At 46.7% G+C, this 57,671-nt stretch carries 58 protein-coding genes and 1 pseudogene (1 of these 59 cut by a window edge); 38 read left to right on the top strand and 21 right to left on the bottom strand.

Going from position 1 to position 57,671, the window contains the following annotated elements; translation table 11 throughout:
• The 3 genes from THEAE_RS0100495 to THEAE_RS0100505 all read left to right on the top strand — a co-directional run.
• On the top strand, positions 1-127 hold the end of the coding sequence (locus tag THEAE_RS0100495) for a CoA-disulfide reductase (RefSeq protein WP_005586446.1). It extends 1,223 nt beyond the left edge of the window; 127 of the gene's 1,350 nt are visible here — the last part of the coding sequence; its start codon lies beyond the left edge, outside the window; the stop codon is at positions 125-127.
• A 255-nt stretch (positions 128-382) separates the two neighbouring features.
• Positions 383-1,120 carry an ABC transporter ATP-binding protein gene (locus THEAE_RS0100500; RefSeq protein ID WP_169729940.1) on the top strand — a complete coding sequence of 246 codons (738 nt, stop codon included), beginning with the start codon at positions 383-385 and terminating at the stop codon, positions 1,118-1,120.
• Positions 1,117-1,875 (top strand): ABC transporter permease, encoded by a 759-nt coding sequence (locus THEAE_RS0100505; RefSeq protein ID WP_005586448.1) that lies wholly within the window; start codon positions 1,117-1,119, stop codon positions 1,873-1,875. Before THEAE_RS0100500 ends, THEAE_RS0100505 begins: the two co-directional genes overlap by 4 nt.
• Here the strand turns inward: THEAE_RS0100505 and THEAE_RS0100510 are convergent.
• A complete protein-coding gene (locus THEAE_RS0100510) occupies positions 1,872-2,774 on the bottom strand; it encodes a LysR family transcriptional regulator (RefSeq protein ID WP_028986194.1) in 903 nt (300 codons plus the stop codon). The two genes, THEAE_RS0100505 and THEAE_RS0100510, sit on opposite strands and share 4 nt — an antisense overlap.
• A 278-nt stretch (positions 2,775-3,052) precedes the next feature.
• Here THEAE_RS0100510 and THEAE_RS0100515 point away from each other — a divergent pair, with 278 nt between their 5' ends.
• Positions 3,053-4,417: an alanine/glycine:cation symporter family protein gene (locus THEAE_RS0100515; RefSeq protein WP_005586450.1), complete on the top strand. Its 1,365-nt coding sequence runs from the start codon at positions 3,053-3,055 to the stop codon at positions 4,415-4,417.
• A gap of 112 nt (positions 4,418-4,529) precedes the next feature.
• On the opposite strand, the gene THEAE_RS0100520 is transcribed toward THEAE_RS0100515, so the two are convergent.
• From THEAE_RS0100520 to THEAE_RS0100550, 6 genes are all read right to left on the bottom strand, one after another.
• Positions 4,530-5,072 (bottom strand): cysteine hydrolase family protein, encoded by a 543-nt coding sequence (locus tag THEAE_RS0100520; RefSeq protein ID WP_005586452.1) that lies wholly within the window; start codon positions 5,070-5,072, stop codon positions 4,530-4,532.
• A gap of 135 nt (positions 5,073-5,207) precedes the next feature.
• The gene (locus THEAE_RS19525; protein ID WP_005586454.1) at positions 5,208-5,663 is read right to left on the bottom strand and encodes an ArsR/SmtB family transcription factor; all 456 of its coding nucleotides are present in this window, start codon (positions 5,661-5,663) and stop codon (positions 5,208-5,210) included.
• Positions 5,635-6,108 carry an arsenate reductase (thioredoxin) gene (gene arsC, locus THEAE_RS0100530; protein ID WP_005586456.1) on the bottom strand — a complete coding sequence of 158 codons (474 nt, stop codon included), beginning with the start codon at positions 6,106-6,108 and terminating at the stop codon, positions 5,635-5,637. The genes THEAE_RS19525 and arsC overlap by 29 nt, the downstream gene beginning before the upstream one ends.
• A 178-nt stretch (positions 6,109-6,286) precedes the next feature.
• A complete protein-coding gene (arsB, locus tag THEAE_RS0100535) occupies positions 6,287-7,363 on the bottom strand; it encodes an ACR3 family arsenite efflux transporter (protein ID WP_005586458.1) in 1,077 nt (358 codons plus the stop codon).
• 239 nt (positions 7,364-7,602) lie between these two features.
• Positions 7,603-7,938 carry a spore coat protein gene (locus THEAE_RS0100545; RefSeq protein ID WP_005586460.1) on the bottom strand — a complete coding sequence of 112 codons (336 nt, stop codon included), beginning with the start codon at positions 7,936-7,938 and terminating at the stop codon, positions 7,603-7,605.
• Positions 7,939-7,952: 14 nt separating this feature from the next.
• Complete coding sequence (locus THEAE_RS0100550) at positions 7,953-8,255, bottom strand: hypothetical protein (protein WP_052329651.1); 303 nt, start codon at positions 8,253-8,255, stop codon at positions 7,953-7,955.
• A gap of 190 nt (positions 8,256-8,445) precedes the next feature.
• Between THEAE_RS0100550 and nikR the strand changes: the two genes are divergently transcribed.
• Positions 8,446-8,862 carry a nickel-responsive transcriptional regulator NikR gene (nikR, locus tag THEAE_RS0100560; RefSeq protein ID WP_005586462.1) on the top strand — a complete coding sequence of 139 codons (417 nt, stop codon included), beginning with the start codon at positions 8,446-8,448 and terminating at the stop codon, positions 8,860-8,862.
• Here nikR and THEAE_RS0100565 read toward each other — a convergent pair.
• From THEAE_RS0100565 to THEAE_RS0100580, 4 genes are all read right to left on the bottom strand, one after another.
• Complete coding sequence (locus THEAE_RS0100565) at positions 8,859-9,701, bottom strand: energy-coupling factor ABC transporter ATP-binding protein (RefSeq protein ID WP_005586463.1); 843 nt, start codon at positions 9,699-9,701, stop codon at positions 8,859-8,861. The two genes, nikR and THEAE_RS0100565, sit on opposite strands and share 4 nt — an antisense overlap.
• Before the next feature lie 106 nt (positions 9,702-9,807).
• A complete protein-coding gene (locus THEAE_RS0100570; RefSeq protein WP_005586464.1) occupies positions 9,808-10,566 on the bottom strand; it encodes an energy-coupling factor transporter transmembrane component T family protein in 759 nt (252 codons plus the stop codon).
• 24 nt (positions 10,567-10,590) lie between these two features.
• On the bottom strand, positions 10,591-10,869 hold the full coding sequence (locus THEAE_RS0100575) for a PDGLE domain-containing protein (RefSeq protein WP_005586465.1): 279 nt from the start codon (positions 10,867-10,869) through the stop codon (positions 10,591-10,593).
• Positions 10,866-11,531, bottom strand: coding sequence for an energy-coupling factor ABC transporter permease (locus THEAE_RS0100580; protein ID WP_005586466.1), 666 nt, complete (start codon positions 11,529-11,531; stop codon positions 10,866-10,868). The genes THEAE_RS0100575 and THEAE_RS0100580 overlap by 4 nt, the downstream gene beginning before the upstream one ends.
• 241 nt (positions 11,532-11,772) lie before the next feature.
• Here THEAE_RS0100580 and acpS point away from each other — a divergent pair, with 241 nt between their 5' ends.
• From acpS to THEAE_RS0100610, 6 genes are all read left to right on the top strand, one after another.
• Entirely contained in the window at positions 11,773-12,147 is a 375-nt protein-coding gene (acpS, locus tag THEAE_RS0100585; RefSeq protein ID WP_005586467.1) for a holo-ACP synthase, read from the top strand.
• Between the two features lie 125 nt (positions 12,148-12,272).
• Positions 12,273-13,832, top strand: coding sequence for an NAD(P)H-hydrate dehydratase (locus THEAE_RS0100590; RefSeq protein WP_169729942.1), 1,560 nt, complete (start codon positions 12,273-12,275; stop codon positions 13,830-13,832).
• A gap of 45 nt (positions 13,833-13,877) precedes the next feature.
• Entirely contained in the window at positions 13,878-14,900 is a 1,023-nt protein-coding gene (locus tag THEAE_RS0100595; RefSeq protein WP_005586470.1) for an outer membrane lipoprotein-sorting protein, read from the top strand.
• 137 nt (positions 14,901-15,037) lie between these two features.
• A complete protein-coding gene (locus THEAE_RS0100600) occupies positions 15,038-15,412 on the top strand; it encodes a GntR family transcriptional regulator (protein ID WP_028986197.1) in 375 nt (124 codons plus the stop codon).
• Between the two features lie 3 nt (positions 15,413-15,415).
• On the top strand, positions 15,416-16,294 hold the full coding sequence (locus THEAE_RS0100605) for an ABC transporter ATP-binding protein (protein ID WP_005586472.1): 879 nt from the start codon (positions 15,416-15,418) through the stop codon (positions 16,292-16,294).
• A complete protein-coding gene (locus THEAE_RS0100610; RefSeq protein WP_028986198.1) occupies positions 16,275-16,925 on the top strand; it encodes an ABC-2 transporter permease in 651 nt (216 codons plus the stop codon). The genes THEAE_RS0100605 and THEAE_RS0100610 overlap by 20 nt, the downstream gene beginning before the upstream one ends.
• Before the next feature lie 13 nt (positions 16,926-16,938).
• Here the strand turns inward: THEAE_RS0100610 and THEAE_RS0100615 are convergent, their stop codons facing one another.
• The 7 genes from THEAE_RS0100615 to THEAE_RS23780 form a co-directional block, all read right to left on the bottom strand.
• Positions 16,939-17,886: a response regulator transcription factor gene (locus THEAE_RS0100615; protein WP_028986199.1), complete on the bottom strand. Its 948-nt coding sequence runs from the start codon at positions 17,884-17,886 to the stop codon at positions 16,939-16,941.
• A 117-nt stretch (positions 17,887-18,003) separates the two neighbouring features.
• A complete protein-coding gene (locus THEAE_RS0100620; protein WP_028986200.1) occupies positions 18,004-18,651 on the bottom strand; it encodes an ABC transporter ATP-binding protein in 648 nt (215 codons plus the stop codon).
• Between the two features lie 13 nt (positions 18,652-18,664).
• Positions 18,665-19,366 carry a hypothetical protein gene (locus THEAE_RS0100625; RefSeq protein ID WP_005586476.1) on the bottom strand — a complete coding sequence of 234 codons (702 nt, stop codon included), beginning with the start codon at positions 19,364-19,366 and terminating at the stop codon, positions 18,665-18,667.
• Between the two features lie 12 nt (positions 19,367-19,378).
• Entirely contained in the window at positions 19,379-19,888 is a 510-nt protein-coding gene (locus THEAE_RS0100630) for a hypothetical protein (RefSeq protein WP_156920515.1), read from the bottom strand.
• A 142-nt stretch (positions 19,889-20,030) separates the two neighbouring features.
• Positions 20,031-20,894 carry a hypothetical protein gene (locus THEAE_RS0100635; RefSeq protein ID WP_005586478.1) on the bottom strand — a complete coding sequence of 288 codons (864 nt, stop codon included), beginning with the start codon at positions 20,892-20,894 and terminating at the stop codon, positions 20,031-20,033.
• Positions 20,895-20,978: 84 nt separating this feature from the next.
• Positions 20,979-21,386 (bottom strand): hypothetical protein, encoded by a 408-nt coding sequence (locus tag THEAE_RS0100640; protein WP_005586479.1) that lies wholly within the window; start codon positions 21,384-21,386, stop codon positions 20,979-20,981.
• 490 nt (positions 21,387-21,876) lie between these two features.
• Complete coding sequence (locus THEAE_RS23780; RefSeq protein ID WP_084213392.1) at positions 21,877-22,077, bottom strand: LuxR C-terminal-related transcriptional regulator; 201 nt, start codon at positions 22,075-22,077, stop codon at positions 21,877-21,879.
• A 137-nt stretch (positions 22,078-22,214) separates the two neighbouring features.
• Here THEAE_RS23780 and THEAE_RS0100650 point away from each other — a divergent pair, with 137 nt between their 5' ends.
• Both THEAE_RS0100650 and THEAE_RS0100655 read left to right on the top strand, forming a co-directional pair.
• The gene (locus tag THEAE_RS0100650) at positions 22,215-22,604 is read left to right on the top strand and encodes a BlaI/MecI/CopY family transcriptional regulator (RefSeq protein WP_028986201.1); all 390 of its coding nucleotides are present in this window, start codon (positions 22,215-22,217) and stop codon (positions 22,602-22,604) included.
• Positions 22,604-24,442 (top strand): M56 family metallopeptidase, encoded by a 1,839-nt coding sequence (locus tag THEAE_RS0100655; protein ID WP_028986202.1) that lies wholly within the window; start codon positions 22,604-22,606, stop codon positions 24,440-24,442. The genes THEAE_RS0100650 and THEAE_RS0100655 overlap by 1 nt, the downstream gene beginning before the upstream one ends.
• Here THEAE_RS0100655 and THEAE_RS0100660 read toward each other — a convergent pair whose 3' ends face one another.
• A complete protein-coding gene (locus tag THEAE_RS0100660; protein WP_028986203.1) occupies positions 24,443-24,961 on the bottom strand; it encodes a hypothetical protein in 519 nt (172 codons plus the stop codon).
• Between the two features lie 484 nt (positions 24,962-25,445).
• On the opposite strand from THEAE_RS0100660, the gene alr reads away from it, so the two are divergent.
• The 12 genes from alr to THEAE_RS0100720 all read left to right on the top strand — a co-directional run bounded on the left by alr (position 25,446) and on the right by THEAE_RS0100720 (position 37,069).
• Positions 25,446-26,603 carry an alanine racemase gene (gene alr / locus THEAE_RS0100665; protein ID WP_028986204.1) on the top strand — a complete coding sequence of 386 codons (1,158 nt, stop codon included), beginning with the start codon at positions 25,446-25,448 and terminating at the stop codon, positions 26,601-26,603.
• A 204-nt stretch (positions 26,604-26,807) separates the two neighbouring features.
• Positions 26,808-27,086, top strand: a complete 279-nt coding sequence (locus THEAE_RS0100670) for a CopG family ribbon-helix-helix protein (protein ID WP_005586485.1) — start codon at positions 26,808-26,810, stop codon at positions 27,084-27,086.
• A gap of 3 nt (positions 27,087-27,089) precedes the next feature.
• Entirely contained in the window at positions 27,090-27,440 is a 351-nt protein-coding gene (locus THEAE_RS0100675; protein WP_005586486.1) for a type II toxin-antitoxin system PemK/MazF family toxin, read from the top strand.
• Positions 27,441-27,546: 106 nt separating this feature from the next.
• Positions 27,547-28,014: a hypothetical protein gene (locus THEAE_RS19530; protein WP_005586487.1), complete on the top strand. Its 468-nt coding sequence runs from the start codon at positions 27,547-27,549 to the stop codon at positions 28,012-28,014.
• A gap of 72 nt (positions 28,015-28,086) precedes the next feature.
• The gene (locus tag THEAE_RS0100685; RefSeq protein ID WP_028986205.1) at positions 28,087-29,079 is read left to right on the top strand and encodes an aldo/keto reductase; all 993 of its coding nucleotides are present in this window, start codon (positions 28,087-28,089) and stop codon (positions 29,077-29,079) included.
• Between the two features lie 260 nt (positions 29,080-29,339).
• The gene (locus THEAE_RS0100690) at positions 29,340-31,502 is read left to right on the top strand and encodes a methyl-accepting chemotaxis protein (RefSeq protein ID WP_028986206.1); all 2,163 of its coding nucleotides are present in this window, start codon (positions 29,340-29,342) and stop codon (positions 31,500-31,502) included.
• A 92-nt stretch (positions 31,503-31,594) separates the two neighbouring features.
• On the top strand, positions 31,595-32,107 hold the full coding sequence (locus THEAE_RS0100695) for a SprT family protein (protein ID WP_028986207.1): 513 nt from the start codon (positions 31,595-31,597) through the stop codon (positions 32,105-32,107).
• A gap of 33 nt (positions 32,108-32,140) precedes the next feature.
• Entirely contained in the window at positions 32,141-32,611 is a 471-nt protein-coding gene (gene tsaE / locus THEAE_RS0100700) for a tRNA (adenosine(37)-N6)-threonylcarbamoyltransferase complex ATPase subunit type 1 TsaE (protein ID WP_005586496.1), read from the top strand.
• Positions 32,583-33,284, top strand: coding sequence for a tRNA (adenosine(37)-N6)-threonylcarbamoyltransferase complex dimerization subunit type 1 TsaB (tsaB, locus tag THEAE_RS0100705; RefSeq protein WP_005586497.1), 702 nt, complete (start codon positions 32,583-32,585; stop codon positions 33,282-33,284). The genes tsaE and tsaB overlap by 29 nt, the downstream gene beginning before the upstream one ends.
• A 4-nt stretch (positions 33,285-33,288) precedes the next feature.
• Complete coding sequence (gene rimI / locus THEAE_RS0100710; RefSeq protein ID WP_005586499.1) at positions 33,289-33,750, top strand: ribosomal protein S18-alanine N-acetyltransferase; 462 nt, start codon at positions 33,289-33,291, stop codon at positions 33,748-33,750.
• Positions 33,751-33,774: 24 nt separating this feature from the next.
• Positions 33,775-34,782 (top strand): tRNA (adenosine(37)-N6)-threonylcarbamoyltransferase complex transferase subunit TsaD, encoded by a 1,008-nt coding sequence (gene tsaD / locus THEAE_RS0100715; protein WP_005586501.1) that lies wholly within the window; start codon positions 33,775-33,777, stop codon positions 34,780-34,782.
• Between the two features lie 226 nt (positions 34,783-35,008).
• On the top strand, positions 35,009-37,069 hold the full coding sequence (locus THEAE_RS0100720) for a hypothetical protein (protein WP_028986209.1): 2,061 nt from the start codon (positions 35,009-35,011) through the stop codon (positions 37,067-37,069).
• On the opposite strand, the gene THEAE_RS0100725 is transcribed toward THEAE_RS0100720, so the two are convergent.
• Positions 37,021-39,051 (bottom strand): ABC-F family ATP-binding cassette domain-containing protein, encoded by a 2,031-nt coding sequence (locus THEAE_RS0100725; RefSeq protein WP_028986210.1) that lies wholly within the window; start codon positions 39,049-39,051, stop codon positions 37,021-37,023. The two genes, THEAE_RS0100720 and THEAE_RS0100725, sit on opposite strands and share 49 nt — an antisense overlap.
• Positions 39,052-39,104: 53 nt before the next feature.
• Here THEAE_RS0100725 and THEAE_RS19535 point away from each other — a divergent pair, with 53 nt between their 5' ends.
• From THEAE_RS19535 to THEAE_RS0100770, 9 genes and pseudogenes are all read left to right on the top strand, one after another.
• Entirely contained in the window at positions 39,105-39,839 is a 735-nt protein-coding gene (locus THEAE_RS19535) for a 5-formyltetrahydrofolate cyclo-ligase (protein WP_169729944.1), read from the top strand.
• A gap of 23 nt (positions 39,840-39,862) precedes the next feature.
• On the top strand, positions 39,863-40,345 hold the full coding sequence (locus tag THEAE_RS0100735; RefSeq protein WP_028986211.1) for a MogA/MoaB family molybdenum cofactor biosynthesis protein: 483 nt from the start codon (positions 39,863-39,865) through the stop codon (positions 40,343-40,345).
• A 3-nt stretch (positions 40,346-40,348) separates the two neighbouring features.
• Entirely contained in the window at positions 40,349-40,582 is a 234-nt protein-coding gene (tatA, locus tag THEAE_RS0100740; protein ID WP_028986212.1) for a twin-arginine translocase TatA/TatE family subunit, read from the top strand.
• A 257-nt stretch (positions 40,583-40,839) separates the two neighbouring features.
• The gene (gene groES / locus THEAE_RS0100745) at positions 40,840-41,121 is read left to right on the top strand and encodes a co-chaperone GroES (protein WP_005589092.1); all 282 of its coding nucleotides are present in this window, start codon (positions 40,840-40,842) and stop codon (positions 41,119-41,121) included.
• 49 nt (positions 41,122-41,170) lie between these two features.
• The gene (gene groL / locus THEAE_RS0100750; protein ID WP_028986213.1) at positions 41,171-42,793 is read left to right on the top strand and encodes a chaperonin GroEL; all 1,623 of its coding nucleotides are present in this window, start codon (positions 41,171-41,173) and stop codon (positions 42,791-42,793) included.
• A 251-nt stretch (positions 42,794-43,044) separates the two neighbouring features.
• The gene (locus THEAE_RS0100755; RefSeq protein WP_028986214.1) at positions 43,045-44,034 is read left to right on the top strand and encodes an ABC transporter permease; all 990 of its coding nucleotides are present in this window, start codon (positions 43,045-43,047) and stop codon (positions 44,032-44,034) included.
• 17 nt (positions 44,035-44,051) lie between these two features.
• Positions 44,052-44,951 (top strand): carbohydrate ABC transporter permease, encoded by a 900-nt coding sequence (locus THEAE_RS0100760; RefSeq protein ID WP_039944163.1) that lies wholly within the window; start codon positions 44,052-44,054, stop codon positions 44,949-44,951.
• A 72-nt stretch (positions 44,952-45,023) separates the two neighbouring features.
• Positions 45,024-45,902 (top strand): annotated as a pseudogene (locus THEAE_RS19540) (extracellular solute-binding protein); the annotation flags it as partial.
• 82 nt (positions 45,903-45,984) lie between these two features.
• Positions 45,985-47,214, top strand: a complete 1,230-nt coding sequence (locus tag THEAE_RS0100770; protein ID WP_028986216.1) for an IS256 family transposase — start codon at positions 45,985-45,987, stop codon at positions 47,212-47,214.
• A gap of 183 nt (positions 47,215-47,397) precedes the next feature.
• On the opposite strand, the gene THEAE_RS19545 is transcribed toward THEAE_RS0100770, so the two are convergent.
• Positions 47,398-51,615: a carbohydrate binding domain-containing protein gene (locus tag THEAE_RS19545; protein WP_052329654.1), complete on the bottom strand. Its 4,218-nt coding sequence runs from the start codon at positions 51,613-51,615 to the stop codon at positions 47,398-47,400.
• Positions 51,616-51,845: 230 nt separating this feature from the next.
• Here THEAE_RS19545 and THEAE_RS0100780 point away from each other — a divergent pair, with 230 nt between their 5' ends.
• The 4 genes from THEAE_RS0100780 (at position 51,846) to THEAE_RS19550 (ending at position 57,225) form a co-directional block, all read left to right on the top strand.
• Entirely contained in the window at positions 51,846-53,186 is a 1,341-nt protein-coding gene (locus tag THEAE_RS0100780; RefSeq protein WP_028986217.1) for a GH1 family beta-glucosidase, read from the top strand.
• 43 nt (positions 53,187-53,229) lie between these two features.
• Entirely contained in the window at positions 53,230-55,008 is a 1,779-nt protein-coding gene (gene uidA, locus THEAE_RS0100785) for a beta-glucuronidase (protein WP_028986218.1), read from the top strand.
• Positions 55,009-55,013: 5 nt separating this feature from the next.
• A complete protein-coding gene (locus tag THEAE_RS0100790; RefSeq protein WP_028986219.1) occupies positions 55,014-56,351 on the top strand; it encodes a glycoside hydrolase family 30 protein in 1,338 nt (445 codons plus the stop codon).
• A 115-nt stretch (positions 56,352-56,466) separates the two neighbouring features.
• A complete protein-coding gene (locus THEAE_RS19550) occupies positions 56,467-57,225 on the top strand; it encodes a glycoside hydrolase family 16 protein (protein WP_211233460.1) in 759 nt (252 codons plus the stop codon).
• Positions 57,226-57,671 lie beyond the last annotated feature (446 nt).

Below are 57,671 nucleotides of genomic sequence, written 5' to 3' on the forward strand. Positions count from 1 at the left end.
GGCGACGGCGTTATACCATGGGATGACCATTGACCAGCTTCAGGAGTTAGACCTCTCTTACGCTCCTCCTTTTAACTCCGTTTGGGATCCGGTACAACAAGCCTCTACAGTGGCGCGAAAGATTTAACGCCGGTACGTTCGAATGAGACGTTCTGTATATGTTATTTTAGCGAACGAATCCTCTTCCTTTTTGTGGAGGGGATTTTTTTTAGGATTGATCTTTTATTCGATGGGGGTAAACAATAGGATTTAGAGCTGCAAAAGTGTTAACAAGGTGAACCAAGATCATGAGATAGGTCAAAAATGAAAAGAACTTGTTGCGGAAGATGTGTTATCCTTAAAATGATTAGAAAAAGAATGCAAGAGACCGAGGCGAATAATGGTGGGATTCTTATCTTTACATCACATCTGGAAAAGAAATCGGAAGAAGGAAGCCATCCTCAAAGGGATTACGGGAGAAATTCAGGAAGGGAGTTTCATTGCTCTCATCGGCCCATCCGGGGCGGGGAAAAGCACGCTCCTCATGCTTCTCAATCGCATGCAGGATCCGGACGAAGGAGAGATCGTCTATAAAGGGAAACCCCTCCCGGAATGGGATATCCTCGTCTTGCGTAGGGAGATCGGCATGGTCTTTCAAAAAGCAACGATGCTGGAAGGGACGGTGGCGGAGAATATTAGGCTGGGATTCTCCCTAAGGGGGGAAGAGATGGATGATTCCCGCATCGCGGCATGTCTCGAGGAGGTGGGACTGGATGGGAAAATGGCGGAACGGGATGCCCGAACGCTATCCGGGGGAGAAATGCAGCGGGTTGCCTTAGCCCGCTCTTTGGCGGTAAACCCAATCCTCCTCCTCCTCGATGAAGTGACCTCTGCGCTGGATCCCCATTCCGTGCAGGCGGTGGAGTCTACCCTCCTTCGTCTCCATCGGGAAAAAGGAAAGACGATCGTGATGATTACCCATAATATCGAACAAGCGAGGAGGCTCTCTTCGGAGGTTTGGCATTTATCCGGGGGTGAACTGATTGAAACCGGAAAAAACCCTGAGATTTTCCTTCATCCGAAAGATGAGAGAACGAAGGACTTCCTCTCCCGGGGAAAAGAGGAGGAGATGGTTCGATGAGTCCTCTATCGTTAAGCCTAACCCTTGCTTTTGTACTGGTGACGATGCTCCTCTCATATAGACACCACCTGCGGTTGGAAAAGGATATTTTCATTGGAACGGTCCGAACCGCCGTTCAGCTTATCGCCGTGGGATACCTCCTCCACTTCATCTTCCTAGAAGGCTCCTGGTGGGGGATGGGGGGGATGCTCCTCGTCATGATTACGGTAGCCACGTTGAATGCAGCAAAAAAGGGTAAGGGGATTCCTGGGGTAAAACGGAGGATCGCCCTCGCCATCTCTGCCGCAGAAGGGGTGGCGATGCTCCTCATGCTGGGACTCCATATCATCCCCCCCGAAGCCCGCTATATCATACCCATCAGCGGGATGATCATTGGGAACAGCATGGTGGTATCGGGCCTTTACCTTAACCGGATGCGTGCAGAAGCGAAGGCGAGGGAAGAAGAGATGAAGGTAATCCTCGCCCTGGGAGGTACCAGCCGAAAGGCTTATGAACGCACATTGCAGAATTCGGTGAAGGCAGCCATGATGCCAAGCATTGATGGGATGAAAACGGTGGGATTGGTCCAACTGCCCGGGATGATGACGGGCATGATCGTCGCAGGGGCAAACCCCGTCGATGCGGTCTTGTACCAGATCTTAATTATGTATGCCATCTCCGGGTCGGCGGCGGTAACGGCCACCATCATGGGTCTACTCTCCCATTCCCTTCTCTTTAACGAACATCACCAATTGAAAGAGATGGGCGAGGGTTAACAAAACCGCCGTTCATTGGAATGAAAGAATTGCAGAATCTGGTCCAAATTAGATGGCTTTCTATCTTTACGGGGATAGATGAAAGAAACCTTCCAGGAAAATGTAACTCCCTTTATAGGAATGTTTGCGAGCTTACCGGTCTGCAATTCCTTCTTTACCATCGGATACGGGAGAAAAGCCATCCCTTGTCCGGATATCACAAGGGATTTTACCGCCTCAAAAGAGCTTAATTCCATCAGTACATGAAGGTCATAGGGATTTACCCCTTGCGCCATGAGGGCTTCTTCCAACATCTTTCTTGAACAGCAACCCTGTTCCGGAAAGACCAGGGGCAAGAATGTGAGGTCTTCTGGTAGGAGATTTTTACTGAAGAGATCATTTTGTCCACGAGATGTGACAAGTACAAAGGGGGCGGTGAGGATTTCCTCCACCGTCAGATCAGGGTGACGGAGGCTTCCCTGAATCATCCCGGCATGGACGATCCCACCGGCTACCGCGTCTAGGATCTCGTCAGAATCCATAACAGAGGTCACGATACGAACATTAGGAAGTCTCTCTCTTAAGTGGTAGAGGCTGCAAGGGAGGATATGTTCAGCAATGAGCGGGCAAACGCCTAAGCGAAAACTCGTTGAGGCTCCATTGCCCATCGCCCTGATCTCTGCTTCTACATTTTTCGTTAAATCAAGGACCTGTTTTGCATATTGATGGAACACTTTTCCCTGTGGGGTTAAAACAACTCCTTGACTGCTCCGGTCTAATAACGTAATATTAAGTTCCTTTTCAATGCTTTGGATCTGCATGCTGACCGCAGGTTGGCTTAAGTGAAGGATTCGGGAAGCACGGCTTATACTTCCGGTAAGTCCGACGGTGTAGAAAGCTCGTAATGCTTCAAGATTCATCACGTCACCCCCGATACGTTTCCTTATTTCTATCATACGTAAATTTACCTTCCTAAAGCGTTACAATCTTTATACATTTTCGCGGAATCCCTCACCGAATAACCACAGAAACTTCGTTTATTTTTCTCAATTCGTAAGGGAAAGGGGATCATCTGCTTCTGTGTTTGGAAGGAGATCTCTTAGATTTTTTAAAGATTAACTCTTTCATTTTTAGAGAATTATTGTATAATTTAATCATTGCAGAAATTATAATTTTATCATGGAGGTGTGCTGTCAAGATGATGGATATCATTAACAGGGTGAATGATGTACTTTGGGGACCTCCTCTTTTAATCCTATTGGTAGGGACAGGATTATTTTTGACGCTTCGCCTCGGATTTCTTCAGTTTCATCAATTGCCCTATGCTTTAAAACTGGCTTTTACGAAACATCAGGATCATAAGTCGGATGGGGACATCTCCCATTTCCAATCGTTAATGACCGCCCTTTCCGCCACCATCGGAACCGGGAATATTGCCGGCGTAGCTACCGCCGTCGTTTCCGGGGGACCGGGTGCGGTGTTTTGGATGTGGATAACGGCTTTGGTGGGGATGGCTACAAAATATAGTGAGGCCATTCTTGCGGTGAAATATCGGATTACAGATGATAAAGGGGAGAAGGCGGGGGGGCCGATGTACTACATAGAGAAGGGCCTGGGTTGGAAGTGGATGGCGGTCCTGTTTGCCCTCTTTGCAACCGTGGCCTCCTTTGGAATTGGAAATATAGTCCAGTCCAACTCGGTAGCCGATTCCATCCAACAAAGCTTTGGAGTCCCCATGTGGGTCTCCGGCATCATTTTGGCCTTCTTTACCGCGTTGGTCATTTTGGGAGGAATTAAGTCGATCGGAAGGGTAACCGCCTATCTGGTTCCCTTTATGGCGCTCTTCTACGTGGTGGGAGGTTTCATCATCATTCTCTATAATGTGGATAAGATCGTCCCAGCGTTTTCCCTCATCTTTTCCGATGCGTTCACAGGCCAGGCCATGGCGGGAGGGGCGATCGGGACGGTGATTCGATACGGAGTCGCCCGTGGCGTCTTCTCCAATGAGGCAGGATTAGGATCGGCTCCCATCGCCGCTGCTGCCGCAAAGACCGACCATCCAGGAAGGCAGGCTTTGGTCTCAATGACCGGGACTTTCCTTGATACCATCGTCGTCTGTACGATCACCGGGGTTACATTGGTGATCGGTGGACTTTATACCGGTGATTTAAAAGGTGCCGCTCTCACTACGGAGACCTTTAACCAGCTCTTTCCCCTTCTTCCCGGGGTGGGAGGTTGGATCGTAACGATTGGTCTTATCTTGTTCGCCTATTCCACCATCCTAGGCTGGTCTTATTATGGAGAGAAAAGTTATGAATACCTCTTCGGGACCAAGACCATTGGACTTTACCGCTGGGTTTTTGTCATCGTCGTATTTATCGGTACGTTAGGAAAAAGCGATTTGGTTTGGGGATTGGCCGATGTTTTTAACGGATTGATGGCCATTCCTAACCTGATTGCCCTCCTTCTCCTCTCCGGCGTCATTGTAACGGAGACCCGCAAATTTAGGGAGCTGATTCGGGAGGAGAGAAGGGTGAGCCCTCCTGTTCAGAGCAAGGCATAAGGATGGAAAAACAATAGTAGAAATTTTTTAGATAAGAAAGAGGGGACCGGCTGAGAAGTTGGTCCCCTGTTTGCATTGAGAAAGTTCCCTTTGATCCTTTTGGGTAGATCTTTTAGTCCACGATTTCCGTGTGAAAGTTCGCCTTCATCTGTTCCAGCGCGCTTTCCCCTTTATCTGTAAAGGTGGCTACTCCTTTTCGATGAACGACCGTCTTAAAACCTTCAGCATCAGCCCCTGCCACCGTGAGATAATCGCAGATATCGGTGGCTACGCCTACGACATGGACCGTATCCACGCCCATCCGGCGTAGGAGGTCTCCCAGACCTGTCTTATAGAAGGCATTGTAATTCGATTTTGGGATGTAATGAACCTGATCCCGATCCTTCCTTTTCTCATACCAATCGTTCAATTCGCCATAGAGTTCCTGCCCTTTGGTTCCTACCACATTATGAACAGGCCAACGTTCAAAGTGAGGGTCATTTGGCTCATGGGCATCCATGGCAATCACCACATGTCCTCCTTCTTCCAAAAAACGATCGGCTAAGGCAATGATATAGGGAACGATTTCCTGGGCCGGTTTGCCTACGGTTAACCCACCGTCGTCGGCGACGAAATCATAGCTCATGTCTACGATAATCAGCGCTTCATTCTTCATAACAACACTCCCTCTTTCCCAATTCTTATTCTCCATTCTATCACGCAACCCTTTCCCGTGTAACCATGTTTATGCATACGGTAAGAGGGCACTTCGTGGTTCATCCGGAGGGATAGAAGGTGATCCGTCCCTTTTTCAGTCGATCGCCTTAAGCGAAACATCGATGAGATCGGCTTTTTTATTTCCGATATGGCAGCCTTCCCGCTTCTCCTCGGCCAACAGATGGCTCAGGTTAGGGAGTGATTCGATGATCAGACGGAGGACTTTTTCCTCTTCCTTCGGTTGACGGAGAGAATAGTGAACCCATTGACCCACTTTCCTTTCCCGTACCAAATTGGCCAGCTTTAGCTTACGAAGGTGTTGTGAGATGGCAGGCTGGGAGACATGGAGAAGCTCCGTCAATTCACAGACGCAAAGTTCCCTTACCTTTAGCAAGGCGAAAATGGTTAACCTCGTCTTATCTCCCAGGAGTTTAAGGAGAGAAGCGATTTCCTCCAGTTCCTCCTTCGCGTTGATTGCGTGGGCGGAAGGGGATTGCAAGGAGAACCCTTCATGAACTCCATTAAGAGATGCCATTTTCGACTGCGGCATTTCCCATCCCTTCTTTCCATTCCTTTCTCGCTTTTTGGATCAGTTCATAGACCAGATGATCGATCTGATCCCGAACCTGGCGGAAGACGACCGTGATCTCCTCCTCTGTTCCGGAGGCTTTTGCAGGGTCGGGAAGGGGCCAATGCAGCCGCCTTACGTGTGGAGGGGTGTAGGGGCAGCGCTCCTCGGCGTCGCCGCAAAGGGTGACGGCATAGAAAGAGTGATTGAGAATCTCCGGATCGATGAGATCGGAGGTCTGCTCACTGATGTCGATGCCGATCTCTTTCATGGCGGTCACCGCCCGGGGGTTTACGCCATGGGCTTCGATGCCTGCACTGTAGATCTGGAAATCTTCTCCCCCGTATTTCTTGCCGAAGCCTTCCGCCATTTGGCTGCGGCAGGAGTTGCCGGTGCAGATGAAATAGAGAATCGGTTTTTCATACATGGCTGTTTCCATCCTTTCTTTTCTTTATTTCGTTTCATGCCCGTTATTCGTCTTTAACGCATCAGGTTCGCTTGTTTTCTTTCATAACGGGCACGCATTTCTTACGTTTTTCATAAAAAGATTGCTTCATATCCAGGAGGTCCGGTTCGCGTGCCGCTTGCGCAGATCACTTCTACGGTTAAAGCCGTGGAACTTCAATCCCCCTGTCGAGGGAACTTCCCCAGCGTCTATGGAGGAAAAAGGCCACATGGACGAGCCCGATCATGACCGGCACTTCCACCAGGGGGCCGATCACGGCGGCAAAGGCGGCTCCCGAGTTCATTCCGAAGATTCCCACGGCTACCGCAATGGCCAATTCAAAGTTATTGCTGGCTGCCGTAAAGGATAAGGAGGTGGTGATCGAATCCTTCGTTCCCATCATCTTATTGATGAAGAAAGAGAGCAAGAACATGAGGACGAAGTAGAGAAGAAGCGGGATCGCGATCCGGATCACGTCGAGGGGAAGTTTCACTAAATTCTCCCCCTTTAGGGAAAACATGATCACGATGGTGAAGAGAAGGGCGATGAGGGTAAGAGGACTAATGTTCGGAAGGAAAATCGTTTGATACCATTCTTCCCCTTTCCGGCGAATGAGCAAAAAGCGGGTGACGATCCCTGCGAGGAAGGGGATGCCCAAATAGATGAAGACGCTTTGCGCCACTTCCCCCATGGTGATGGGCACGAAAACCCCTTGAAGGCCGATCCAGGAGGGGAAGAGGGTGAGGAAGAGATAGGCGTAAATGGAATAGAAGAAGACCTGGAAGAGAGAGTTAAAGGCCACCAGCCCTGCCGCATATTCCCGATTCCCTTTGGCCAGATCGTTCCAGACAATCACCATGGCAATGCAGCGGGCCAGCCCGATCAGGATGAGGCCGGTCATATACTCCGGTTTATCCCGGAGAAAGAGGAGAGCCAGGAAAAACATGAGAAGGGGACCAATGACCCAGTTCTGCGCCAGGGAGAGGGCTAAGACTTTCTTATCCCGGAATACCTCCCCCAATTTCTCATACCGGACTTTGGCCAGCGGGGGATACATCATGAGGATGAGGCCTATGGCGAGGGGGATGGAAGTGGTCCCGACCTGGAACTTTTCCAGTACGACTGGAAGATGGGGAAAGAGGTAACCAAGGACGACGCCGAACCCCATCGCCAGGAAGATCCAGAGGGTGAGGTAACGGTCCAAGAAGGATAAGTTTCGGCTGACCTTTACTTTCAAGAGCGAGATCCCCTTTCTTTAATGCTTTATTATATAATCATATGCTAATATAATAATTGAATTGGGAGTCATTTGCAATCGTCAACGTCAATGAAATGATTATTAACGAAGTTTTTGAAATGGATGAAGATCGATTCCCCGAGATTGGGCTTGCATTTGAGAAGGCTCACAAAATAAGGGACAACCTCCGATCCGAAGGCTTCGATCGAAGGTTGCCCCATTCTTCCGGCCCCCGCTTCTTAATGATAGGGGAACTGGGAAGAGTATTGGCTAAATTGTTGATGTGCCTGTTGTAGGTGCTGATCCTCTTCCGCTTCCAGCGTGTACCATCCTTTTTGAAACATGAGGTTATAGAAATCCCGAGCACTCTGGTGGGTTTCGGTCAAGATTTGCATGAAGTCTTGGTGAAGCTGATCATGGCTCGCTTCTCTGACGGCGTCGTTCAGGCTATCTGTCAAGTATTTGCAGGTGCTTAAGGCATCATTCAGGTAGTCCCGGTCATTCATCTCCGGCCCTTTTACCTGGGGAACTCCGGTCGAGGGATTGGCGATTTGGTTCTTCATGGGGTTCGGCATCTTTTCACTCCCTTTTACTGCATGGTTTGAGTTTGTGGTATGTTGGCCATGGCCGACTGATTATTGACCGTAAGATGGGTCAGGAGTTTTTGGTAATGGCGTTGGTGCATCTGCCCTGCCTTGTCCAGTGCCTGCTTCACCTGGGGATCCGTTGCTTCCTGGGCGAAATGATGCATCTTCTTGAAGGCGATGAGCATCCAGGAAAGGGCATCTTTAATGTATAGGGCATCTTTGGTGGTAATCACTCTGGGCGGGTTGGGGATGGGGGCAGTTTGGATCGAAGGCGCCTCGGTCGGCGGCTTTTGCTGTGTCTGCATGGAATCGCTCCTTTTCCAATGGGATGATTTCTCCTTTTTTATCCTTTGCAACGGTGATGAGATTATGCATCATAAAAGGGGAATGGAATCTTTAAGATGGGTTTACCGCCTTTTTTTAAGAAATGATATATTTAGATAACGGATGGGATGATAATGTTTTTGAACATACTTGAAAAAAAGAGGGATCCAGATGGCTGATTCGGTATTGCGTCGTTTTGGTGTGTCGATGGATGAAGAGCTTTTACGAAAGTTCGATGAACTGATCAAGAAGAGAAAGTATGAAAATCGCTCGGAGGCCGTCCGGGATCTGGTCCGGGATGCCCTGGTGCGCCAGTCCTGGGAAGAGGAAGAGGCGATCGTGGCAGGCAGTATTTTACTTTTTTACCGCCATCAACATGGCGATCTTCTAGAAGAATTAACCGAGTTGCAGCATGATGCCCATGAGATGATTTTAGCGACGACCCATTTTCATCTGGACCATGATAACTGTCTTGAGATCATCGTGGTGAGAGGGAGAGCGAAAGAGATTCGTGCTTTAAGCGACCGGATGATCTCCTTAAAAGGGGTTGACTATGGGAAATTTACCGTCGCACCCATCGGAGATTAAAGAGAACGCAGATAACCTCTTGCTTCTTCAACACGGATGGGCATCTCCTCCGGGTCTCCCCGCCAGATCTCCCTCATTAAGTCCGCCACGGGGGGAAGATGAAGGGAGGCCTGTTCCAGCAGGTGGGGCATGGTAAAGAGCTTACGGGGACTCATCTGTCCCAGGGAGCTTCCCTGATGGAGGATGATCACTTCCTCGGCCCAGTCGGCCACCAGCTGCATGTCATGGGTGGTGATAATCACATTTTTTCCTCTCTGATGGAGTTCCTCCATGATCGCTTGCACCCGCTCCTTCCCTTTAGGATCGAGGAAGGCCATCGGTTCGTCCAAGAGGATCGTAGGGGGATCGACAGCCAGCAGCCCGGCCAGCGCCACTTGCTTTTTTTGGCCAAAGCTTAATTCATGGGGACTTCTTTCCGCTAACGGTTCAATCTGGAGAATTTCCATGGCTTCCCTTGCCCTTTCTTTCGCCTCCTCGTAGGAATAACCGAACTGAAGCGGTCCAAAAAGGAGATCCTCCCAAACGGTTAGGGAGACAATTTGATCGTCGGGATCTTGAAAGAGGACCCCCACCTCTTTGACGAGTTCTTTTTCCCTCCCCTTCACCTCTCGTCCTCGATAGAAGAGACTTCCCTCCTGTACGCGGAAGAGGCCATTCATATGGAAGAGTGTGGTTGATTTTCCGGAACCGTTCGCCCCAATGATCGCTGTCTTTACATGCTCACGAATGGTAAAGGTGAGTTCTTTCAAGGCAAGGGGAGCTTTTGGGGAATAACGGTAAGAAAGGTTTTTAAATTGAAATAAGGGGGTAGGCGATGTTTTGGGGGATTGGTTGGACACAAGTTTCCCTCCTCTTTTTATTTTCCTCGAGGTTAAATGATTGAGAAAACGAGGGTACTTTTCCCCTCCGTTGTCATATTCTTCGTTTGAAGCAGGGTTCGGGTCATCACTTGATGTGATGGGCAACCAAAGAACTTTTGTCTAAAAGGAGCAGTAAAAGGAGGAGCAAAAGAAGGAGTCCTGCTCGTATTCTTTCTTGCAGGCTGCTTTTCGGGAAAGGCTCTCCTTCCCATTTGCCTGCGTAACCTCGGGAGAGAAGCCCTAAATAGATCCGCTCTGAACGGGAAAATGCCCTCAGCAGGAGGCTGCCTAAAAGGCGTGAGAGCGTCCGATAGTTTTTTGGAGAAAACCACCTCTTTCCTTGATACCCTCTGCTTTTAATCCCCGTCATCATCGTTGCCGCCTCATGGGCGAATACCTCCATAAAGCGAAGGGTGAAAAAGATGAGCTGGATCAGAATGGGAGAGAGAGATAAGCTCTTTAAGGCGTGAAGGAAGCGGGGTAAAGGCAATCGGTGAAAAAGGAGGGTAAGCATCTGCATGACGAAGAGAAGCCGGCCTGAGTAGAGGGCCGCCTTCTCTATCCCTGTCATGAAACTTCTCTCATAGATGGGGAAAAAGAGAAAAACAAAAAGAAAGAAGAATCCAAGCACCCGAAGGCGAGAAAGAAGAAGGGCAGTCGGGACCTGATCCCATAAAAGAAGCATCCCCCCCAATAGGAGGAAAAGAAAGAGAGTCCCAAGGTGTGCGGTTAACACACCCAGGACCATGGCGATCAAAAGGGTGAAGACTTTTAACGGAGGATGTTCGATAAAAAGGGGTCGCTCGTACGAGATCTCTTTCATCATCATTTTGCCCCTCACCATGATGTCACTCCCCATCATCTCCGATCAAGAATGGGGCTTTTTGCGAAGAAAAAAACCTAAAAGGAGGAAGAGTCCAAACGTTAGGAGTACGCCGATCATTCCGGCCAATCCTGTGGAAATCCAGGCAGGCACTCCCGGAACGGTGTAATCGGGGAAAAGGGAGGAAAAAAAGGAAGTAGCTCCTTTTATAAATCCTGTCTCTTCCCCCGCTTTCTCAAATCCGTCGGGGTAAGAAGAGGCGAAATAGGAGAGGAAACCGGCAATTCCCAATGAGAGAAGCAGCCAAATCCAGATTTTTTTCATGAATGACCCACCTCGCTTTCTTTCCCCGCATCGATCCGCAGCTTCTGGGGAAGCAATTGTAAGGAGGATCTTGAGGCGAAGGGGAGGATTACCGCCGTGATGATTCCTTCTCCGATGCCGATCAAGCTATGCCAGAGAAGAAGGGAAGAAAAGGCCACACCGTAAGAGACTACTCCTGAGAGCCCTAAAGCGAAAGCGGCCATCAATGCCGCCGCCACGACAGAGGTCCAGGCGGAAATAAAGGCCCTCACCGAGGTAGGCAGAGAGATTCGTTCAAGGAGGCGGTAGATTCCGAGGCTAACTGCAGGAGCAATGACGGCCATGTCGAGGAGGTTAAGCCCCAGGGCTGTTATTCCTCCATCCTGAAAGAAGAGAGCTTGGATCGTCACCACCGTGGTCATGATCAAGGTGGCCGGCCAGAAGCCGAATAAGATGGCGGCAAGGGTTCCGCCCAAAAGATGCCCGGAGGCGGCAGCCCCAAGAAGAGGAAAATTAATCATTTGAGCTGCAAATAGGAAGGCGGCCATGACACCCATGGTCGGAATCATGGGTGGCTCCAGCTTCTTTTTTGCCCATCTGAATCCATATCCGACGACGGTTGCGCTGATCAGAGCGGAACCGGCTAACACGGCAGGAGAGAGAATACCATCCGGGATGTGCATGGGAAAACCTCCGATCCGATTATTTTAACATGTCATTCCATTCATGAGTTTCTGCTATCATCTTATCACGGTAACACGAAATTTAAAATACGTAACACGAAATTCTTCCTTTTTGTCTTTATAACGACATAAACCGCCCTGCTTAAAACGATAAACACCGTGATGGTGTTAGAAACACGCGGATATCTCCAAACCCTGAAATCAGGTATAATGGAATGGGTTGGAAAGGTAGGGAAAGTAGATGATCATAGGGATAGGTACCGATATGGTAGAGATTGAAAGAGTTCGTGGTGTGATCCACCGGAATAAGAGATTTCTCGACCGAATCTTGACGGTAGGTGAGCTCGCCTTTCTTCCCTCTTCGGCGGAGAGAAGGGCGGAGTATGTAGCCGGACGATTTGCTGCCAAGGAAGCTTTCGCCAAGGCGATGGGGACAGGCATCGGTGGATCCCTCTCATGGAAAGATCTCTCGGTCATTGCAGGGGAGCATGGAAAACCCATGATCCTCCTACAATCCCGCCGCTTTCAGGAGGGAGAGTGGACGAGGCGAAAAATCCATGTAAGCATCACCCATGAAAGAAGCATGGCCCTCGCCTTCGTCATCATCGAAGAATAAGGGGCCGTCTTTCTAGGGGTCTTGAACACTTCATCCGCATATCGTCTTCGGAAGTTTCCCTGGGGCTAGTCAGCATATTTGGACATGTGGGTACATAAGATGATAACACGTAGGAGGGACTAATGGTGTTTCTGCTTACGGCACAAACGATGCGTCTAATGGATCGCTTCACCATCGAACAGGTGGGGATCCCCAGTCTCGTCCTCATGGAGAATGCAGGGAGAGCGGTGGCAGAAGAGGTGAAGAAGGAGGTGGAGCCCGAAAAACGGATCCTTATCCTTTGTGGGTCAGGGAATAACGGAGGAGACGGCATGGTGGCTGCCCGCCATCTGATGAATGGCGGTTATCGGGTAAAGGTATGGCTAGCCGGGGAAAAGGAGGGATCCGAGGAGGCGAAGATGGAGCGGGAGATCTTGGAACGAGGCGGGTATCCATATGAGCGTATTCCAGGCAGGGAGACGCAATTCTTTCATGACCTCTCCCAGACAGATCTCCTCGTCGATGCCCTCTTCGGCATTGGAATGACCCGGGAGATCACCGGGAGGATGCGGGAATGGATGGAAAAGATCGTCACATATCTCCCGCCTCGGGTGTTGGCCGTAGACATACCTAGCGGGATCGGCGCCGATGACGGGAAAATCTATGGAATTGCCATTCCGGCAAAGAAGACGGTTACCTTTGGGTATCCCAAATGGGGTCATTTCTTACAGGAAGGGGCCCGTTTTACCGGAGAATTAGTCATTGCAGATATTTCAATTCCTCATTCGGTCGATCAGCGTCTCCCCAATGATCCGGGAAATCCGCGATCGGAAATCGATGAACTGCTTACGGCTGCGGAGATCAAAAGTTTATTCCCCTCATCCGATCGCTTTACCCATAAGGGCAGCTATGGCCATGTCTTCATTGTGGGGGGATCACGGTATTATCCGGGAGCTTCCATGTTAGCTGCCATGGCCGCCCTCAAAGCAGGGGCAGGATTGGTTACCCTAGGGGTTCCTGCTTCCCTTGTCTCCTCCATGGCCGCTTTTTCCCCTGACCCTACCTACCTCCCCTTACCGGAGGAGGAAGGACATCTCAAAGAAGAGGCCTGGGCTGCCGTTCTGAACGAGGCGGAGAACTTTTCTGTCCTAGCGGTAGGACCGGGATTAAGCCGATGGGAGGAAGGGACAAAGGGAATCGCAAAATTGGTCCAAGAATGCTCCACCCCCCTCATCCTCGACGCCGATGCCCTTAATCTCCTGGCGAGGGATCCCTCCATTCTCCATGGGAAAAAAGGAGAGGTTCTCCTTACCCCCCATCCGGGGGAGATGGCGAGGTTAACAGGACGAACGGTTGCAGAGATCGAAGGGGATCGCCCAGGATGGGCTCGGCGTTTCGCCCTCCAGTATGGGGTGCTCCTCCTCCTCAAGGGCAGTTACCCCCTGATTGCCACCCCGTCGGGGAAAATCTACCTCAATCCCAAGGGAAGTGCTGCCCTGTCTAAAGGAGGAAGCGGGGATGTTCTGACCGGGCTGATTGCAGGTTTCATGGCCCAAAAGCATAACCTTCTCGAAAGCACCTTGCTCGCCTCCTATCTGCACGGGGTGATCGGTGAAAAAATGATGGCCAAGGGGGGCCGTACCCTCCTTTCCTCAGAGATTTTATCGTTTGTGGCGGAAGTGATGCAGGAACACAGGACCCTATAAAGGGACCACCTCCCCTCTCATCTTACAGGAAAGGGTTGAGGTTAATTGAGAAAACGAAGGGGACTCTTCGCGGTTCTCACTGCCGGGCTTCTCCTCCTTCTTCTCTCCGGTTGTGGGAGCAAAGGTCCTGACCAGGTGGCGGCCGATCTGGAGAAGAAGATGAAAAGTTTACAAAGCTATATGGCTCAAGGAACGTTAACCCTTAAAACAGGCCAGGCTTCCCAGTCCTATAAAGTGGAAGTATGGCATAAGCGGCCGGACTTTTTCCGCATCGCTTTGACCAATGTGGAAAAAAGCGTAAAACAGATCATCTTGAAAAATCAGGAGGGCGTTTTTGTCCTTACCCCGCATCTGAATAAGAGTTTCCGTTTTCAGAGTAATTGGCCGGATCGCCAGGGGCAGGTTTATCTCTTCGAATCCCTCGTAAATAGTATAATAAACGATCCGGAGAAAAGTTTTGCGACAGAAGAGAATGCTTATCTCTTTCAGGTGAAAGCCAACTACCAGAACCGGACATTGGCCTATCAACGGGTTTGGTTTGATGCGAAGACGCTGGCTCCCAAAAAGGTAGAGGTGATGGACCCTGATTATAAGGTTCTCGTTTCACTGACCTTTGAGGATTTTCGCTTCGATACCAAGTTTGATGATGATGCCTTTGATACCCAGCATAACATGACAAGCTCGAGTGCCCCTTCGCTTCCGGTGATGGGAGAAGAGGGAGCGAACAAAGATTTCTCCGTCATTGAACCGGCATACCTGCCTGATGGGGTAAAGGCTACCGGCATGGATGAGATAGAAAACGAGGAAGGGAAGAAGGTGATTTTCCAATACGGGGGCGTCTACCAGTACACGGTGATTGAAGAGCCGGTAAAGGAGCGGATGGTGATTGCTTCCGAAGGAGAACCTGTCGATTTAGATTTCCTCATGGGAGTCAAGACGGTAAACGGCAACGTAAAAACCCTCCGCTTTACTTACAATGGCGTTGATTTTACCCTCATGACCGCCAATCTTCCCGACGAAGAGATGGTGAACGTGGCCAAATCGGTCTTCGGCCAGACAGGGAAATAGGATCTCCGCTTAGACAAATGCCCAATCCATGGGCATTTTATTTTTTTTAAAACTTGACAGAACCGTTATAACCGTATATAGTGTATATGAACGATAATTCCGATGAGCTTCTCATCGAAGGGAGGGTTGCCCGGTCTATGAGGATCATCTTGTCGAATGCGTCCGAGCTCCCCATTTATGATCAGATCATACGTCAAATCAAACAGGCGATTGTGACGGGGGAGCTTAAAACAGGGGAGATGTTGCCCTCCATTCGAACGCTGGCCAAAGAGTTGCAAATTAGTGTGATCACCACCAAGCGGGCCTATGACGAATTGGAAAAGGAGGGATACCTGTATAGCGTTCCGGGGAAAGGGACATTTGTCGCCGCCGAAAACCTGGAAATGCTGCGGGAAGCCCGCGTGAAGATCGTGGAGGAAAAATTGGCGGAAGCGGTGACGGCGGCCAAGGGAATCGATTTGTCCTTAGACGATTTGCTGGAAATGGTAAAGATTCTTTATGTGGAGGGATAGGACTTGGAGTATAGTCTGGAAGTGAAGAATTTGAGCAAGTCATTTGGCGATTTTGCGTTGGATGGCGTTTCATTCTCTCTACCCCAGGGATATATTATGGGTTTTATTGGGCCGAATGGGGCGGGCAAAAGCACCACCATCCGCATTTTGCTCGGTCTGTTAAAGAGGGATGGGGGGGACGTAAAGATTTTGGGACAGGATCCAATACTTCAGAGCGAGGAGATCAAGCAGAGGATTGGAGTGGTATTTGATGAGAATTATCTCTATGAAACGTTAACCCTCCTTGATATGAAGCGGGTGGTTGCTCCTTTTTATAAAAGATGGGATGAGGCGCGTTTCCGGGAATATATCGACCGTTTTTCCCTGCCCCTGCACAAGAAGATCAAAGATTTATCGAAAGGGATGAAGATGAAGTTCGCCTTAAGCTTAGCCTTGTCCCACCATGCCGATCTCCTCATCTTGGATGAACCCACTTCGGGCCTCGATCCCGTCGTGCGGAGCGAATTTTTGGACATTCTCCAGGAACTGATGGAGGATGAAGGGAAATCGGTCTTTTTCTCCACCCATATTACCTCCGATCTGGAAAGAATAGCCGATTATATCACGTTGATTGATGGGGGAAAAATTCGCTTTAGCATGACAAAAGATGAGATGATGGAACGATATAGCCTGGTGAAAGGGGGAAGGGAACTTCTGACGGAATCGATGAAAGAGAAGTTGATCGGTTTTAAGGAGCATGCTTTCGGGTTTGAGGGCCTGACGGAGAGAAAAGGAGAATTGATGAAGGAATATAAAGAGGGGCTCGTCTTTGAGAAGCCTACATTAGATGAAATAATGATTTATTATACAAGGAGGAATCCCGATGGGACCGCTCGTGCTTAAAGATCTACTCTTGCAAAAGAAATATCTTACGGTGATGATCCTTTACCTTTTGTTCGCCTCTTTTTTCATTACGATGAACGGGAAAGGCACCGAATTTTCTTTTCCCTTTTTTGCCTTCCCCCTGATTTATCTTTTGGGGACCACATCCATGGCCCATGATGAAACGGCTTATCGTTATTTGGCCATTCTTCCCGTGAAGCGGTGGAAGATTGTGGCGGTGAAATATCTGACGGTTTGTTTGTATTTCTTCCTGATCATGACCTTCTATGGACTTGTAGGGGTGATCTTAAACCTTCTTCCTTTCCTTCCCGGATTCCCCCCGATTACATTGGAATCTCTTTTTCTGGTTTTTGCGGGAACCTTGGTTTTTTTCGGCGTCAACTATCCGGTTTTGTTTTGGTTTGGGCCGATCAAGGCGCGCTGGATCAATTTCATCCTTTTCTTTCTCTTTTTCTTTCTCATGAATGTCGCCACAGAATCTCCGGAGATCATGGACCGGGTAAACGACGTTTTAAACGGGCTGGATCGATTCCCCGGGGGAGGGGTCGCCTTATTCACCCTCTTTGCCGTTCTCCTTTATCTTCTTTCCGCCCTTCTCTCTATCCGCCTCTTTTTAAAGCGGGATCTTTAGAACCCTTCATGATTCATCCATGGCGATTCACATCGTCTATGCAGCGGAATAAAGCTTCAATCGTATTTTCAACATTGAACTTCTCCGCAATGCGTCGAATATGGGTTTTAACCGTCGTTTTTTCGACGAAAAGTTTCTTTGCAATGGCTTTGATATTAAAGCCGGCGATTAATAACTCCAACACCTCGATTTCACGAGGTGTTAATAATTTTGTCACCATTTCAGGAAGACGAACGGCCACAGATGGCCTAATCCGTTTGAAGTTCTTATACCAATCTCTTTCCGGTACGAATCGCTCCTCAATACCGATTAACATTTCAGACAACCACGCCGCATAACCTTCTACTTCCTTTCGAGCATCGATGATCAACCCTGCATAGCCAATGAGATCGCTCTCCACATGGCAGAATCTTATTTTAATCGGTGCCGCCACGGTCCAGACCTCTTTCAGATTCGGACAACTGTGCTCCAACCCCCAAACGGCTTTTAGACCCTTGCTTTTTCGCGCGAAGGTAAACGCTTGTGCCCCAAAATGCCATTCATCAATCAACATCCCTCTCGCTAAAACCAAGCCCTTTAGGCGACGTTGCCATTCCACAGAAGAAAGCGCTTCTGGATCGATGACTCGAACGATTTGGAGCGTTTGATCCGTAATCACCATGATCATGTCTCTCATTAAACCATGCATTTGTTGCTTCCGACGAACCCGTTCTCCAATCAAGGAAGATACCATCTTAAGAAGTTCAAGATGCTTCGTTGTCATCTGCTGCCGCTCTGTTTGCACCCTTATTCGAACCGATTCCCCATTCGTCTCGGAGTCAGGTGAGGCAATCTCTTCATTACAGCCCGAAGTGTTACTCCGATCATTCAACACCTCCAAAAGCGCCTCCAGCTCCTCCCTTCCTACATGTACACCATGTATACCCGGATCATTTCGCCGAACATCATTCAATCCGTACAACACTTACCCCTCCTGCGCCGCCAGATGCGCAGTCTGAAGGTGTTGTAAAATCTACCGCGGCAGGCATTATTTACATCTAATATATCATGCAAAATTGAATTGGACAATAACTCCCTCCTATGAGGGATCCTCCGCTTTTGAGACCTTCCCGGAATCTACTTTATACACTTCATGGCATAAGGTTTCGATATCCGCCTTATGATGGGAAGTTAATAGAATTGTGGCACCCCGTTCATTTTCTTTTTTGATCAGGTCATACACCTTTTTTACGGAATCCTCGTCCAATCCGTTCGTCGGTTCGTCCAATAAAATGAGTTCCGGTTCCTCCATAATGGCTTGGGCAATCGCCAGCTTCTGCTTCATTCCTAGGGAATATGCTTTCACATTCCGTTTATCCTCCGGATCCAGTCCCACTTGAACCATGGCTTCTTTAATCCGCTCCGGACCTATCTTTCTCTGAATATCGGCGAGAAACTTTAAATTATCAAACCCTGTATATTGTTCCAAAAATCCGGGCTTTTCCAAGATCATGCCGACGCTTCTCGGGAAAGAGATCGTTCGATGCAGCGTCTCCCCGAATAAAGAGACCTCCCCGGATGTAGGTTTTACAAGACCTGTAATGACGCGAAACAACATCGATTTCCCGGATCCGTTCCGCCCGACAAATCCAATAATTTTTCCTTTTTCAATGGTAAACGATACATCGCTTAATATTTCTCTGCCTTTGATCGTTTTACTTACCTTATTTAACTGAACTGCCACCATCATGATCACCCTCCTAATTAAAATCCATTCTCTTAGCTTTTCGTATGATTAAGGCTGCCAACAGCAAAATGACCAGCCATTCGAGTACCATCACAAGCAGTAAGTACCCGTGGACATTCTCTTTCATCCCATAATAAAGAGGAATATACGGTTCCACAATCCGTGCGCCGGCATAAAAGAGAAGTGCGATTACGATATTGGCCACTTCCACGAGTGTATAAAGCTTCAGCGTAAGCCACAGTAGTGCGTGGACATAAAAGTTAAACGTTAGGCTCATCAAGAGGATCAGCCATTGAAAATCCCAAGCAGCTTGAGCGTGAAAAAATAATGAGCCAACAAAAATAACGGCTATATTGCATAATAAGTAAAAAACGGTGAAAAGAAAGCCCACGATCATTTTGCTCCACCAATAAAGACTTGCATTTTTATACCGAAGAAGTTGGTAGAGTTCAAACGTATGGACAGTCGGTTTCCATACGATCTGCAGCTGTATGAGAAACCCAAAGCTTAGAAAAATCCAATAGATCCAGTTCATTGGGTAATTATTGACCGAACCGTACAATAAGCCTAAGACCTCACTCGTCGTCCACTCGGGGGAAATGATCCCATTCCCGGCGAAAAGCAAAAATTCAAGGATCGGGATACTGAAGATCAACCCTATGAATTTTAGGAAATCTTGCTGTAACAAACGACATTCCAACGCGATAATTTTCAACGGCTCACCTCCTTAATGAAAGAAATCCTTTTGCTTCATCTGTTTGCCAATGATGAACGACATCAAAATAATCATGATACCCAGGAGGATCATCATCACAATCGGCATGACCCGATACCCATACTGTAAAATAAATGGGATGATTACAGTCGTAGATTCTTTATCGAGAATAACGAGAAAAATCATGAAGAAAGAGGCTGTTATCCGATTACTAGCTACTGCAATCGAGGTAAAGAGGAGTCCTATGGCCACAAGCAGTAGAAATAAGATCACCGCAAATAAAGAAAGAGATGATACGTCCGCCAATGGTCGTTGTAGAAAAAAATGATATCCCACTATCCCCGACAAGAGAATAACCAGTGTAAAGAGGAAGGCATATAGAAGGACCAACCAAATAAGGTAGGTGGCAAGATCTTCTCTCCGCCGATATCTTTGCATCATCCACAGGGTATTTAAATCACTATTGATTCCGAGCAATAAAATAAACAATGGATTATATAAAAATTCAAATCGAAACGTCATAATCAAATCTTCCACAGAGATGAAGGTTTTCACCAAAAAAGAAAATAAACCATTCAAAAGAAAGATGATTGGAATGAAGCCAAGAATCGCTGTGTTCTTTTTCTTCCTTAACAAGAAATCCTGAATGACAAACCGAAAAATGTTACGATAAGATGTCACGATTCCTTTTCACTCCCATCACATACAACGCTACGGTAAGCAGCATGAGGATTACGAAATCAATGATAAAGGGAGCGTAGAATAATCTACCTACAGCCTGGCGTGGATCTAGAAAATCAAAAGGATCCCAATTTAATAAATGAAGAGTGCTAAATATGAACCACCCTCCTAGATAGAGCACTAACGGCATAAACAGGATCAGATACCTGTTTTTCAGCCATAAGGAAGCAGCCAAACCGAAAGTTGCATAAGCACCGGCATAGAACGCTCCGATAATATAGTAAACCAGAATATATAGATATGGGGAGACCCTTAATAAATCTGAAAATAGCTCTTTTTTTCTTGAGAGAGCGGTTGAATCGCCAACAACGGCCGTCCCGCGCACCAGTTTGTCATATGCGGCGGAAAACCCCGAATAATCCCAAGTCCCCGATAAGAAGTTCATCAGTGCAATCCCAATCAATAATGGAAGCAAGAAAAGGAGAAAGGAGATGAAAAAGGTGAAAATAAACTTCTTGGTGTAATAATCCTTCCTGCTCCTTCGGCTTAGTTGATAGAGGAGGTTTCCGGTTTCCCGCTCCTGATAGATGGTGTCCACGACTGGCAACGAGACCAGCAGCGGAAAGATAAAATAATAAAAAGAGGAGAAGAAGGCATCAGATAAGCCGATCCAGTATTGGCTAGGGGATATAAGAGCCACTGAATCTGCAAATTCACCATTAATTCTTTGTGTTATATCAAATTCTTCCTTATAGGAGGTAAATCCCTGCCAGACAGCCAATCCTACCATAATGAGTAAGGTAATCAGGCTAATATAAGTAACGTTGCTTTTTAACAGCTTTTGCATTCCGGTCACCCCTTCCATATATAAGAACGTTTGACGATTGTCAAACGTTCAATCTTACCACTTTTTCATCTCTTTTTAGTGCTCTTATTGATCCGCTCTAAATTGACCGGAGTACTCCACTTCATAGATAGACCACCTAGCTGCCCATCCTCGCAATCCAACTGTATGATTTAGTGAGGAGGAATCCAAGTTAAATTCTGCTAAAGTACCGTCAGTAGCATCAAGGTATGTCGCAGATACTTGCTTTTCCGGTGAGACATTTTTGTCATAAACATTCATGTTCATCTTGTACTCACCACCAACACTTAAAATCTGAGCTTGGGCATATGTGTTGTTAAGGTTAGTATCTGTAGTTAACTCTATCCATTGTTGCATCGAAGGTAACACGCCTGCAAAAGAATTCCAAGACGTTCCAGCAAACACAGTTACTGTACTAAGCGTCAATACTGCTACTAAACTAATAACCGTTAAGAACCGTAATTTGTTATTCATCTTAATTCACCCCCTTTCTTTCGTAGTTTTCTCCCTCACGTACAGAACTTTTTGAACCAAAGTGAACACGATGTAAGATTCTTATCTTTTTGATTCATCCCTCCTTCATTTCGTTAGCGAAACCGCGTGAAGATCTATCTTGGTAGTCTAGAGGTTGTAAGGGCTTTATGATTATGTGTCTTACGCGATATCCGCTTCTGGTATAACTATACTATCTTTTACTCCATTTGTCTGTCCTACCAAAAGGAGTACTTTTTTAATCTTCTCAACCTTATTGATCCTCCTAGGAGTAGGACAAACCTTCATTCGGCTCCTATATACACTTTAATTATGAAGAAACTGGACGGTCATTTGCTCCTCTTTCTTCCCATCTGATTCCCCGGGGGAGGGGTCGCCTTTTTCACCCTCTTTGCCGTTCTCCTTTATCTTCTTTCCGCCCTTTTTTCCATCCGGCTATTTTTAAAGCGGGATCTTTAGAACCCTTCATGATTCATCCTTGGCGATTCACGTCGTCTATGTAGCGGAATAAAGCTTCAATATTATTTTCGACATTGAACTTCTCCGCAATGCGTCGAATATAGGTTTTAACCGTCGTTTTTTCTACGAAAAGTTTCTTTGCAATGGCTTTGACTTTGATTGTATTTTTTGCTTTTCGTATGGTGAAAGCTGCCAACAATCCGCACGCTGGCACAAAAGAGTAATGCGACGACTATATTGGAGTGCAAAAAATTGGAGTGCAAAAATGGTTGCCCGATTTTATTGACATACATATCTTGGGTGAATTATAATGGTCCAAATTATACAATTGTATAACGAGGAGATTGAAGCATGGAACCCAAATTGAAACGGCTACCGGATGCGGAATTGGAAATCATGCTCGTGATCTGGAGGGCTGACCAAAGCGTAAGCTCCTCCTACATTTTGGAACAATTGAGGGATAAACGAAAATGGTCATTGCCCACTTTAATGACCGTGCTTGCACGCCTAACAGAAAAGGGCTTTCTATATTGCGAGAAGGAGGGCCGCAACAACAGATACCGTGCTGCCGTATCGGAAAAGGACTATAAGGAAAGTGAAGGTAAATCAACACTGATGAAGTTGTTTGGCAACTCTGTCCAGGACATGGTTCTGTCCTTGTACAATGGGAAGGCGATTACCAAAAACGATCTTATAGAGCTTCGGAAACTGATTGATAAAGTAGAAAAGGAGGGGAGCTGATGCTTTCAAGCGTATTCAAAGACTATCTGATCACTTCAGCGACGACGAGTCTGCTGATAGTGAGCTTGCTTCTTCTGACTCCCCTGCTGCGCAAACGTTATACAGCAAAATGGACCTATTGGATATGGGTAATTTTAACGATCCGTTTACTACTACCTTTCAATTTTCCTTTTAGTAGTAATCTTATAGAAATCCAACTTCCTGAAAGACAAACCATAAATTCTGGTTTTCAAGAGGGCACGCTAAAGGAGACGCAAGTCAAACCAACAATCGCCGATCAGCCGATACAAGCAGTCGTCGAATCGGCAATCGAAAGCCCTTCGCTATTCTCCATTATTGCCATAGTCTGGCTTATCGGGGTCATGTTGTTTTTACTTTACCATGTTGTAGGGTACTACACATTTAGACAACAAGTGCTCCGATGGAGCAGGCCTATAGAGAATAAACGTACTGCTGCCCTGATCAAGAACGTTTTTGTCCAGTTGGGTGTTCCGCCATCGGTTACAGTGCTCACGAGCGAAAAGGTCCCGAACCCGATGATTGTTGGTTTCAGAAAACCGCTGCTATTTTTGCCGCATGAAAAGTATTCCAGAGATGTATTGTATTTTATTATCAAGCATGAACTGGTACATTATAAGCGCCATGACATGATGTTTAAGCTGCTGCTACTGACGGTGCATGCCCTCCATTGGTTTAATCCGTTCGTATGGTTGTTGGTGCGTGAAGCTAGCCGAGTCATAGAAATCTACTGTGATGAAACCGTCGTAAGCAAACAAAGCTTATATTATCGCAAGAAATATTGTGAAGCCATTTTATCTGCCATGCAAAGCCCAAACCCCAAGTTTTTGGCCTTATCCACTAACTTTATCGGAGGAAAAAATGCGATGAAACAAAGGTTCATGTCCATTCTTAGTATGAAGAAAAAACGAAATGGTGTTGGCCTTTTCTGTACCTTCGTACTTCTGATCGGAACGCTTGGCGTATTGGCCGCCTGCACAAACATATCGAATGGCAAGGAAGCAATTAAACCCGGTACGATTTATTCGAGCATCGACGGGGACCCAATTGTTGCGTATGATGCCGGCAATTCGTATTCCATAAATGCGGACGGCACCGTTTCTGTCTCTTACCGGAACGGGGCCGTTACAGTGAAAACGCCTTTAAAATTAGATAAGACCAGAGAGACATGGGACAGAGGAATAAGCGCGAGCGGATTTTTTATTTCCGAGGATAAAACGGCCATCGTGTATAATCCTCAACCTGACAAATTATCGCCAGTCCATGTTCTGATTAGTGACGACATGGGAAAAACGTGGAATGATTATATCATTCAAGGCGCAAAGGGAAATGAGTTATTCATCGGTTTCACGTCGAAAAATGAGGGTTGGATGGTCAGCGGCCACTCCCGCGGCGTTGGAAGTGCATTGAATTATGTGTTCCAGACCTCGGATGGCGGGAAGACATGGGAAGAAGTTGGGAACCCCAATGATATTTATTCGGAGCATCTGACAGGCGTAGGTTTTTCCAACAGGGATATTGGCTTTTTAGGGTACAGATATTTTATGGATGATGGTCCGGTCATTTATTGGACCAAGGACCAGGGCAAATCTTGGGGGAAACTTTCTGTACCCCTTCCGGAAAAATTCAGTCAATATAAAAAAGATCCCCTTTCTCCCATTTTTAACGGAAAGGAAGGGATCTTTCCAATTGCCCTCATTGATCCGGAGACTGGTGTCATAGGGACCATTGATCTGTACAGCAAAGACGGTGGGCTAACATGGGTTTATGACGAGAAGTATGATAAACTTTTTAACAAAGCCTTCGGTATCGCCTACTGATTAAAATTCAACTCCAACGAAGTGATCTAAAATCCTGCGGTCAAAATCCAACTCCACATTTATCTTTTCCTGATGTTTTACCCCATCTTTTGTCTCCCAGTGAATGATAAAATACGTTTTCTTTACGATATCCTGGACACCCAAATCATTCGGAGGATATGCACCTCCACCACCTGTCACGAAAGATGCATTGTCGTCTAATCTGTCAACTGGGACGGAATAAGTTGCGTGAGGGATCGTGCCACCTTTAAAATCATCATAGATTTCCACCAAAATTCCTCCCGTTAATTGATTGGGGTCTGCTACATACGTAATGTTGGCACTCCCGCTTACTGCGCCATGATGGGTTATCCAAACAAATTGATAGTCTGAGATCTTCCAGTGTTCTCCTTGTCCCTTCATCTTCAGAAAGTAGGAATTGTGATTGATTGTGGTAGGAAAGTAAACCTTGACGATCGTGAATGTAAGAATATTCGTTAGTATGATGGCTCCAATCATCCATTTTAAATTTAGTTTCATTTTTTCCCATCCTTTGTGTACTTAAAATCGTTTGAGCTGAAGTGTACCAAGGGTAATCAGAATAATTATACGATCTTTTACTCCATTTGTCTGTCCTATCAAAAGGAGTACTTTTTATATCTTCACAACCTTATTCGCCCTCCTAGAAGCAGAACAAGCATTCATTCGGTTCCTTTGTTTACTATGAAGAAACTGGACGGTCATTTGCTCCTCTTTCTTTCTGTCTCAACGTATGAAAAATATCTCCGAAGTGATTTTTTGGGGGCGCGTTGAAAGCCATAGACGCATGACAATCTTTAGAACCCTTCTTGCGAAATGCGGGAAGGAGGACTATCATAAGGGGGTAACCGATCGGATGACGGTGAAAGATGCGTCTTGCAGTACCCAATGAATCGGGTGGCGAATGTACAGAAAAGTATTAACGGTAAGAAACCCAAGTTTGGGGAAATGAAGGATTCATAAAGATCAAAGGAAAGGGTTAGAGATGGAGAGATACGGCTGTCGACCGACTTATATTGAGCTAGACTTGGAAGCCCTCGCGCATAATGTGAGAGCGATCCGGGAGCATCTCCCTGAGGGAACGGAAGTGATGGCGGTGGTTAAGGCGAATGCATACGGACATGGAGCGATCCCGATCGCGAGGGCGGCGCTTAAAGCAGGGGCAACCCGTCTCGCCGTCGCTTTATTGGAAGAGGGATTGGAACTGCGCAGGGCCGGAATCGAAGCGCCCATTTTGGTCCTCGGGTATACCGATCCGGGCACTCTTCCCTATGCACAGAGGGAAAGAATTGCCGTATCCATCTTCACGGAGGATCAGGTGGAACGAGCGATTCCCCATCTATCTCCCCAGTTTCCCCCTTTATTGGTCCATCTCAAAGTGGATACCGGCATGCATCGCATCGGTTTTCTTAGCCCCGAATCCTTTCTTCGTGCGGCGAAGAGGATCGTAGATTCCGAGGTAATGGTGTTGGACGGGCTCTTTAGCCATTTCTCCATGGCCGACGACCCCACATCAGATTATTCGGTGACGCAGTATCGACGCTTCCAGGAATGGATGGAGCGGTTAAAGAGGGAAGGGATTCACCCGAAAACGATCCATATCAACAACAGTGCAGGCAGCCTTCGCTTTCCGGCGTGGGGCCATACGATGGTCCGATTCGGCATTAGTCTCTACGGCCTCTACCCTTCCGAAGCGGTGGAGAAAGAAGGGATTCTCCCCCTTCAACCTGTCCTCTCTTTGAAGACACAGATCGTCCAGGTGAAGGAGCTTCCCGCAGGAGAACCGGTCAGCTATGGTGGAACCTACGTCACATCCGTTCCTTCCCGGATCGCAACGCTTCCCATCGGATACGGGGATGGGGTGGACCGGAGGCTCTCCAATCGGGGAGTTGTGCTGGTTCACGGGAGAAGGGCGCCCATTGTCGGCCGTGTCTGCATGGATCAATGCATGATCGACGTGACCCACATTCCCGGGGTACAGGTGGGGGATGAAGTGATCCTCATCGGAAGACAGGGAGGGGACGAGATTCGGGTGGATGAGATAGCCTCCCTCTTGGATACCATCAACTATGAAGTGGTGACTCGCCTTTCCGCCCGCCTGCCGAGAATTGTAAAGGAGCAAACCGCATCATCGACTTTCTGAAATCCCCACAGCCATTGATCTTGAAACGAGAGGGATTATCTGCTACAATTAACCTTGTTATCGATGGGACGGAATCGGAGATGCAGCTAAGATTCGGGTTAATCGATGCACAAAGGCAAGCGAGAGACGCGTTTTGTTTAGTATAATTTTTACAAGCAAGACGAATAATGGAAATAGTTTGGGCTAGCGTGGAGGTGTGTCTCGTTGTCAAAATCGAATACTAAGCGCATTGTCGTGAGTATTCCTCAACCGCTTTTGCAGGAAGTAGACGGCATCGTACGCCGGGAAAGCTTAAACCGAAGTCAGTTTATCCGGGAAGCGATGAAACTTTATCTGCGTGAGAAGAGAAGGCGCCTGATCAGAGAGAGCATGCAGCAGGGGTATCAAGAGATGGCTCGCATCAATCTTAACATTGCATCGGAGGCTTTTCTTGCGGAAGAAGAGGCAGATCTCACTCTAGACCGCTTAGTAAGTGGGGTGTAGGGCTTGATTGTGAAGAGGGGCGATGTATTTTTCGCCGATTTATCTCCCGTCATCGGGTCAGAACAAGGGGGGATGAGGCCGGTACTCATCATACAAAATGATATCGGCAACCGCTTTAGTCCGACGGTGATTGTTGCAGCGATTACCGCCCAAATCCAAAAAGCAAAGCTCCCCACCCACGTAGAAATTGAAGCGAAAAGCCACGGTTTCGACCGGGATTCAGTCATTCTGCTGGAACAGATTCGTACCATTGATAAACAGCGCCTAACCGACAAGATTACTCATCTGGACGATGAAGTAATGGAGAAGGTGAACGACGCGCTTCAGATTAGTTTAGGTTTAATCGATTTTTAAAAAAGATCAAGATGTGAAGAGAAAAAACACCATCTGCATAACGAATGGTGTTTTTTATCTTTTTCATGGTATGATGTTTATAAAAGGAAAAAAGAGGTGAGAGCGGTTGAGAAATGTGATCATTAGCAGAATCTCTCGTTTTATATTCACGGAAAATCAGTTAAAAGCGGTGTGGGAAAGGCTAAACAAAGGGGTGTCATTTCAAGGAGCCACTCCTGAACAATTAATGGAGTTGGCAAAAAAAGAGCTGGAGAATTCTTCCCTTCAAGACCTAGCCCATCACATTCCCGGGATGGGTTACCGAGATGACGGAGAGATGGTAGGGAAAACCATAGCGGAAAAAAGTGTTGGGCTTACTCTGCACATGGAAGTAATTGACACCGATCTGGAAGGAGACGGAACCACCCTTGTCCTGGACCGAGTTTTAAAAGTAGCTTGTGAGGAATGCGGGTTCATTTTTTATGTAGACGATATAAACGAAGAGCTCTCCCACTTAAAATGTCCTCATTGTCAGGGGAAAGTTCATGCGATCACCACCCACAGCATGATGAAGAGAGAGGAGAAATCCTTTTAGGAAAAAATTGTGATATACTGATTTAAGGAAGATGGTTCTTTGGGGAAATCGAAAAAGGAGGAACCTCTACATATGGAAAAAATCGTTTTAGGAAATTCAGGGCTTACTGCAAGCCGAATCGGATTGGGTACATGGGCGATTGGCGGTTGGATGTGGGGGGGAACGGATGAGGAAGAATCGATCCGCACCATTCTAAAAGCCCTTCATGAAGGGATCACCCTGATTGACACAGCCCCTGCCTATGGCGCAGGCCGTTCAGAGGAGATTGTGGGTAAGGCGCTCAAAGAATACGGACAACGCGATCAAGTGATCGTGGCGACCAAAGTAGGTCTTGAACTCCTTCCGGGAGGTGGAGTGCGGCGGAACGCATCAAAGGCAGCCATTCAAAAAGAAATTGAGGATTCATTGCGGCGTCTCCAAACCGATTACATTGACCTTTATCAAGTTCACTGGCCCGATCCCCTCGTTCCGATTGCGGAAACGGCCGAGGCCTTACATGACCTGCTGAAGGAGGGGAAAATTCGCGCCATTGGAGTTAGCAACTTTTCTCCGGAGCAGATGCGTGAGTGGATGGAAGTGGCGCCGCTTCACACCGACCAACCGCCGTACAATCTTTTTGAACGGGAAATCGAAAAAGATGTGCTGCCGTTTTGCCGGGAGCACCATATAGGCACCTTACTCTACGGAAGCCTTTGCCGTGGTTTGCTTACGGGGAAAATGAGCAAGGATACGGTCTTCCAGGGGGATGATCTGCGAAAAGTAGATCCGAAGTTTCAACCACCGCGATATGATCAGTATTTACAAGCCGTGGAAAAACTAACGGATCTCGCACGTTCCTATGGAAAGAGCCTCACCGAATTCGCCGTACGATGGATTCTTGACCAACCGGGTGCTTCCGTCGCCTTATGGGGAGCCCGGCATCCACAGCAGTTGGACCCTGTGAAGGGGATAGACGGGTGGCACATTCATGAGGCAGACCTAAAACGCGTCGATGAGATCCTCGCGGAAACGATCCAGGATCCGGCAGGACCGGAATTTATGGCTCCTCCCTCCAGGGATCATTGACACATAAGACCATCCCATAGGTCCTCTTCCAAAACAGAGGAGCATAGAACCATCATTCTTCGCGCAGATAGGAGCGGAACATACGAGGGAAAGGACATCCTGACGCAGGATGCCCTTTTTTATCCCCTCCATTTCAAAAAGATTGCAGGAACTGTAAGAGAAATGTAGAATAATGAAAAAGTGTCGTTTTCGTCTTGAAGGATTACGTGTAGCACGATTGAACGAAAGAAGAGTGATTGAGAGCACGGGAGGGACATCCGGTGAAGAATGTGAAAAAGATTTGGAAGAGAAAAACGAAACGAAAGGAGGAAGATCGAGGGGAAAGAGAGATTCCCTTTCGGCATTCTCTGGCTTTCCAGCTTACGGCGAGCTATCTGGCGGCCATTCTCCTCTTTGCCGTCCTCATGGGGGGAATCGTTACGCCCATCCTTACCAACCAACTTACGAAATCTCTCTCGGCTCAGGCGGAGGAAAACGCAGCCAATGTGTTAAGCAACGTAAAATCTTTTAACGACTCGATGTTGGATGGGGTAAAGGCGATCGCCATGACACTTTCCCGCTTCTCCAATTCGAATGACATAAGTGCCCTTTTATATAACATTAATTCCAACACGGATCGGTTTAAAGAACTTCTTTACATAGACATGGAGGGGAATGTGGTCGCCAAAACGGGCTTTATGAGGGATGGAACCTTTTCCGCCGATGGGAAGCAATCGTTTAAAGACCATCCTTTTCTGACGGAGACGATCAAAAAAGGGAGCTATATCAGCCCCATCCTTCCCCACTCCACATTAAGCAACGCCTTTGAGATCGATTATGCGGCTTCGGTCATTAACCCGTTGGGGCAAAAGATCGGAGTGGTCGTTGCCAAGGCGAACACGATGTCCTTTTGGAATGCGATGCGGGGAGAAAAGAGAGACGCAAGCAGCCATACCTTTCTTCTGAATAAAGAGGGGTTGTTGGTAGCCGCCGATGATAAAGAACTGCTCAAACAACAATTTACGGATGAAAAGGGGAATGCGATTGCCAAAGAAAACTTGAAAGGGGACTGGCTTCTTAAGGATGGTGCCGTGAAGCAACTGATGGATACAAAGGGAAAGGCACAAGAGACGTTTACTTCTTCAGGGAGGTATGCGGGAATCGACGGGGCAGAAACGATTGCCGCCTTCGCCTATGATCCGAAAACGGGACTCAGTGCCTTTGTAGAAACACCTGTCTCGATTGCCTTTGCACCGGTACGGATGGTGCAGGCCATTCTCATGGCGGTCATCCTGGTTACCTCCCTCCTCGTTCTCCTGGGTGGATTCTATTTCTCCCGGAGAATTACACGCCCCATTCGTCATATTGTAAAGGTAACGGAAAAAGTAGCCAAAGGGGATCTTACCCTCCGTACTTCATTGGATAGGAAAGATGAATTAGGACTTCTCTCCCGCTCTTTTGATGCGATGATCCAGGAATTGGCCGGCATCGTGATGGATGTGGAACAATCTGCAAAGAGAACTCAGGATACGGCGGAGAAACTGGTGATGAGTTCTAAAGAGGTGGTGACCGGCGCCGAACAAGTGGCGTCCACCACGGAACACATCGCCTCCGGTGCAGAACGGCAGGCGCAGCTGGCCGCATCGACCGACGAAGGAGTTCAGGCGATGCGGAGGATGGTGGGACAGGTGGAAGAGCGGATGGAAGAGGTGTTGAGCCATGCCCAGGGAACCCGCCATTACATTGAAACAGGGCGGCAAGCATTGGAGAGACTTTTGGCAGGGATGGAGAGACTTACCCTCAATTCGAGCAATAGCGCTCAGGCCGTAAAGGAATTAGCGGAGAAAACGGAAGAAATCGGAAAAATCGTCGAAACTTCCGATGAGATTGCAAAGAGAACCAATCTCCTCGCGATCAATGCGGCGATCGAAGCGGCCCGGGCCGGGGAGCAGGGAAAGGGATTCGCCGTCGTTGCCTCGGAGGTACGGAAACTGGCGGAGCAGAGTTCATCCTCTTCCAAACAGATTGCAGAGATCATCTTAACGGTAAAAGAGGCCGTCCATTCTGTCGTCGACCGGATTGAGTCCAGCATCGAGCTGGCCGTTGCCGAAAACAAAGGGGTAGAACATTCAAAAGAGGCCTTTTCCTCTATTTCCCGTTCCATGGAACAGGTTGAAACATCGGTACGAATGATCCGGGAGATCGTGGCGGATCAGAGAAGCCAAGTGGAAGCCATTGCGGATCAGGCAAGATCCTCAGCGGCGCTGGCCCAGGAAACCTCTGCCGGAGCAGAAGAAGTAGCCGCCTCCTCCGAAGAGACTTCTACGATTATGGAGGAGATGCATCGCAGCATTGAAGTATTGGAGGAGACCGCACGGGGTCTTCGGGATATGGTAGCCCGCTTTCAGGTAGGCACCATCACCATGCCTTCCGAAAAAGGGTGATGGAATCTCTGCCCTGGAGGATTTTTATGCGTTTGGGAGGGGGAAGGGTGAGGAAAAAGAAGGGGAGCCCATGGGGAAAAAAGTTCAATGAGTTGGAAGGATGGCGAGGGGATGATTTTCTCCAACATTGGGTGGAGGAAATCTCCCTTCAGGATTTTCAAAAGCCCTTTCTCCACAAGGTGCGGTATAATCCGCGCCTTCGTACCACCGGGGGACGGTATCTTCTAAAGGACCATTCCATAGAAATTAACCCAAAACAATATGAAGTGAACGGGCGCGATGAGGTTCTTCGCATCATCCGCCATGAGTTATGCCATTACCACCTCCATCTGGAGGGGAAGGGGTTTCGTCACCGGGATCGGGATTTTAAAGAACTTCTGGCCAAAGTGGGAGGAACCCGTTTTTGTCAACGGATAGACAAAAGGAAATCTCCCTGGCCCATCCGTTACCTGTTCCGCTGTTTGGGGTGCGGGATGGAATATCCCCGAAAGAGGAGGATGAATCCTGCCTTCTATCGATGCGGCAAATGCGGAGGGGGGCTAACGTTGATTCCGCTTTCTTTTAAGAAAGAGTATAATGGGATGAGAGGGAGAAAGGGAATGTAAGGATTAGATTTCGGAAAAAGGCGGGTTCTGAGGATGGTAAGCGAAATGATATCTCATTCGCCGGAAGAGACAAGGGCGATTGCCCAAGCCTTAGCTTCCTTTCTTCAACCGGGAGATGTTCTTTCCCTTGTTGGAGACTTAGGAGCAGGGAAGACCACTTTTACCCAAGGTCTTGCTTTAGGGTTAGGGATATCAGGCAGAGTAAATAGCCCTACCTTTACCCTGGTTAAAGAATATGAAGGGCGGCTCCCCCTTTATCATATGGATCTTTACCGTTTAACCGGTTATGAGGAATTGGGCTTTGATGAATACTTCTATGGTTCTGGAGTAACGGTGATCGAATGGCCGGAGGTTTTGGGGGAGGAGCTTCCTCAGGAGAGGTTGGAGATTGCCTTCACCTCAGATGGGGAGGTGCGGCGTCTCCGTTTCATTCCCTATGGAAAGCAGTATGAAGAACGGATAAAGGAGTTTATGCATGATTACATTAGGCATCGATACCAGTAACCTCCCTTTGGGAATCGCTTTGCTTTCCGAAGGAAAGGTGCTGGCAGAGTGGACCTCCAATGGAGAGAAAAATCATTCGATCCGTCTCATGCCTGCCATCGCACAAGTTTTTAAGGAGACGGGAGTTCCCCCGGAAAAAACCGATTTGGTGGCCGTGGCGCAGGGTCCGGGGTCTTATACCGGAGTCCGTATTGGCGTCGCTACGGCGAAAGCCTTGGCTTGGGCTTGGGAGAAACCTTTAGTGGGCATCTCCAGCTTAAAAGCCCTTGCCCATCAGGTGCCCTTTTTTCCTGGGCTCATTGTCCCCTTTTTTGACGCCAAGAGGGGGCGCCTTTACACGGCCGCGTATCGATGGTCCCAAGGAGCATTGGAAGAGGTGATTCCTGAGAACATTTTTCACATCGAGGAACTTGTAGAGAGACTGAAGGAAGATGAGGAAGCGGTTCTATTCCTGAGCGAGGATGCGGAAAAGGTAAGGGATTTTCTCGAGAAGGCCTTAAAGGCAAAGGCTTTCTTTCTCCCTGGGGAGTATTCCCTCCCCAGGGCTTCTCATATTGCCCGCCTGGGTGAAATTCGCTACCTGGATGGAGAAAAGGAGGATCTCCTCTTTACACCGAACTATTTGCAAAGGACGGAAGCGGAGGTGCGTCTTCAAGAGAAGATGGGAGAGTGAATGCATGGGGGGTTTTTGGTTTCGGAATATGAGCCTAGCCGACGTGAAGGCAGTGGCGGAATTGGAGAGAATTTGCTTTACTCTGCCATGGAGTGAGCAGGCTTTTACGAACGAGTTAACCCGTAACCTCTTTGCCCGCTATTATGTGCTGGAAGGAAAAGAAGGAATCGTGGGCTACGGGGGAATGTGGGTGGTGATGGATGAAGCTCATGTGACCAATGTGGCGGTCCATCCGAACCAACGGGGTAAGAAACTGGGAGAAAAGATGATGCGTAAACTGATGGAAGAGGCACGGAAGTTAGGGGCGACACAGATGACCTTAGAAGTGCGGGTGACGAACTACGTCGCCCAAAACCTGTATCGCAAATTGGGGTTTAAAGAGGCAGGGGTTCGCCCGCGCTACTATTATGATAATTATGAGGATGCCCTCATCATGTGGGCCGATTTAAGAAATGAAGGCGAATGAAAATCGCGTAACGGAGGGAAGCATTTGTCTCAAGGGATCATCTTAGGCATTGAAACCAGTTGTGATGAAACCTCTGTAGCCATCGTACGAAATGGGCGGGAAATTCTCTCCAACGTGATCTCTTCCCAAATCGAGCTTCATAAGCCCTTTGGGGGAGTCGTTCCGGAAATCGCATCCCGGCGCCATGTGGAAACGATCCTCCCCATTCTTGAAGAAGCTCTTTCGCTGGCAGAGGTGAAAAAGGGGGAGATTGACGGAATTGCTGTAACAGCTGGTCCGGGGTTGGTTGGGGCTCTTCTCGTCGGCCTTTCCACCGCCAAAGCCCTCTCCTTCGCCCTGGGAAAACCCCTCTTGGCGGTGAACCACATCGCCGGACATATCTATGCCAACCGTTTTGTCAAAGAATTCCGTTTCCCCCTCATCGCTTTGGTCGTCTCCGGAGGCCATACGGAGCTGGTGGCGATGGAAGAACATGGCCGGTTTCAGGTGTTGGGCGAAACCCGGGATGATGCGGCAGGGGAAGCGTATGATAAGGTGGCCCGGGCCTTAGGGCTTCCCTATCCGGGAGGCCCCGAAATTGACCGTTTAGCACAGGAGGGAAAGGACCTCTACGCTTTCCCCCGTCCCTTTTTGGAGGAGGATTCGTTCGACTTTAGCTTCAGCGGCCTTAAATCGGCCGTGTTAAACCGGATCCATCAAGGGGAGAAAAACCGCGATGCACTTCGTCCGGCCGATGTGGCGGCCAGCTTTCAGGCTGCCGTCGTTGAGGTGCTGGTTGAGAAAAGCATAAAGGCTGTGGAAAAATTTCGGGCGAGACAACTTCTCCTAGCCGGAGGGGTGGCGGCCAACCGCTCTTTGCGAAAGGCTTTAACCAAACGGGCAGGCGAAGCGGGAGTAGAGCTCCTCATCCCCCCCCTGTCCCTATGCACCGATAATGCGGCGATGATCGCAGCTTTCGGACAAGTCCTCTATGAACGGGGGGAGTTTTCCGATCTCTCCTTAAACGCTTATCCCCAACTCTCCCTCGCATAAAAGAAAAACCTTCATGAAAAACTAAAAGAACGATTCAGAAAGGAGTCGTTCTTTTTTTGTTGTGGATTTCACATCTGTGGATAACCTGTGGATCTTGTGGATTTGTTCCCTTCTCCCTCTCCGATAAGGGGGAGAGATTATCCACAGCTGTGGAGGGGTTTTGCACATCATTCTGTGGATAATGTGGAAATAGCGTCGAAACTTGTAGAATAGGCGGGAACGGGCTGTGAATAAGTTTGTGTTTTTCCTTCTCCTTTTTAGCGGGCCATATTTTCTGTTTTTTTCAGATTCGGTACGTGCAGCGGAATGGGTACCGCCAAAGGGAGGGATTCTCCTTCTCCTCGTCGACGATTTCACCTTTCCCTGCATAAAAGATTGGATGGCAGATTCACCCGATTTCCGCCGTCTGGTAGAGCGGGGATACATCGGGGCCATGACGATGCGCACCTTGGGGGGAAAGGGAGCGGCTCATCAAATGGCCACCCTCATCACAGGGAGAAGGGAGGTGGGGAGTTCCTCCCTTCTTCATCCGTTCCATTTTGCGGGAAGAAATGCATTCTTTCTCTTTCCGCCTGGAGGGAAAAGCTCCTTTTCTTATGCAGAAGGAGTGGGAAACCGCCTTCGGGAGGGGGGGATCGACTCCCTTTTTATCTATGAGAATGGGGTTGGAACCGACTTCCTCGAGCATCCGGGATCTTCCTTTGTCGTGGATCGCAGGGGGTGGGGGAAAAGGGGCGAATGGAGGGGGGGTGTGCCTGAGCGAGAAGCGACCTTTATGGTGAAGGAGTGGAGAAGAAAAAAACGAACGGGATGGGCTTCAAAGCTTCCGATTGCAGGAACGGAGACGATTTTGGAAAGGAAGGAGTTGCTCTCCTTCCTCCTGTGGAATGAAGCGGTTTACGGAGAGGATCGGGAAATCTGGATCACTACCGTACGCCTTGATCCCCTCTCGGAGAGGAGGGGGGATTTTCTAGCTCCCCTCCTCTTTCTCCCACCGAGGAAGGGAACGGGGAAAGAGGGAGGAGGAATCTTAACTTCTCCTACGACAAAGAGGGAGGGATTCGTGGCCAATGTGGATCTCTTTCCCTCTATTCTCTCCCATTTTGGCCTTTCTTCTCCGGTAAGGGAGGGGAGATCTATAGAAAGGGTGGAGGGAAAGGAGCTTCAATCCTTTTTTTTCGATGAGCTGGAGAAAGCCTTCTATGTTCACAGGACGCGCCCTTCTTTTCTCTACCAAGTCATCGTTATCCAAGTGGGGGGGCTGTCTTTCCTCTTTCTCGTTGGGATTCTGATGAGGAGAATCCCCTTTTGGATGAAGAAGGCTGCCCATTATCTTCTCCTTTATATTCTCCTCATCCCCTTTTTCCTTCTTATCTTGGGTGCGAAAGCACCCGCTTTACCCTTTTGGCTTTATCATCTCTATCTGGCGGCAGGCGGGGTTCTGATCGCCTTTTTTTTGCGACGGCTTGAGATCGGTAAGATTTACTTATGGATTAGCGGCCTCTATGTGGGGGCTTTGCTTCTCGATGGCGTGTTGGGGAATCCGATGATGAAACACTCCTTTTTAGGATATGACCCCATTATAGCGGCCCGTTTCTACGGAATCGGCAATGAATATGCAGGTCTCCTCATCGGAGGGGGCATACTCTTTCTTTACCTTCTCTTAGAGTTTCGCCGAGGTGTTTTCCCCCATCTTCTCCTCTATGGAGGTATCCTCCTCTATTTTGCCCTGCCTAATTTGGGGACCAATGCCGGGGGCTTTCTGGCTTGGCTTTCTTTTCTCTTCTTTCTTCTTCCCCGTTTGGGGATCCAGATTAGAAAAGGGGGCGGAGTGATTTTTGGAGGATTGTTGGGAGTTTTTCTCTTCTCTCTTTTTCTATTATCCCAATGGGGGGTGGACGCCGAGGAGAAATCTCACGTGGGGTGGATTTTGGAGCAGACCGCCAGAGAGGGACCTAGGGTTTTGATGGAGATGATGATGAGGAAGGTGAAGATGAATCTCCATCTGGTCCAAGCCTCGACATGGAATAAACTTTTCTTTTTCTCCCTCCTCGTTTTGGCATGGCATCTCCTTCGCTCCCGGCCGATCGAGAGGGGCTCCCTCACATATTGGGACAGGGCGTTGCGTGCCCTCTTCTGGGTGAACATGGTGAGTCTTACGGTAAACGATTCCGGTTTGGTGTCGGCAGCCATGGGGCTCCTCTTTGCTGTAACTCCCCTGTTACACCTTGCAATCCTTCATTCCTTTCCCTCTTCTAATTTAAGCGTCAGTTCTTCCCAAAATTGAAGAAGTTGATCCAATTCGTTTTTGAGTGCCTCCAGTTCCCGGTGCAACTTCAGCGTTTGATCATAATTTGCGTAGATTTCGGGGCGTTGAAGCTCCCCTTCCTTCTCCTGGATGCTCCGTTCCAGTATTTCAATCTGCTCTTCCGTCTCCTCCATCTGCCTTTCCCACTTGCGCCGTTCCCTTTTTTCGGCCTTTAGTTCTTCATAGGAAAGCGGCTCTTTTGGGGAATGAACCCTTTCGTTTCGGCTTCGCTCCTCTTCCTTTTCTCCCCGGAGTGTACCCCTTTCATGCCGCTCCTCCACCCCTTTTGCTCCCCTTCCCAGAGCCGTTTTCTCTTTTTCCCTCTCCTCCCGCTCCTCTTTTTTTTCCAGATAATAATCATAGTTCCCCAGATAAGAGGTGATCCCGTCCGAGGTAAGTTCCAAAGTCCGGGTGGCAATCTTGTTAAGAAAATAGCGGTCGTGGGAGATGAAGAGGAGGGTGCCCGGATATTGGAGGAGTGCCTCTTCTAATGCTTCTCGGCTCGGGATATCCAGATGGTTGGTGGGCTCATCGAGGAGAAGGAGATTGGCCCGGCGGAGGAGGACTTTCAACAATTGGAGCCTGGCCCTTTCCCCTCCGCTTAAGACGGTTACCTTCTTCTCCACCTCTTCCCCCCGGAAGAGAAAGCGACCCAGCCAGGTTCGAACCTCCCGCTCCGGGGTGAGGCGGTGCTCATCCCAGATTTCATCGATCACCCGCTTTTCCTCATTTAGCTCCTCCTGTTCTTGATCATAGTAGGCGGTTTTCACCTGGCTGCCCCAGATGATCTTGCCGCCTAACGGATGAAGTTTTCCCATCAAGGTGAGGAACAAGGTGGTTTTGCCGACGCCGTTTGGCCCTACGATGGCCACCCTTTCTCCCCGTTCAATCTGGAAGCGGAGGGGTTTTGTAAGAGGGGTTGGCTGTGAGAAGGGTTTTTCGTATCCGATCGTAAGGTCTTCAACGGTTAGGACTTCAAATCCGGAAATTTGATCCACTTCAAATTGAAAGGAGGTTAATCCGGGAGGAGAGGAGGGAGGCTCGAGACGCACCATCTTTTCCAGCTGCTTTCTGCGGCTCTGCGCCCGTTTTGTCGTGCTGGCCCGGGCGATATTCTTCTGCACGAACTCTTCCATCCGCTTGATTTCCTCTTGTTGAGCCTCATAGGCTTCTTTTTGCCGCCTCCTCTCCTCTTCTCTTTGGCGCAGATAGGCGGTATAATTGCCTGCGTAGGAATGAAGTTTTCCTCCCTCCAACTCGTCGATACGGGTGACCAGCTTATCCAGAAAATAACGGTCATGGGAGACGATGAGGAGAGCCCCCGGATAGGTGCGAAGGTAATTCTCCAGCCAAGCGAGGGTGGAGAGATCGAGATAGTTGGTCGGCTCGTCCAGGATGAGGAGATCGGGTTCGGTGAGGAGGAGTTTCACTAAGGCAAGTCGCGTCTTTTGCCCCCCGGAGAGGGAGGTGATGGGCTGATCCCAGGTTTCCTCCGGAAAACCAAGCCCACTTAAAAGGGATCGGATTTTTGCCGGGAAGGAAAATCCTCCCCCCTCTTCAAAACGTTGACTGAGGAGGACATACTCCTCTGTCAGCTTGCTGAGGCGGGTCTCGTTTCCATAGACCCCAGGGGAGGCCATCTCTTCCTCCATGCGCCGCAGTTCCCTTTCCATCATGAGGAGGGGGGTAAAAGGTTCCAGCATCTCCTGCCAGATCGTCTGCTCAGCCTTTAAACCGCTATCTTGGGCGAGATAGCCCATCTTTTTCTGTTTCGCAAAGGAGATTTGCCCCCGGTCGGGGAGAAGTTCTCCCGTGATGATCTTTAAAAGGGTTGATTTGCCCGCTCCGTTTCTGCCAACCAGGCCTACCCGTTCTTTTTCATGGATATTCATCGTGATCCCTTGCAGAATCAGGGTGGCACCAAATGATTTTTCGATTTCGTTTAATTGCAAGATCCACATGTTCTCCACCTCAATGGTTTCAGTTTACTAAGGATAGGGAGAAATCTCAAGGATTGGACAGATCTTCGCAGGGGATGGAGAAAGAAAATTCCACAGGTAAAAGCAGCGATCGGTTTTATGCATCCGATCTTAAGATAGGTGAGGATCAGGTGAATCACGAAGCAGAGGAAATAAAGGAAAGAAAAAAAGAACTTCGCCGTAAGATTCTATCGGCGAGGAAAGGTTTAACGGAGGAGATGAGGCGTCAATTTTCGAACCGGATCGTGGAGCGGATTCGCCGGCATCCCCGTTATCAAAGGACAAAAGTGATCTCCGCATATCTTCCGTTTGGGGATGAGGTGGATATCCTCCCTCTGCTGGAGAAGGCTAGGGAAGAAGGGAAAAAAATCCTGATTCCCCGCGTTCATCGGGAGAGTTCATCCCTTTCCTTTCACGAATGGAGAGGGGTAGAGGGATTGGTTCGGGGGTCTTTTGGAATTTTGGAACCTCCCCCATCGGCGATCCCTTACCAGGGAGAGGAAGCGGATCTTCTCCTGATTCCCGGTGTGGCATTTGACCGGAAGGGGGGGCGGTTAGGGTATGGGAGAGGTTACTTTGATCGGTTCCTAGAGGGAATGAAATCCTCTCCATATCTCTTGGCTCCCTCCTTTGCGATCCAGGTTGTGGAAGAGGTCCCCATGGAGCCGTGGGACAAAAGAATTGACGCAATTGTGACAGAGACGGAATGGATTGATTCTTCATACCCCTTCATGTACAATGAAGGTGATAACGTAGAGAAAAACGGATAAAGATAGGGGGCTTTAGAAGTACGATGTGGCGGGTTGGAATACTTTCCTGCAGTGATCGCGGCTCAAGGGGGGAAAGAGAAGATAAAAGCAAGGACTTAATCGCGAAGATCGTGGCTGAAGCATTTAAGGGGAAAGTGACGACCTACCACTGCGTGCCCGACGAGATAGAAGTGATTAAAGAAACGTTGTTTGAGATGATTGATCATGAGGGAGTAGACGTGATTATTACGACGGGAGGGACCGGACTATCCCCCCGGGATGTAACTCCGGAAGCCACCCTACAGGTGGTGGATCGGATTATTCCCGGATTTGCCGAAGAGATGCGGAGGAAGGCGTCGGCCGTGACGCGAAAGGCTCTCTTTACCCGAGCGGTGGTCGGTACACGGAAGACGACGCTCATCATCAATCTGCCCGGTTCCCCCGATGTGGCTGAACTTTGCCTCAACGCCATCATTGACCAGATAGAGCCGGCTTTACTGTTACTTCAAGGAAAGAAAGGGGTGTAAACCATGTTGAACAACATCGGCATCCCGGGTCTGATTCTCATCCTGATTCTGGCGCTGATCATCTTCGGGCCTCAGAAACTTCCTGAAATAGGAAGGGCTTTCGGAAATTCACTGCGCGAATTTAAGAAAGCTACACAAGGTCTCGTCTCCGATGATGAGAAAGAAGAAGGGACGGATAAGGAGAGGGAAAAGAAACTGGCAGAACGGGAGAAGGAGTTGGAGCAGAAAACCCATTAGAGATCATCCGGTCCACCGGTTCAGGTGGACTTTTTTGCCGCCTTTAGGGTATCTCCGGTAACGCTTTTTGTCTCTATTCGTGGACATGAAAAGCGATTTTATGGAGGATAGGGATAATTAACTCGATTTCGGATATACTTCCTTCGTATGAAAAAATTCAATTTGAGTCTTGCAAAAGGAAAAAAAACCGATTATTATTATTTATGTGTTAGCACTCAATACGAGTGAGTGCTAATAAACTTAAAGGAGGGATAAAAATGTTAAGACCACTCGGTGATCGTGTCATTGTTGAGCCTGCCGCGAAGGAAGAAAAAACCGCTAGCGGAATCGTCCTCCCGGATACGGCGAAGGAAAAACCCCAAGAAGGCCGTGTTGTGGCCGTAGGAAATGGCCGGTTGGAGGATGGTAAACGGGTTCCCCTCGATGTGAAGGAAGGGGATAAAGTGATCTTCTCTAAGTACGCGGGAACCGAAGTGAAGTATGATGAGAAGGAATATCTCATCTTAAGAGAGTCTGACATCCTCGCAGTGATTGAGTAACCGAACTGAAAGGGAAGAATCCCTACATATATAAGGAGGTAGAAGAAAGATGGCGAAAGAGATTCGTTTCGGTGAAGATGCACGCCGCGCCATGCTTCGTGGTGTTGATGCTTTAGCCAACGCCGTTCGCGTAACCTTGGGACCAAAGGGGCGGAATGTGGTCCTTGAGAAGAAATACGGCTCTCCCCTCATCACCAATGACGGGGTAACCATTGCCAAGGAAATTGAGTTGGAAGATCCATATGAAAATATGGGGGCGCAATTGGTGAAAGAAGTGGCGACCAAGACAAATGATGTGGCCGGGGACGGAACGACGACGGCTACGGTCTTGGCCCAAGCGATGATCCGGGAAGGATTAAAGAACGTAACCGCCGGAGCGAACCCGATGGTGATCCGCAAGGGGATTGAAAAGGCGGTAGCCGCTGCTGTGGAAGGTATTCACAGCATTGCTAAAAAGGTAGAAAGCAAAGAGGCGATCTCTCAGGTAGCCGCCATTTCAGCAGGAGATGTGGAGATTGGGAAATTGATCGCCGAAGCGATGGAGAAAGTAGGAAACGACGGGGTTATTACCGTTGAGGAATCGAAAGGCTTCCAAACCGAACTCGATGTGGTAGAAGGAATGCAATTCGACCGGGGCTATGTCTCCCCTTACATGGTTACCAATTCCGATAAGATGGAGGCCGTGCTGGAAAATCCCTACATCCTGATCACCGATAAGAAGATCTCCAGCATCCAGGATATTCTCCCCATCCTCGAACAGGTGGTACAGCAAGGTCGCTCCCTCCTCATCATCGCCGAGGATGTGGAAGGAGAAGCCCTGGCTACCTTGGTGGTGAACAAACTTCGTGGAACCTTCAACGCCGTTGCCGTTAAGGCTCCCGGGTTTGGGGATCGCCGCAAGGCTATGCTCGAGGATATCGCCATCCTTACCGGTGGGCAGGTCATTACTGAAGATCTTGGCCTTGAGCTGAAATCTACGAAGATTAACCAACTTGGCCGCGCAGGCAAGGTTGTCGTAAATAAGGAAAACACCACCATCGTGGAGGGAGTCGGATCGAAGGCGAATATTGATGCCCGCATTAAGGCGATTCGCCAGCAGATTGAAGAGACCACCTCTGAATTTGATAAAGAAAAACTGCAAGAGCGCTTGGCGAAACTGGCCGGCGGTGTGGCCGTCATTAAGGTAGGAGCCGCCACGGAAACCGAGTTGAAGGAAAAGAAACTGCGCATCGAAGATGCTTTGAATGCGACCCGCGCAGCGGTCGAAGAAGGAATCGTATCCGGCGGTGGTACCGCGCTGGTTAACGTGATCCCCTCTGTGGAGAAAGTGGAAGCCCATGGGGATGAATTAACCGGGGTACGCATCGTTCTCCGCGCGCTGGAGGAACCGGTACGCATGATTGCTGAAAACGCAGGCCAAGAAGGTTCCGTGATCGTACAACGTCTCAAAACCGAAAAAGTAGGCATCGGGTACAATGCAGCCACAGGCGAATGGGTCGATATGTTCCAGGCAGGGATCGTTGACCCGGCGAAGGTGACCCGTTCCGCTCTCCAAAACGCTGCTTCCGTCGCCATGATGTTCCTCACCACCGAAGCAGCCGTTACCGACATTCCGGAGAAGGAAAAAGCGGCGGCACCTGGCGGTGGCATGGGCGGCATGGACATGATGTAATCCAAGTATAGGAAATCCAAATGGGGAACCCTTGTATGATAAGGGTTCCCCATTTTTGTGCGCCCAGCATGGGCGTTAACTTTGCGGTGGAAGTCCACAGAAAGCGAGGCAGTACAAGTCTGTTGGCCAAGTCTGCATTTCTATTTTTTAGAATGTAAGGGCATCTAAAATAATGTAACCTAATACAAAAATAAGGTCCTTATATAAGTAATCTAATTTTGTTACTATATGGGCTAAAGGAGATGGTCGTAATGGATACTCACCCAAAAGTTGATTTTGCTTCAAATCCTCAAAACCAAACTACATATAAAAAAGAAAGGTTAAAAGAAAAGTTTACACGGAATTTAAGAAAAATATCTCAACAAAAACTATTACAAATGATGGCCCTACTTGGTGTAGTATGGATGATTATTTTTAATTATATCCCAATGTATGGTCTCATTATCGCCTTTAAAGAGTTTAATATTATTAAACCAATTTCAGAATCTCCTTGGGTAGGATGGATGCAATTTCAGGAATTTATACAGGATGATAATTTTTGGATTATCTTAAAAAATACATTAGGAATCAGCATTATTAAACTAATTATCGGATTCCCGCTGCCCATTCTCTTTGCATTACTGTTAAATGAACTTACCTCCATTAAATTTAAAAAAATGGTACAGACAATTTCCTACTTACCCCATTTTTTATCCTGGGTGGTTCTTGGCGGGATATTAACCACATGGTTGGCAGATGTAGGGATCATTAATGATATTTTACTAGCTTTTGGGGTGATTGATGAACGAATCAATTATTTAGCAGAACCATCTTATTTTTGGAGTATTGTTATTATTTCTGATATATGGAAAGAATTAGGTTGGTCCGCCATTATTTATTTAGCGGCAATTGCAGGAGTATCTCCAGAAATGTATGAGGCCGCTACCATCGATGGAGCCAATCGACTCCAGAAAATATGGTATGTAACTCTTCCATCCATTCGTCCAACGATCACGATTCTCTTCATCTTAGCAGTTAGCGGGATATTTAACTCTAACTTTGATCAAATCCTGGTATTACGTAATTCATTAAATGAAAGTGCAAGTAATGTGATTGATATTTATGTTTATCAAGTGGGAATTCAAAATGCAAGATATTCCTACGCCACAGCAGTAGGTTTATTAAAATCGGTGGTGGCATTTATTCTGTTGCTATTGGCTAATAAGATCGTTAAGAAACTGAATGGAACTTCATTGTTTTAGTAGGAGGTATAGATATCATGCTGAATCTCTTTAAACTGAATAGAAGAACAAAAGGTGAGTACATTTTTGATACCTTAAATGTTGTACTAATGCTCGCTATCTGTTTTTTAACGCTTTATCCAATCTGGTACGTACTTGTCAACTCCTTAAATGATGGAATCGATGCGATGCAAGGAGGGATTTATTGGTGGCCAAGGGAGTTCACGTTGGACAATTATAAGGCCGTCTTTGCAAACCAAGGAATTTTGACCTCCTTTGGTGTTACTATTGCAAAAACGGTGATCGGAACGCTAACCCATGTATTCTTTACTGCGATGGTGGCGTATGCTTTATCTCGGAGTGAATTGGTAGGGAGAAAATTGTATATGATCATTGGTACTATTACGATGTTTTTTAGCGGAGGATTAATACCCTACTTTTTACTGATTCGAGATTTAGGACTGTTTGATCATTTTTTGGTCTATATTATACCCACACTATTTAATTTTTTCCACTTGATCATTTTCGTATCTTTTTTTAGAGAATTGCCCCCTTCGTTGATAGAAGCAGCAAAGATTGATGGCGCTAATGATTTTATGATTTTCCTTAAAATAGTGATTCCACTATCCATGCCGGTGATCGCCACTATTTCATTGTTTCAAGGCGTTTATCAATGGAACGATTACTTTGCGGGCGTCATTTTTGTAAACAATCCTGATTTACAACCGATTCAAACCTATTTATATAAAGTCGTAGCAGAAACCAGTTCCAGTCAAATGATGGTAAATGCACCCGGTGGAATAACAACGAAAACCGTAACTTCGCAGTCGATTAAACTAGCAACGATGGTTGTTACTACCTTACCCATTGTATTGGTATACCCATTCCTTCAAAAATATTTTGTAAAAGGAATGTTAATTGGGTCTATGAAAGGTTAATTTTTCCAACATTAGATTTAAAATTCTACGTTAAGGTAGGATTTTAAATAATAGTAAAAAGAAAGGGGTTTCATGCAGATGGATAGAAAAAAGTTGTTCAAAAGTGTAGTAGTACTCTTTATTCTCTCCTTCATTCTTGCGAACTTTGCAGGATGTGCACCTAAAGGGAATGAGACAGCTTCCTCTCCAAAGGAGGAAACAAGCGGCACCGAGAAGGTACAGAAACCTTCCGGAGATGAGCCGGGGTGGAAATTAGATACATCCCCAATCACTTTCGATTGGTATATTAACTTCTCCTGGTTTGCCGGGAAATGGGGAGAGGATATGGTTTCAAAATATGTCACAGAGAAAACAGGAGTCTCTTTAAATATTATTACTCCCGCTGGAAATGAAGCAGAGAAGATGAATACCATGATCGCATCAGGAAAACTACCGGATTTTATAACAATTGGTTGGTGGGAAGATGCAGTAAAGAAAATGATTGAAGGCAAACTCGTTCTTCCATTAAATGAGTTGGCAGAAAATTATGATCCGTATTTCTTTAAAGTCGCAGATCCGGCTAAATTAGAATGGTATAAGCAAGATGATGGAAATGTATATGAATATCCTAATGCATCTTCGTCCCCAAAAGATTTTGAGCGTTATAAAGAATTAAAACCATCTAACCAAACCTTCTTAGTTCGTAAGGATATTTATGAAGCAATTGGTAAACCAGATATGAGAACACCAGAAGGATTTTTAAACGCTCTACAAGCGGCAAAAGAAAAATTTCCGGAAGTAAATGGCGCTCCTTTAATCCCATTCGGATTAAATGAATTTACCGATGTTGGTAATAGTTCGCTAGAAGATTATCTACAAAACTTTTTGGCCATTCCTAGGGAGAAAGATGGAAAAGTATACGACAGAACCAAGTTGAGTCCGTATAATTGGTGTAAAATCAATCGTTCAGCTGGGTGACATAATACACAGGTGCCACCCCCGCCCTTCTCTGGTAGAATGAGTTTGTGAACAAAATCTACAGGGAGGTATGGAGATGGCACAATATAATATTACCTTGAACGATGAAATTTTGAAAGATCTATTTTCTGGAGATAAGGGGGTGGCTGTCTTACTAGAACAGGTGCTGAATCAGGTTCTTCAAGCCCAGGCCACGGACCAGTTGAATGCGGAGCCCTACGAACGGTCTGAAGATCGTCAGGGTTATCGCAATGGTACTCGCCCCCATCCCATTACGACCCGCGTCGGTACGCTGGTATTGCGGGTGCCACGACTCCGTAGCGGCAAGTTTTCCACAGAGCTTTTTGCCCGTTATCAGCGCAGTGAACAGGCACTTTTACTGGCGATGATGGAGATGGTTATTAATGGTGTATCCACAAGGAAGGTAGCTGCCATCACGGAGGAGCTATGTGGTGAAGAGTTTTCCAAGTCTACCGTATCGGAGCTCTGTAAACGATTGGACCCCGTTGTCCAAGGATGGAACGAACGAAGCCTGAAGGACAAGGAATACCCCTTTGTGATCGTGGATGCCATGGTGCTAAAGATTCGTGAGGATGGCAGGGTGCGCTCGAGGGATGCTTTGATTGCTACTGGTGTGGGTGAAGACGGATACCGTGAAGTGCTAGGAATGCGGATCGGGGATAGCGAGTCTGAAGCCAGTTGGAGTGCGTTTTTCGGCTGGTTGAAAGACCGAGGACTGCATGGTGTGGATATCGTTGTCTCTGACAGCCACAGCGGGCTTGTGAAAGCCCTACACACCCAGTTTCAAGGCTGTACCTGGCAACGATGCCAAACGCACTTTATGCGCAACTTCTTGGACGCCGTGCCTAAGAGTTTACAGGAGGAGCTGTATGGGAAAATGCGGGCCATCCTTGATGCGCCGGATGTGAAGACAGCCCGTTTATTAATGGAGCAGGTTGTGGATAATTACAGTGATAAAGCCCGTAAGGCTGTGGATATCCTCGAGTCGGGCTTTGATGACATCACGGCAGTACTGGAGCTACCAGAACGGTACAGGAAACGTCTGCGTACTACCAACGGTCAGGAGCGCCTTAATGAGGAAATCCGCAGGCGAGATCGGGTGATTCGAATCTACCCGAATCGAGACTCGGCGATACGGCTTCTAGGTGCCTTGCTGATGGAGATTGACGAGAAATGGCAATCTGGTCACCGGTACTTTGACATGGAAGACTATTACGTCTGGCGGGAGGAGCGTAGGAAGAAGGAGGTGGCGGAGTCACAGCAGAGCGTCCGAAAGGTTAGTTAACATAATGCAATCACCGGGGAGGGGAGAATTTACACCACATTTAGGACTTGACCCATTTTAAAATATTGCACAAAAACATACATCCCGTTCCACTATGGTTGTGGTTCGGGATGTTTTTGCTTGAAATTTGGGATCGGCTTGGATCGGCTTATTCAACTATACTCTTCTGAGACAGTCCCTGTTTTAATTAGAAATCGGACGCAACGTGATATTATCCAGATAGATGCTCTGACCCGCATAGTGTGGACCCGAAGCATTGTTGCTTCCTAGCTGAAAGACGAGCTTGGCATTTTTATCTGTACTTCCAACCGTAAAAACAAATCGGAAGGTCTGCATGGTAGTATCAACATTAACTTTTTGTCCTTCTAAGTATTTAACATTATAGTCTAATGCATTTTCTACGGATACGACGATTTCTTTTGTTTCCGTAGCAATAGCATCGAAGGAAAGCTCATACGTTTTGCCCGTCTCCAAAGGAATTTGATCTTGGTATACTTGGGTAGACCAGATGAACCAGCCATCGTAATTGGTAAAGCCGATCTTCATCACTCCGCCGCCGTAGGTGTCATACGTAACCGTTGCATCAGATCCATCACCTATATAGAGCTGCCAACCGGTAATATTCGTATCAAAGGTTCCGTTGGTTACCAAGTTTCCATTACCATCATCAGGAAATATTGTATCGGTTACTTTTGCATCGGCAAATCCCGTCGCAGCAACAACAATGGTATAATCCCCGGGACTCTGGAACACTTCCGCAGCTAGCGTTAGCTTGCCCGCCGCCAAATCATATTGATCAACACGTAGTATCTCTCCATTCACGGACACACTTCGCAGTGCACTTCGCCATGTTTCGTTGTCATTAAAGGTAATTTCCAGCGGAGAACCGACAAGGTTGCGTTTCTGGTCCGCTTTTAGTTGTGGTGGTCTTTGGATTGGTGCGTCCTTCATTTCTAATATGACGTTATCAATAAATATATCATGGGCACCCAACGTCTCCGAGCCGTTGATTTTACCCATTAAGAATTTTAGGCTTAACGTATCGTCTTTTGACATGGTAAATTCGTAGGTATAGGTTTTCATTGTTTTTGTTAACTCAACTTGAGCATTCACCACTCGATTATAGCGAACATCATCGATCACTGCTTCTATGGTTCTTGGTACCGATGCCCGAGCATCAAAAGATAACACATAGGTTACGCCATTGGAGAAGCGCATATTTTCCTGATTCAACATGACTTTCCATGATTGGTCTGCTACATTGGCAATGCTTATTTTAGCTTCGCCGTTTTCCTCCGTAAATGTAGCTGCACCACCTTCAATGGCATACGTTTTCCAAGAATCGAGGCCAAAAGAGAAATCGCCGTTATTCAGTGGGAATACGTTGATTCCAGATAAATCGATATTGTTGGTGGTACGGATTAGAACAACGTCATCGATGAATAAATCCCCTTTTTGTCCACCCAACATGAAAGTAAGCAAACCTTCCACATCGCTTGGGTCATTCATGGTAAAAGTCATCGTTTTTTCTTCCATTGTTTCTGTTAGTTTAATGTTTTGCACTTGAGAGTAGTTCTTAACTCCATTCTTATCCTGTAATACGACAGCGATAGTTCGTTCTTTGTCGGCTCTAGCCCGAAACGTTAGTTTATACTCGTTATTCTTAAGTAAATTAATCCCTGGTTGTTGCAATTGAACTTCAGAAGCACTAGAACTGTTAGTTAAGATGGAAACTTTTAATTCTCTAGTTGTCTCATCGACCGAAGCTTTGGCTTGAGCTTCATCCGCTAGGAAATTCCAATAGGTCATTCGATCCATGCGTCCTAAATCAAAGGTGCCGTTATAGACATGGTTGCCGTTTATAGGCTCTTTCGCGGTGTCTGGGTAGAGGTCGGGCATCTCTGTCTCAACGAGTCTAACATTGCCGATCCAAACTGAGTTTGTATTTGTTCCCATATTAAATTCTAAACGAGCCAATGGATCCGTTTCATTCGTCATCTGAAAAGTTGTTTCATATGTCTTTACATTTGACGTAAGCGATATCTCGAGCGGATTAGAATAATTGATCCAATTTCGGTCTGCCCCTGCGCCAAATTTTACGTTTATTGTTCGTTCCGTCGTCGATTTGGCGTCAAAGGTGAGCTTATACCATCGTCCTTTACCTAGGGTCACATTTTGGATGAGTTGAACTGCGTGAGTAGCGTTGCCACCGGCAGTAATATCGACTTTGGCAAATTTACTTCCGCTGATCTCTTCTACGGATACAACTCCATCTCCTTGGAACGTGTTTAAGTGAACGAAATTCCAATATAGGGGATTTAATTCCACATCAGACTCGGTCACTTCCGTAAAGCCTTCATTGAAGGTCGGATCATAAATGTAATTTCCATCGATCGGTGCTTTAATCTCTTCAGGTAAGTCCTCTACTTCAATGATCGGCTCGACGGCTTTACGGTATGCTCTGCCAGTCAATTCGTAGACTCGAACGTAATCTACTTCCATAGCGGCAGGGAACATGGAATTGTCCGGTACTCTTCCTCCATCATAATTTCCACCGATGGCAAGATTTAAAATCATATAGAATTCTTGATCAAACGGAGCAGGGTAAGCATATTTTGCCGGCTGATTTTCCCCTATGCTATCCCAATTGTTTAATGTCTGATACAGGACCCCGTCTACATACCAACGTAATTCGCCAGGTTCCCACTCTAACGAGTAAACATGGAAAGCGGTAATATCGGATTCATCCGTGAAGTAATAGGTGGAGCCGGTGTACTTATTGTTTGGCCATTTGGACCCATAATGAATGGTGCCTCCAACTTGATCCGGCAATCTGCCACGCGCTTCCATAATATCGATTTCTCCAGAAGAAGCCCATTCTCCGTATACATTGTTGGCAGGCATCATCCAGAAGGCGGGCCAGAGTCCTTGGCCTGCAGGCATTTTAATTCTTGCTTCAAATTTTCCGTACTTTTTAGTAAATGTCGGTTTTGTATAGAGTCTAGCTGAAGTGTATGGTTTACCGCCGAATCCATCGTTTTTTGCTAGAATAATTAATTTCCCGTCTTGGACAAGGGCGTTCTCGGCACGATAATACTGTTGTTCATTGTTGCCCCAACTATCCAATCCATATTGGGCACCAGTCCCTAACTGATAATCCCATTTATCGAGATCTACACCATTCACATCGAGATTTCTGCCTGAGCGATCAAACTCATCAGACCATACTAACGTCCATTGGTCTTGGTTTGAAGGCTCACCGTTTCCATTTCCAGGATTTCTTCCGCCAGAATTTGTTTGTAGGTTTTCATGGGTACTTGAGGGTTGATTTAGTAAGCCTTTTACTAGTTGACGTCCGTTAAAGGTTGTTCCGTCCGCTTGATTGTTTATCAGTTTAATCGTTCCATTGCCGGTAATCGATGTACCCGGTGCACCTGACAGAATCGTTAAGGCATCAACGGTTGTGCCCTCTGATACTACGACGATTGCTTTTGTTTCGACATCCAGTTGTTTTACCTTCGAATTTTTTGTGAGGACTAAGCGAACAGGTGTATTTTTTTTATTAATCTTAATCTGATCAACCGTCGAATCAGACAAATAGATGCTATTTACACCTCCTCCGTTTATGAATAACGTACCTTTGATCTCTACTTGTTCTAATGTAACGGCTCCTTCATGCACACCAGCTGTTAAATATAGATTTCCATTGATGCTTGTATCTCGTAGAGTAACATCATCCGTATTAACCAACATATTGCCAATACTGTTCAAACCGGTATATACACCATTTTTCTTTATAATCTGCGGGACAATTTTGTCTAAGAGGGCAACTACCTCTGCACGTGTAACCTCTTGTTGCGGCCGAATGGTCTGATCCGGATAACCTTGTAGATACCCATTTCCGATAAGTCGGATAAATGCATCCTTTGCATAATCGCTTACTCGATTCATGTCAAGGAAATTAGATAATGTTTTTTCCTCAACGTCTGGTAAGTAGAATAGATCTGCTAAGATGTATGCTACCTGTTCTCGAGTAATTGCCTGATTGGGCCGAAAGCTCCCGTCCGGAAAACCAGAAATATAATTCGCACTTTTGGCGATTGCTATTGGCCTCGCGTACCATTTTTTTGGATCCACGTCGGTAAATGTGTTGTCACTTTCTTCAGTAAATCCAAATAGATTGTTTACGATTTGCACAAATTCTGCTCGAGTCATTTCACCATCTGGCTTGAAACTCCCATCAGCATAACCGGTTAACAAACCTTGCGAGATCCATTTCTCTAGCTGTTGTTTTGCCCAATGATTTTGGATCTCGGATTTTACAGGGGTTGCAAATGAGATAGGTATAAAGCTAGCCACAAGGATCAGACATAGGAGCAACGATGTGGCTCTCTTTAACATTTTTTGGACCTCCTTTTTTTATTGTTCACATTTAAGTATTTCGCAATTATTCGGAAAACGAAATCCCTCTATTTTTGTTTTTATCCTTTAAATTTTGGTCATGACCATCAATGGCATCTCTCAAAACGGATCTAAAATTTTGAAACCGAATACAAAACTTTCTATCTAAAAATAAAGGGAGAGAGAGGGTAAACTGGAATAGAAATATTATGAGCATAGGGGTGTTTAAATTGAGTAGATTTTCCAATGAATTTATTTTTGGTACAGCAACTTCTTCCTATCAAATAGAAGGAGCCTACCAAGAAGATGGTAGAACCCCCTCTATATGGGACCACTTTTCCCGTATACCGGGAAAAGTTAGGAATATGGAGAATGGTGATGTGGCTTGTAATCACTATCATCGTTATGAAGAAGATGTGGAAATTCTTAAAAGATTAGGGGTCGATTCATATCGTTTTTCGATCGCTTGGCCAAGAATTTTTCCCGAACCCGGAAAATATAACCCAACAGGTATGGATTTTTATAAAAGATTGATCACTTCCTTAAGAGAAAATAATATAAAACCCGCCGTTACCCTCTATCATTGGGATCTTCCCATGTGGGCTTATAAGCGTGGTGGTTGGATCAACCGTGATTCGGTGCATTGGTTTTTAGAATATGCGGAGAAATGCTTTTCTGAGTTGGATGATATGGTCTATCTGTGGATTACTCATAATGAACCTTGGTGTGCCGGCTTTTTAGGATACCATCAAGGAATTCATGCACCGGGGCATACGGATATGGAAGAAGCATTGAAAGCGGTGCATCATATTCTTTTGTCACACGGCGCTACCGTTGATTTATTGAAAAATAAACTTCAGTCAAAAACACCGATAGGGATCACTCTAAATCTTTCTCCAGTTTATCCGGCAAGTTCGTCAATGAACGATTTATTAGCCGCAAATAATGCGGATGGATACTCCAATCGTTGGTTTTTGGATCCGATTTTTAAAGGGAAGTACCCGGTGGATATGATGAATTTATTTTCAAAGTATGTGCATGATTTTAATTTGGTCCAAGAGGGAGACTTAGAACAGATTTCAATTGAGTGTGATTTTTTGGGAATTAATTATTACAGTCGAAATCTTGTTCAATTTGTAGGGGCTTCAGACTTATTATTTAAACCTGCTTTTTCAGAGTATGAAAAAACATCGATGGGTTGGGATATTGCTCCTAATGAATTCAAAGACTTGATTCGCCGTCTTCGTAAGGAATATACAAAATTACCCATTTATATTACAGAGAACGGAGCCGCCTTTGATGATTACCTATCGGAGGATGGAAAAATTTATGATCATGATCGGCAACGGTATATTGAATTACATCTTAAAGCAATTGCTGATTTAAATGAGGAAGGCATGAATATTGTAGGGTATTATTTATGGTCCCTCCTTGATAACTTCGAATGGGCATATGGATATAGTAAACGCTTCGGAATTACATACGTTGATTTTGAAACGCAGCAAAGAATTTTGAAAGAATCGGGAATCCGTTATGCAGAAATCATTCGCAGTAGAACCATCAATTCTTGAGAGGTTGTCTGCAGTTTTATTTGCTTAGAGAAAGGAGAATCCCATGTTATATCCAGTGGAAAGTGAAACCAGAGAGGTTAAGGACCTTTCGGGGATCTGGCGGTTTAAAATAGATCGGAATCATGAGGGATATCGGAACAAGTGGTATGAGACACCATTACGGGATACCATCATGATGCCCGTACCGGCAAGTTACAATGATATCACACAGGATGCCACGATTCGAGACCATATCGGAGATGTTTGGTATGAGCGTACCTTTTTTGTTCCTGCATCATGGGCTGATAAGCGTATCATGATTAGGGTTGGAAGTGCCACGCATTCTGCAGTTATGTGGGTAAATGGTGTAGAAGTAGCGGCTCATAAAGGCGGGTATCTTCCCTTTGAGGCAGATATATCTGATGTCGTTCATGTAGGAGTTGAAAACCGTGTTACGATTGCCGTTAACAATATTTTAGACAATACCACGATCCCGATTGGCAAGATCAAAAGGTATGACGATGTGTTTCATCCACCAGGTTATAAAGTACAGGAAATCTATCATGACTTTTTTAATTATGCTGGAATTCACCGTCCTGTTAAGCTTTATACCACACCTAAGGTATTTATTGAAGATATTACCTTAGTGACCGACATAGACGGTATGGATGGTTTGATCCATTATAATATTGCTGTTGCAGGACCAACATCACCAGAACAGATCCGTGTTCGTGTTGCGGATGAAGCTGGAAATATTGTAGCAACAGGTTCCCAATTGAAAGGGACGTGTCGAATAGAAAAGGTTCAATTATGGGAGCCGGGAAATGCTTATTTGTATACCTTTCTTGTGGAACTAGTAACGAAAGAGGAAGAAATTAAGGATTGTTATCGACTACCGGTTGGAGTACGTACGGTTCATGTCACAAACAAAAAATTTCTCATTAATGGAAAACCATTTTATTTTAAAGGGTTTGGCAAGCATGAAGATATGGACATCCGAGGGAAGGGTTTAGATGACGCGATTAATGTGAAGGATTTTAATTTATTGAAATGGATCGGGGCCAATTCGTTTCGGACATCCCACTATCCCTACTCAGAGGAGATTTTACAGATGGCGGACCGTGAAGGGATTGTAGTGATCGCGGAATCTCCTGCCGTTGGGTTTAATTTCTGGAATGATAAAGAGGTATTTACCGATGAACATGTACACCCGGAAGCATTAGCACATCATCTCAATGTGATGGAAGAAATGATTAAACGAGATAAAAACCACCCTTCGATTGTAATGTGGAGTGTAGCGAATGAGGCAACGACCCATGAGGATGGGGCCTTTTCTTATTTCAAGGCTGTAGCCGACAAAACTCGTTCATTAGATCCAACTCGACCAATAACCATTGTACAAAATACAAACCCAGACGATTGCAAGGTTGCACAATTGTTTGATGTGATTTGTGTCAATCGTTATCCTTCATGGTATACAGACTCAGGGCATCTAGAAGTGATTGAACGACAATTAGAGATTGAATTGACAAAGTGGCACACACGATTTAACCAACCCGTGATGATGACCGAGTACGGTGCCGATACGATCGCAGGTTTTCATTCGGACCCACCGGTTATGTTTAGTGAAGAATACCAATGTGCTTTACTAGAGCATCATCACCGGGTGTTTGACCGACTTGACTTTATCATAGGAGAACATGTGTGGAATTTCGCAGATTTTGCCACAAAGCAAGGGGTTACACGTGTTGGTGGAAATAAGAAGGGCGTATTTACGAGACAGCGACAACCGAAAGCAGCAGCGCACCTGTTAAGAAAAAGATGGCATACGGAAAGGAGATGAAGTTTGTGGGTAACATTAAAGTCGTTGTCACGGCTAAGGACACGCAAGACAGATTAACCGAAAAAGAAAGCGCCTCATTCATACCAAGAAATGGTAAAAAAGCTGATATAGAATTAGATTCTTCGCAAACATATCAGACGATTATCGGTTTTGGGGGTGCGTTTACGGAAGCAACTGCGTATACCTTGGCACAAATGAGCCCAGATAAAAGAGAAGAAGCCATTCACAGCTATTTTGATCAACAAAATGGTTTAGGCTATACCATCGGTCGAGTTCATATTCACAGTTGTGATTTTGCTTTAGAAAACTATACGTATGTTAAAGATCATGACGTAGAATTAAAGACATTTAATATTACCAGGGATAAAAAGTGGGTTCTACCTCTAATTAAAGATGCGATGACGGTGAAAGGAGGGGAAATCAAGCTCTTAGCATCTCCTTGGAGCCCGCCGTCTTGGATGAAAACGAACGGAGAAATGAATCATGGTGGAAAACTTTTGCCGGAGTATAGGGCTGTATGGGCCAAGTATTATACCAAGTTTATAAAGGCATACAGAGAAGAAGGAGTAAATATATGGGCCATTACCATTCAAAATGAGCCTGTAGCTGTGCAACCTTGGGAGTCTTGTATTTATACAGCCGAGGAAGAAAGAGACTTCTTAAAATATTATCTGGGTCCGATCATGCATCAAGAAGGTTTGGAAGATGTAAAGATTCTCATCTGGGACCATAATCGTGATATGATCGTCCATCGGGCCTCTACGGTACTCTCTGATCCGGAAGCTGCAAAGTATGTTTGGGGAACCGGATTTCATTGGTATGTAAGCGAGGAATTTGAAAATGTAGGAAAGGTACATGAATTATTCCCGGGCAAACATTTGCTTTTTACCGAGGGGTGTCAAGAAGGAGGAGTGAAATCGGGGGAATGGTTTACGGGGGAAAGATACGGTAGGAATATGATTGGGGATTTAAATAACTGGACGGAGGGTTATCTCGATTGGAATATGGTTTTAAACGAAGAAGGTGGCCCAAACCACGTCCGAAATCTATGTGATGCACCAATCATTGCGGATACCCGCACCAATGAACTTTACTATAACAGTTCATACTATTATATTGGACATTTTAGCAAGTATATCAGACCAGGCGCCGTAAGAATTGGAGTTACCCAAGAAAATGAGCGCCTCTACACAACTGCATTTTTAAATGAAGATGGAAACATAGCTGTTGTCGTCATGAATGAAACCGATCACGAAATACCGTTTAGTCTAGGCTATGAAAATCAAATTGTAGAATTAAATTCAATGGCGCACTCCATCGTAACTTATATTTTTAAGAAATAAATTCTTCAATGGTAGAGAAATCAGATAAAAAATAACGTTTTATCACATTAATCAGTGGGTAGATTACGTTTTTCGCTTTAAGATTAACAGTTTCAAAAGGAGAGGAGAGATGCTGATGAGTAAGAATGGTTGGAAGCTTGTTTGGAATGACGAATTTAAAGGGAATGAGATCGATCCGTCCAAATGGGAGTATGATCTCGGTGGTCATGGTTTCGGTAATAATGAATCACAATATTATACGAACAGACCTGAGAATGCGTATATCGACAATGGAAAACTGATTATTAAGGCAATGAAAGAAGAGTATGGGGGTAAACCGTACACATCGGCAAAACTGAGAACACGGGGTAAAGCAGATTGGACTTATGGACGATTTGAGGTTCGAGCAAAATTGCCGGAAGGGAAAGGGATTTGGCCTGCAATCTGGATGATGCCGACGGATTTGGAGGTATATGGTGGATGGCCCAGCTGTGGTGAAATCGACATTATGGAACTGGTCGGGCATGAACCGAACAAAGTGTACGGTACGATTCACATGGGTAATCCCCACTTTTATACGGGTGGGAATTATACACTACGGGAAGGTAAATTCTCCGATGATTTCCATATATTCACTCTTGAATGGACCCCTTCTGAAATGAGGTGGTATGTGGATGATATCTTGTACTCAACCAAGAATGATTGGTTTACAAGAAAAAATAAAGATGCAGAGAAAGAACCTTTTCCCGCACCTTTTAACCGACCGTTCTATCTACAGTTGAATCTTGCGGTAGGAGGAGATTGGCCAGGTTACCCGGATGAGACAACGGTTTTCCCTCAAACTTTTGAAATCGATTATGTTAGGGTATATCAGCCAGAGGACGGAAAGTACTAATCACAAAGATCGGGACATATCGATGAGTAACAGCTTCTGATTGCGGCTAGCAAGTATCAAACTGGATTAGACCAACCTCAACTAAACACCATGGTTGAGAATGAGAAATTGTCGGGGATTCAGGTGGGTGCAAACCTTATCTCGACTTAACCGAACTTATCGTGGCAAGAAGGATCCTTTCGTGCTCAACTTTGTGAACAAAATATTGCACAAAAAAACATCCCGTTCCACTAGGATTGTGGTTCGGGATGTTTTTTGCTTGAAATTCGCGATCGGCTTACTCGACTATACTTTTTTGAGGCAGCCCCTTTTATGTTTCCGATGACATCTATTTTACTGTCAATCTTTTTTCCGAGGTTTTCGGCGCTGAAATCCTTTGTCTCCTTTAGCAGGAAATTGCAGGTTGAGGGAGAATAATAATGAATGGGTAATCTCTACAGCGCGAT

The organism is Thermicanus aegyptius DSM 12793 (genome assembly GCF_000510645.1).
Taxonomy (GTDB): domain Bacteria; phylum Bacillota; class Bacilli; order Thermicanales; family Thermicanaceae; genus Thermicanus; species Thermicanus aegyptius.

Bases quoted from the DNA above. Each gene is read 5' to 3' on its own strand.
- THEAE_RS0100505 (WP_005586448.1), top strand. From the start codon at position 1,117: ATGAGTCCTCTATCGTTAAGCCTAACCCTTGCTTTTGTACTGGTGACG.
- THEAE_RS0100510 (WP_028986194.1), bottom strand. From the start codon at position 2,774: ATGAATCTTGAAGCATTACGAGCTTTCTACACCGTCGGACTTACCGGA.
- THEAE_RS0100515 (WP_005586450.1), top strand. From the start codon at position 3,053: ATGATGGATATCATTAACAGGGTGAATGATGTACTTTGGGGACCTCCT.
- THEAE_RS0100520 (WP_005586452.1), bottom strand. From the start codon at position 5,072: ATGAAGAATGAAGCGCTGATTATCGTAGACATGAGCTATGATTTCGTC.
- THEAE_RS19525 (WP_005586454.1), bottom strand. From the start codon at position 5,663: ATGCCGCAGTCGAAAATGGCATCTCTTAATGGAGTTCATGAAGGGTTC.
- arsC (WP_005586456.1), bottom strand. From the start codon at position 6,108: ATGTATGAAAAACCGATTCTCTATTTCATCTGCACCGGCAACTCCTGC.
- THEAE_RS0100545 (WP_005586460.1), bottom strand. From the start codon at position 7,938: ATGCCGAACCCCATGAAGAACCAAATCGCCAATCCCTCGACCGGAGTT.
- THEAE_RS0100550 (WP_052329651.1), bottom strand. From the start codon at position 8,255: ATGCAGACACAGCAAAAGCCGCCGACCGAGGCGCCTTCGATCCAAACT.
- nikR (WP_005586462.1), top strand. From the start codon at position 8,446: ATGGCTGATTCGGTATTGCGTCGTTTTGGTGTGTCGATGGATGAAGAG.
- THEAE_RS0100570 (WP_005586464.1), bottom strand. From the start codon at position 10,566: ATGGTGAGGGGCAAAATGATGATGAAAGAGATCTCGTACGAGCGACCC.
- THEAE_RS0100575 (WP_005586465.1), bottom strand. From the start codon at position 10,869: ATGAAAAAAATCTGGATTTGGCTGCTTCTCTCATTGGGAATTGCCGGT.
- THEAE_RS0100580 (WP_005586466.1), bottom strand. From the start codon at position 11,531: ATGCACATCCCGGATGGTATTCTCTCTCCTGCCGTGTTAGCCGGTTCC.
- acpS (WP_005586467.1), top strand. From the start codon at position 11,773: ATGATCATAGGGATAGGTACCGATATGGTAGAGATTGAAAGAGTTCGT.
- THEAE_RS0100600 (WP_028986197.1), top strand. From the start codon at position 15,038: ATGAGGATCATCTTGTCGAATGCGTCCGAGCTCCCCATTTATGATCAG.
- THEAE_RS0100610 (WP_028986198.1), top strand. From the start codon at position 16,275: ATGGGACCGCTCGTGCTTAAAGATCTACTCTTGCAAAAGAAATATCTT.
- THEAE_RS0100620 (WP_028986200.1), bottom strand. From the start codon at position 18,651: ATGGTGGCAGTTCAGTTAAATAAGGTAAGTAAAACGATCAAAGGCAGA.
- THEAE_RS0100630 (WP_156920515.1), bottom strand. From the start codon at position 19,888: ATGACGTTTCGATTTGAATTTTTATATAATCCATTGTTTATTTTATTG.
- THEAE_RS0100635 (WP_005586478.1), bottom strand. From the start codon at position 20,894: ATGCAAAAGCTGTTAAAAAGCAACGTTACTTATATTAGCCTGATTACC.
- THEAE_RS0100640 (WP_005586479.1), bottom strand. From the start codon at position 21,386: ATGAATAACAAATTACGGTTCTTAACGGTTATTAGTTTAGTAGCAGTA.
- THEAE_RS0100650 (WP_028986201.1), top strand. From the start codon at position 22,215: ATGGAACCCAAATTGAAACGGCTACCGGATGCGGAATTGGAAATCATG.
- THEAE_RS0100655 (WP_028986202.1), top strand. From the start codon at position 22,604: ATGCTTTCAAGCGTATTCAAAGACTATCTGATCACTTCAGCGACGACG.
- THEAE_RS0100660 (WP_028986203.1), bottom strand. From the start codon at position 24,961: ATGAAACTAAATTTAAAATGGATGATTGGAGCCATCATACTAACGAAT.
- alr (WP_028986204.1), top strand. From the start codon at position 25,446: ATGGAGAGATACGGCTGTCGACCGACTTATATTGAGCTAGACTTGGAA.
- THEAE_RS0100685 (WP_028986205.1), top strand. From the start codon at position 28,087: ATGGAAAAAATCGTTTTAGGAAATTCAGGGCTTACTGCAAGCCGAATC.
- tsaE (WP_005586496.1), top strand. From the start codon at position 32,141: ATGGTAAGCGAAATGATATCTCATTCGCCGGAAGAGACAAGGGCGATT.
- tsaB (WP_005586497.1), top strand. From the start codon at position 32,583: ATGATTACATTAGGCATCGATACCAGTAACCTCCCTTTGGGAATCGCT.
- rimI (WP_005586499.1), top strand. From the start codon at position 33,289: ATGGGGGGTTTTTGGTTTCGGAATATGAGCCTAGCCGACGTGAAGGCA.
- THEAE_RS0100725 (WP_028986210.1), bottom strand. From the start codon at position 39,051: ATGTGGATCTTGCAATTAAACGAAATCGAAAAATCATTTGGTGCCACC.
- THEAE_RS0100735 (WP_028986211.1), top strand. From the start codon at position 39,863: ATGTGGCGGGTTGGAATACTTTCCTGCAGTGATCGCGGCTCAAGGGGG.
- tatA (WP_028986212.1), top strand. From the start codon at position 40,349: ATGTTGAACAACATCGGCATCCCGGGTCTGATTCTCATCCTGATTCTG.
- groES (WP_005589092.1), top strand. From the start codon at position 40,840: ATGTTAAGACCACTCGGTGATCGTGTCATTGTTGAGCCTGCCGCGAAG.
- groL (WP_028986213.1), top strand. From the start codon at position 41,171: ATGGCGAAAGAGATTCGTTTCGGTGAAGATGCACGCCGCGCCATGCTT.
- THEAE_RS0100755 (WP_028986214.1), top strand. From the start codon at position 43,045: ATGGATACTCACCCAAAAGTTGATTTTGCTTCAAATCCTCAAAACCAA.
- THEAE_RS0100760 (WP_039944163.1), top strand. From the start codon at position 44,052: ATGCTGAATCTCTTTAAACTGAATAGAAGAACAAAAGGTGAGTACATT.
- THEAE_RS0100770 (WP_028986216.1), top strand. From the start codon at position 45,985: ATGGCACAATATAATATTACCTTGAACGATGAAATTTTGAAAGATCTA.
- THEAE_RS19545 (WP_052329654.1), bottom strand. From the start codon at position 51,615: ATGTTAAAGAGAGCCACATCGTTGCTCCTATGTCTGATCCTTGTGGCT.
- uidA (WP_028986218.1), top strand. From the start codon at position 53,230: ATGTTATATCCAGTGGAAAGTGAAACCAGAGAGGTTAAGGACCTTTCG.
- THEAE_RS19550 (WP_211233460.1), top strand. From the start codon at position 56,467: ATGAGTAAGAATGGTTGGAAGCTTGTTTGGAATGACGAATTTAAAGGG.